At 72.6% G+C, this 45,023-nt stretch carries 33 protein-coding genes and 1 riboswitch; of the genes, 16 read left to right on the forward strand and 17 right to left on the reverse strand.

From position 1 onward, the window contains the following. Positions 1 to 39 precede the first annotated feature (39 nt). Together ACFC02_RS22900 and ACFC02_RS22905 are read right to left on the reverse strand one after the other, a co-directional pair. Entirely contained in the window at positions 40 to 759 is a 720-nt protein-coding gene (locus ACFC02_RS22900) for an alpha/beta fold hydrolase (RefSeq protein ID WP_376360262.1), read from the reverse strand. Between the two features lie 40 nt (positions 760 to 799). Beyond that, on the reverse strand, positions 800 to 1,780 hold the full coding sequence (locus ACFC02_RS22905) for an alpha/beta hydrolase (protein ID WP_376360265.1): 981 nt from the start codon (positions 1,778 to 1,780) through the stop codon (positions 800 to 802). Positions 1,781 to 2,130: 350 nt separating this feature from the next. Here ACFC02_RS22905 and tsaD point away from each other — a divergent pair, with 350 nt between their 5' ends. From tsaD to ACFC02_RS22935, 6 genes are all read left to right on the forward strand, one after another. Beyond that, positions 2,131 to 3,192 (forward strand): tRNA (adenosine(37)-N6)-threonylcarbamoyltransferase complex transferase subunit TsaD, encoded by a 1,062-nt coding sequence (tsaD, locus tag ACFC02_RS22910; protein ID WP_376360268.1) that lies wholly within the window; start codon positions 2,131 to 2,133, stop codon positions 3,190 to 3,192. A gap of 521 nt (positions 3,193 to 3,713) precedes the next feature. Continuing rightward, a riboswitch (cobalamin riboswitch) is annotated at positions 3,714 to 3,829 on the reverse strand. Between the two features lie 173 nt (positions 3,830 to 4,002). Then, on the forward strand, positions 4,003 to 5,343 hold the full coding sequence (locus tag ACFC02_RS22915; protein ID WP_360962064.1) for an NDP-sugar synthase: 1,341 nt from the start codon (positions 4,003 to 4,005) through the stop codon (positions 5,341 to 5,343). A 35-nt stretch (positions 5,344 to 5,378) separates the two neighbouring features. After that, positions 5,379 to 6,095 (forward strand): SDR family oxidoreductase, encoded by a 717-nt coding sequence (locus tag ACFC02_RS22920; protein WP_376360272.1) that lies wholly within the window; start codon positions 5,379 to 5,381, stop codon positions 6,093 to 6,095. 59 nt (positions 6,096 to 6,154) lie between these two features. After that, positions 6,155 to 8,296: a glycogen debranching protein GlgX gene (glgX, locus tag ACFC02_RS22925; protein WP_376360275.1), complete on the forward strand. Its 2,142-nt coding sequence runs from the start codon at positions 6,155 to 6,157 to the stop codon at positions 8,294 to 8,296. Continuing rightward, positions 8,293 to 10,455, forward strand: coding sequence for an AGE family epimerase/isomerase (locus tag ACFC02_RS22930; RefSeq protein ID WP_376360277.1), 2,163 nt, complete (start codon positions 8,293 to 8,295; stop codon positions 10,453 to 10,455). Before glgX ends, ACFC02_RS22930 begins: the two co-directional genes overlap by 4 nt. 43 nt (positions 10,456 to 10,498) lie before the next feature. Continuing rightward, positions 10,499 to 11,701, forward strand: a complete 1,203-nt coding sequence (locus ACFC02_RS22935; RefSeq protein WP_376360280.1) for an IS701 family transposase — start codon at positions 10,499 to 10,501, stop codon at positions 11,699 to 11,701. A 79-nt stretch (positions 11,702 to 11,780) separates the two neighbouring features. Here ACFC02_RS22935 and ACFC02_RS22940 read toward each other — a convergent pair whose 3' ends face one another. Next, positions 11,781 to 13,487 carry an ABC transporter family substrate-binding protein gene (locus tag ACFC02_RS22940; RefSeq protein WP_376360282.1) on the reverse strand — a complete coding sequence of 569 codons (1,707 nt, stop codon included), beginning with the start codon at positions 13,485 to 13,487 and terminating at the stop codon, positions 11,781 to 11,783. A gap of 170 nt (positions 13,488 to 13,657) precedes the next feature. On the opposite strand from ACFC02_RS22940, the gene ACFC02_RS22945 reads away from it, so the two are divergent. The 3 genes from ACFC02_RS22945 to ACFC02_RS22955 are packed head-to-tail and all read left to right on the forward strand — an operon-like array spanning position 13,658 to position 17,597. Continuing rightward, positions 13,658 to 14,638, forward strand: a complete 981-nt coding sequence (locus ACFC02_RS22945) for an ABC transporter permease (protein ID WP_376360285.1) — start codon at positions 13,658 to 13,660, stop codon at positions 14,636 to 14,638. After that, entirely contained in the window at positions 14,635 to 15,474 is an 840-nt protein-coding gene (locus ACFC02_RS22950) for an ABC transporter permease (protein ID WP_376360288.1), read from the forward strand. The genes ACFC02_RS22945 and ACFC02_RS22950 overlap by 4 nt, the downstream gene beginning before the upstream one ends. Continuing rightward, positions 15,471 to 17,597 carry a dipeptide ABC transporter ATP-binding protein gene (locus tag ACFC02_RS22955; RefSeq protein ID WP_376360291.1) on the forward strand — a complete coding sequence of 709 codons (2,127 nt, stop codon included), beginning with the start codon at positions 15,471 to 15,473 and terminating at the stop codon, positions 17,595 to 17,597. The genes ACFC02_RS22950 and ACFC02_RS22955 overlap by 4 nt, the downstream gene beginning before the upstream one ends. A gap of 13 nt (positions 17,598 to 17,610) precedes the next feature. Here the strand turns inward: ACFC02_RS22955 and glgA are convergent, their stop codons facing one another. After that, entirely contained in the window at positions 17,611 to 18,795 is a 1,185-nt protein-coding gene (glgA, locus tag ACFC02_RS22960) for a glycogen synthase (protein ID WP_376360348.1), read from the reverse strand. 387 nt (positions 18,796 to 19,182) lie between these two features. Here glgA and ACFC02_RS22965 point away from each other — a divergent pair, with 387 nt between their 5' ends. After that, on the forward strand, positions 19,183 to 20,532 hold the full coding sequence (locus tag ACFC02_RS22965) for a helix-turn-helix domain-containing protein (protein ID WP_376360294.1): 1,350 nt from the start codon (positions 19,183 to 19,185) through the stop codon (positions 20,530 to 20,532). On the opposite strand, the gene manB is transcribed toward ACFC02_RS22965, so the two are convergent. The 7 genes from manB to ACFC02_RS23000 all read right to left on the reverse strand — a co-directional run bounded on the left by manB (position 20,516) and on the right by ACFC02_RS23000 (position 30,864). After that, positions 20,516 to 21,880: a phosphomannomutase/phosphoglucomutase gene (manB, locus tag ACFC02_RS22970; RefSeq protein WP_376360297.1), complete on the reverse strand. Its 1,365-nt coding sequence runs from the start codon at positions 21,878 to 21,880 to the stop codon at positions 20,516 to 20,518. The genes ACFC02_RS22965 and manB overlap by 17 nt on opposite strands. Next, positions 21,870 to 24,101 (reverse strand): 1,4-alpha-glucan branching protein GlgB, encoded by a 2,232-nt coding sequence (gene glgB, locus ACFC02_RS22975; RefSeq protein ID WP_376360300.1) that lies wholly within the window; start codon positions 24,099 to 24,101, stop codon positions 21,870 to 21,872. The genes manB and glgB overlap by 11 nt, the downstream gene beginning before the upstream one ends. A gap of 136 nt (positions 24,102 to 24,237) precedes the next feature. Beyond that, positions 24,238 to 25,650, reverse strand: coding sequence for a hypothetical protein (locus ACFC02_RS22980; RefSeq protein ID WP_376360303.1), 1,413 nt, complete (start codon positions 25,648 to 25,650; stop codon positions 24,238 to 24,240). Next, complete coding sequence (locus ACFC02_RS22985; RefSeq protein ID WP_376360306.1) at positions 25,647 to 27,665, reverse strand: alpha-1,4-glucan--maltose-1-phosphate maltosyltransferase; 2,019 nt, start codon at positions 27,663 to 27,665, stop codon at positions 25,647 to 25,649. The genes ACFC02_RS22980 and ACFC02_RS22985 overlap by 4 nt, the downstream gene beginning before the upstream one ends. Next, positions 27,662 to 28,294, reverse strand: coding sequence for a DJ-1/PfpI family protein (locus tag ACFC02_RS22990; RefSeq protein WP_360962106.1), 633 nt, complete (start codon positions 28,292 to 28,294; stop codon positions 27,662 to 27,664). The genes ACFC02_RS22985 and ACFC02_RS22990 overlap by 4 nt, the downstream gene beginning before the upstream one ends. Before the next feature lie 3 nt (positions 28,295 to 28,297). Next, positions 28,298 to 29,977 carry a thiamine pyrophosphate-binding protein gene (locus ACFC02_RS22995; RefSeq protein WP_376360310.1) on the reverse strand — a complete coding sequence of 560 codons (1,680 nt, stop codon included), beginning with the start codon at positions 29,975 to 29,977 and terminating at the stop codon, positions 28,298 to 28,300. A gap of 47 nt (positions 29,978 to 30,024) precedes the next feature. Next, positions 30,025 to 30,864, reverse strand: a complete 840-nt coding sequence (locus ACFC02_RS23000) for a type 1 glutamine amidotransferase domain-containing protein (RefSeq protein WP_376360314.1) — start codon at positions 30,862 to 30,864, stop codon at positions 30,025 to 30,027. Positions 30,865 to 31,149: 285 nt separating this feature from the next. Between ACFC02_RS23000 and ACFC02_RS23005 the strand changes: the two genes are divergently transcribed. From ACFC02_RS23005 to ACFC02_RS23030, 6 genes are all read left to right on the forward strand, one after another. Beyond that, positions 31,150 to 31,572, forward strand: coding sequence for a nuclear transport factor 2 family protein (locus ACFC02_RS23005; RefSeq protein ID WP_376360317.1), 423 nt, complete (start codon positions 31,150 to 31,152; stop codon positions 31,570 to 31,572). A 7-nt stretch (positions 31,573 to 31,579) separates the two neighbouring features. Next, a complete protein-coding gene (locus ACFC02_RS23010; RefSeq protein ID WP_376360320.1) occupies positions 31,580 to 33,181 on the forward strand; it encodes a GMC family oxidoreductase in 1,602 nt (533 codons plus the stop codon). Then, positions 33,168 to 34,004: an ester cyclase gene (locus tag ACFC02_RS23015; protein WP_376360323.1), complete on the forward strand. Its 837-nt coding sequence runs from the start codon at positions 33,168 to 33,170 to the stop codon at positions 34,002 to 34,004. Before ACFC02_RS23010 ends, ACFC02_RS23015 begins: the two co-directional genes overlap by 14 nt. 41 nt (positions 34,005 to 34,045) lie before the next feature. Then, positions 34,046 to 34,420, forward strand: coding sequence for a nuclear transport factor 2 family protein (locus tag ACFC02_RS23020; protein ID WP_376360350.1), 375 nt, complete (start codon positions 34,046 to 34,048; stop codon positions 34,418 to 34,420). A 5-nt stretch (positions 34,421 to 34,425) separates the two neighbouring features. Further along, the gene (locus tag ACFC02_RS23025; RefSeq protein ID WP_376360326.1) at positions 34,426 to 34,869 is read left to right on the forward strand and encodes a VOC family protein; all 444 of its coding nucleotides are present in this window, start codon (positions 34,426 to 34,428) and stop codon (positions 34,867 to 34,869) included. A 108-nt stretch (positions 34,870 to 34,977) separates the two neighbouring features. After that, positions 34,978 to 35,808 carry an SDR family NAD(P)-dependent oxidoreductase gene (locus ACFC02_RS23030; protein ID WP_376360329.1) on the forward strand — a complete coding sequence of 277 codons (831 nt, stop codon included), beginning with the start codon at positions 34,978 to 34,980 and terminating at the stop codon, positions 35,806 to 35,808. A gap of 57 nt (positions 35,809 to 35,865) precedes the next feature. Here ACFC02_RS23030 and ACFC02_RS23035 read toward each other — a convergent pair whose 3' ends face one another. The 6 genes from ACFC02_RS23035 to ACFC02_RS23060 all read right to left on the reverse strand — a co-directional run bounded on the left by ACFC02_RS23035 (position 35,866) and on the right by ACFC02_RS23060 (position 44,905). Next, positions 35,866 to 37,500: an FAD-binding oxidoreductase gene (locus tag ACFC02_RS23035; RefSeq protein WP_376360332.1), complete on the reverse strand. Its 1,635-nt coding sequence runs from the start codon at positions 37,498 to 37,500 to the stop codon at positions 35,866 to 35,868. A 238-nt stretch (positions 37,501 to 37,738) separates the two neighbouring features. Beyond that, positions 37,739 to 39,148, reverse strand: coding sequence for an MFS transporter (locus ACFC02_RS23040; RefSeq protein ID WP_376360334.1), 1,410 nt, complete (start codon positions 39,146 to 39,148; stop codon positions 37,739 to 37,741). A gap of 7 nt (positions 39,149 to 39,155) precedes the next feature. After that, complete coding sequence (locus tag ACFC02_RS23045; RefSeq protein WP_376360337.1) at positions 39,156 to 40,619, reverse strand: aldehyde dehydrogenase family protein; 1,464 nt, start codon at positions 40,617 to 40,619, stop codon at positions 39,156 to 39,158. A gap of 189 nt (positions 40,620 to 40,808) precedes the next feature. Next, complete coding sequence (locus tag ACFC02_RS23050) at positions 40,809 to 41,954, reverse strand: low temperature requirement protein A (protein WP_376360339.1); 1,146 nt, start codon at positions 41,952 to 41,954, stop codon at positions 40,809 to 40,811. Positions 41,955 to 42,433: 479 nt separating this feature from the next. Next, positions 42,434 to 43,156 (reverse strand): VOC family protein, encoded by a 723-nt coding sequence (locus ACFC02_RS23055; protein ID WP_376360342.1) that lies wholly within the window; start codon positions 43,154 to 43,156, stop codon positions 42,434 to 42,436. An 816-nt stretch (positions 43,157 to 43,972) separates the two neighbouring features. Next, on the reverse strand, positions 43,973 to 44,905 hold the full coding sequence (locus tag ACFC02_RS23060; protein WP_376360345.1) for a pirin family protein: 933 nt from the start codon (positions 44,903 to 44,905) through the stop codon (positions 43,973 to 43,975). Between the last annotated feature and the right edge of the window lie 118 nt (positions 44,906 to 45,023).

Below are 45,023 nucleotides of genomic sequence, written 5' to 3' on the forward strand. Positions count from 1 at the left end.
AGGGAAGTCGTCCGCGCGGCCGTTCGGCACCGGCGTGGGTCAGCTCGTCGCGCCGACCGCCTCGCGGATCACGTCGGCGACCTCAGCGGGCCGGGACACGGCGACCGCGTGAGAGGCGCCCTCCAGCTCGACGATCGTCGCCCCGGCGCGCTCGGCGCCGAAGCGCTCCACCTCCGGGTTGATCGCCTGGTCGCCGCTGGCCACCACGGCCCAGGACGGCTTGGTCCGCCAGGCGGCGGCGGAAGCCGTCTCCTCGAAGGCCGCCGCGGCGAGCGGGCGCTGCGCCGCCGCCAGGGCCTTCGTGGTCTCGGCCGGCACATCGGCGGCGAAGACGGCCGGGAAGGCGTCCTCGGTGATGGTGACCTCGACGGCGACGTCGCCGCCGGGCACCGGATACGTCCACTCCTGGAGGTTGCTCACCAGCGGGGAGGCCGGGAAACGCCCCTGCAGCTCGCCGAGGCTCTCCCCCTCCTCCAGGACGTAGGCGGCGACGTAGACGAGGCCGACGACGTTCTCGGCGGTGCCGGCCACCGTGATGAGGGCGCCGCCGTAGGAGTGTCCGACCAGCACGACGGGGCCGTCGATCTGGGAGGCGACCGAGGCGACGTAGGCGGCGTCGGACGCGAGACCGCGCAGCGGGTTGGGCGGGGCGATCACCGGGATGCCGTGGCGCTGGAGGTGGTCGATGACGCCGGTCCAGCTGCCGGCGTCGGCGAACGCGCCGTGCACCAGAAGGACGGTGGGTGTGGTTGTGGTCATGTTGGGGTTCCGGTTCCGTTCAGTGCGTGCGCAGGGTGGATCAGGCCGCGTGCAGAGCGGCGTGCAGGGTGCGGACGGCCATCGTGATGGCGGCCTCGGCCGCGTGCGTCTCGCGCAGCGCGTTGAGCATCACGAAGTCGTGGATGATGCCCTGGAAGCGCACGGCCGTGACGGGGACGCCGGCCTCGCGCAGCTTGTTGGCGTAGGCCTCGCCCTCGTCGCGCAGTACGTCGGCCTCGCCGGTGATGACCAGGGCCGGGGGCAGGCCGGTCAGCTGCTCGGTGGTGGCGCGCAGCGGCGAGGCGGTGATCTGGGCGCGCTCGCCCTCGTCGGTCGTGTACTGGTCCCAGAACCACTGCATGCCGTCGCGGCGCAGGAAGTAGCCGGTGGCGAACTGGTGGTACGACGGCGTGTCGAAGCTCGCGTCGGTCACCGGGTAGAACAGGACCTGCTGGAGCAGCGGGAGGCCGCCGCGCTGCTTGGCCATCAGAGTGAGCGCGGCCGTCATGTTGCCGCCCACCGAGTCCCCGGCCACCGCCAGGCGGGTGCCGTCGAGGCCCTTGGAGGCGCCCTCGTCGACGACCCAGCGGGCGACGGTGTAGTTCTGCTCGATGGCGACCGGGTATCGGGCCTCGGGCGACAGGTCGTACTCGGGGAAGACCACCGCCGCACCGGCGCCCACGGCGAGTTCGCGCACCAGGCGGTCGTGGGTGTGGGCGTTGCCGAACACCCAGCCGGCGCCGTGGATGTAGAGGATCACCGGCAGGGTGCCGCCGGCGCCGGCGGGCCTGACGATGCGGGCGCGGACGCTGCCGGTGGGGCCGCCCTGGACGGTGATCCACTCCTCGTCGACCGCAGGCTTGGCGATCTCGCCGGACTGCACGTCGTCGACCGCCTTGCGGCCCTCCGCGGGCGGCAGGTCGAAGAGGTAGGGCGGGTTGGCGGTCGCCTCGGCGAACGCGGCGGCCGCGGGTTCCAGCACGGGCTGCACGGGCTCAACGGGCTGGGGGGCATCGGACATGTGCTTCTCCTGGCTTGCTTGTGTTTCCGGTACGCCGGTGAGCCACGTTAAGAACACGCGGAAAGGACCGGTTGCCCAAGCGCGCACGGCCACTGTCCCGACAGCGCACCGCTGCCGGAAGGGCCCGCACGTCGGCTTCTCCGTGACCGGCGCGCCCGCCCTCCGCAACCGGCACACGCGCCGTCCGCAACCGGCACGCCCGCCCTCCGCAACCGGCGCGGCCCGCTCCCCGCGACCGGCGCGCACCCCCGTGACCAGCCGGATTCACATCCAGCCGAATTTATTGCACAGTGGTTGCAATAGCATGGCTACGGCAGTAAGGCTGACAAGGGATGCGGGGAAGGACGAGCATGGGCTCACCGATCGTGCTGGGCATCGAGTCGTCCTGCGACGAGACCGGCGCGGGACTCGTCCGCGACGGGCGGCTGCTGGGTCACGCGGTGGCGTCGAGCATGGACGAGCACGCCCGTTACGGCGGCGTGGTGCCGGAGATCGCCGCCCGCGCCCACCTCCACGCACTGCGGCCGGTGGTCCGGCGGGCACTGGAGGAGGCGGGGCTGCGGCTCGCGGACGTGGGCACTGTCGCCGTCACCACCGGCCCCGGCCTGTCCGGCGCCCTCCAGGTGGGCCTCGCGGGAGCGAAGTCCCTGGCCTACGCGCTGGACGTACCGCTGTACGGCGTGCACCACCTCGCCGGTCATGTCGCCGCCGACACGCTGGAACACGGCCCGCTGCCCGACCCGTGCGTGGTGCTGATCGTCTCCGGCGGGCACACCTCGCTCCTCCTCGTCCGCGACCTGGCCCGCGCCCCGATCACGCACCTCGGTGACACCCTGGACGACGCCGCGGGAGAGTGCTTCGACAAGGTGGCGCGGGTCTTCGGGCTGCCGTATCCCGGCGGTCCGGCCATCGACCGGGCAGCGCGCGTGGGGGATCCGCGCGCTGTCCCCCTCCCCCGCCCGCTGCCCGGCTCGTACGACTTCTCCTTCTCGGGGCTGAAGACGGCCGCCGCCCGCTGGGCCGAGGGGCACGCCGGAGGCGAGCTGCCCGTGCACGACGGGGCCGCCTCGCTCCAGGAGGCGGTCGCCGACGTACTGACCCGCAAGGCGGTGGCGGCCTGCGCCGAGCACGGTGTCGGCACACTGGTCGTGGTCGGCGGGGTGGCCGCGAACTCGCGGGTGCGGTCGCTGGCGGAGGAACGCTGCCGGGCCGCCGGTGTCACCCTGCGGGTGCCGCCGCCGAAGCTGTGCACCGACAACGGCGCCATGATCGCCGCCGTCGGCGACCTCCTCGTACGGGCCGGAGCCCGACCGGCGCCGCTGGACGTGTCGGTCGACCCGTCCGCGCCCCTGGCGTACGCCGCCCTGCACCCCACACCGTCGGCGGCCGCCGGCTCGGTGTGCCGGCGCTGACCTCGGGGTTCTCCGTCGGTGCGGGCATGCAGCCGCCTGGAGGCCGCAGTCGGCGCCGAGGGCTTCGGCTACGGGGCCCGGGCAGGCGACCTCGTGGCCCGCATCGCCGATCAGCTCCAGACTCCGCGTGCCGAACTGCCGCCGCCTCACCGCGCGCCCGTGACGTGCTCGTCGCCGTGACCGGCGCGCCGGCGTGCGCGGCCGCGGACGTGCTGCTCAGCGCGGACCTGCGCGAGCGGGCGTGGGCGCGGCACAGGGACGGGGAAGGCTGACGCGGCGCAGCGCCCGGAAGGCTCGCGGGGAAGGCTGACGCGGCGCAGGCCCCGAAAGGCTCGCGGGACCCCGGGAATCCCGGTGTTGCCGCAGCAGCAGTCCCGGCGCACGACGACGCGGCACGGCGCCGTACCGCCTCCTGTCCCGGCCGGGTCCGATGTGTCCGCCGTCGGCTGTCCCGGCACGTGGCGTCACGCCCCCTCCGGGGAGATCCACCCCCGTGTCCCGTGAGGGAGCGACCGCGTGCGTCTCCTGGCTCCCGGATCGCCGCTCCTCCCGCCTTCCCACCCCGTGCGGGTGCGGTGGCACGCCGGAGCTCGCTCACCGGTCACAGTGGCGGGAGCGCGCCGGATTCGCGTCGGCTCCCCCGGACCGCCGTCGCCCTGTGTCGCCGGTCATCATCGCACCCCCGCCCCGGCCCCGCCTGACTGCGTGTCATCCCTGCCAACCAGCGTAAATGACACGTCACTTGACTTGATATGACACACGTTGTTGAATCATTGCATCGACAAGTCGGCTCGGAAGGCGGAACAGGCGATGGGGGACGACAGCACAGTCGGCATCATCCTGGCCGGCGGGCGGGGTGAACGGGCGAAGCCCATCACCCTGCAGTCCGCCGACTACATCCGCAGCAAGGCGCTCATCCCGTTCGCCGGCAGACCGCTCATCGAGTGGATCGTCGAGGCCTGCCGCGACCAGGGCATACGCCGTTTCTACGTAGTGGCGCAGGGCGTGGAGAACCGCAGCCAGATCAAGCTGGTGCTGGGCCACGGCGAGCGGTACGGAGTCGAGATCGACTACTCGCGGGCCCGCTTCGACCCGTACAACGTGGGTTCTGGCGCGGCCACCCTGCACAACCTGGAGCAGTGGAACCTGACGGGGACCGCGCTCGTCCTCCCCGTCGACTCGCTGTTCGAGTTCTCGCTGGAGAAGCTGCTCGCCGCCCAGCGGGACACCGACGCGGTGGTCACCGTGGCCGCCGTGCCCCGCACCCCCGAGGAGATCGCAGGCAAGTACGGCGTCATGCGCACCACCGCGCAGCGCCTGGTCTGCGGATTCCTGGAGAAGCCCCGACTGCCCGTCATCGAGCGGGAGTTCCCCGAGATCACCCAGCCGCAGGGGCCGCGCACGCTGGCCACCAACGCCGGGATGTACCTCATCGACTGCGCCCGCCTCAGACTGGCCGCGCGTACCCCCGAACTCATCCGCCTCGCCCAGCAGCGCCTCGACTGGGGCAACGACCTGCTCCCCCGCCTCGTCGGCCTCGGTCACCCGGTGGCCGTCGAACCCATCGCGCGCCTGGGCGACCTCGGCAACATCCACGACTACCTGGGCACGCTCAGCGACGCGCTCAGCGGCCTGTACCCGCAGATGGACCGCGCCCTGGGCGCCCCGCTCAGCACCGACCCGCGGTACTGGGTCCACGAGTCCAGCCTGCGCTCCAAGGACCACATCACCGGCACCACACTCGCCCAGAAGATCGCCGAGGGCAGCGTCGTCATCGGACCGGGGGTGCGCATCGGCCGGCACGTCGAGATCGGCGCGGGTGTGCGGCTGCGCGCCACCGACGTCGGGGACGGCGTCGACCTGCACGAGGGCGTCCACGTCGAGGGCAGTGTGCTCGGCGACTCCGCCGTCATCGGCGCCTACGCGCACATCAGCGACTCCTACGTGGGCCCGATGGTGCAGGTGCACTCCGACGCCCGCGCCCCGGTGCGGCTCGAAGCGCTGTCCGCCGTGGGCGACGGCGCCCGGCTGTGGTCGGGGACCCGGCTCTCGGGCGTCAGCGTCTACCCGCGACTGCGCGTGCCGGCCGTCTCCGGAGTGCCCAGCGGCACCCAGCTCACCAGCTCGGACGACATCCTGCAGTGGGTGTGATCCGCACCCGCCGCACCTCTTCGAGAGAGGCTCACGTGAACACTGCCATCGCCGTGATCGGCGGCACCGGCCGGGTCGGCCGGATCGTCACCCGCAAGCTTCTCGACCGTGGTGAGACCGTCCGTGTCATCGGCCGCAGTCAGCAGCGCGCCCGCCGCCACCTGCCGCCGCGTGCACAGTTCTTCCTCGGTGACGTCCGCGATCCCGAGTCCCTGCTCACCCCGCTGAACGGCTGCTCCGCCGTCGTCTACACCGTGGAGCCCGGCACCGACACCGCGGGGCCCGACAGCCCGCGGAGCACACTGCACGCCGGTGTGCTCCACACGCTGGACGCGCTCTCGCTCCAGGACGGTTTCGGGCGTGCCCAGTTCGTGCTCGTCAGTCAGCGGCACGTGACCCGGCCCGAACACCCGATGAACGCCTACGGACGCATGCTCGACTGGCGGCTGGCCGGGGAGAACGCGGTCCGCGCCTCCGGGCTGGACTACACGATCGTCCGCCCCGGCTGGCTGACCGACCGGACCGAACTCGCCGACGACGGCCGCGTCCACCTGGAACAGGGCGACCGCAGGGACGGCTACGTGGCCCTCCAGGACGTGGCAGAGGCCTGTGTGCAGGCCCTGTACTGCCCGTCCGCGAAGGGACTCACCTTCGAGATGCGCAACGGCGCGGGCAGCCCTCCCGGTGATTGGGAGGAGCTGTTCGCCGGACTCGACGCGGACGAGTCCGCCGCCCTGCGCGCCCTCGCCTGAGCCCGCGCCCTTCCCGTCGACCCCCGTCGCTCCCCCGGCCATCCCCGTCCACTCGGCACGTGCACGCCCCCTTTGACGCGAAACCGGAGACCACCATGACCGAGGCGCCGCAGATCTCGGCGGGACGCCCCCAGCCTCTGGGTTCCACCGTCGTCGACGGCGGAGTCAACTTCTCCGTCTTCTCGGAGCACGCCACCCGTGTCGACCTGCTGCTCTTCGACAAGTGCGACGACCCGCAGCCTTCGCGGACCATCCACCTCCACCCCGACAAGCACCGCAGTTTCCACTTCTGGCACTGCCATGTCGCCGGCATCGGCGCCGGACAGGTCTACGCCTACCGGATGGACGGGCCGCGCGACCCCAAGCGGTCGGGCACCCGCTTCGACCACCGCAAGGTGCTGCTCGACCCGTACGCCCGCGCCAACATCAACTCGCGCTGGAACCGCACGCTCGCGATCGGCCTGCAGGACAACGTCGAGACGTGCATGCGCAGCCTCGTCGTGGACCTGGACGACTACGACTGGGAGGGCGACCAGCCGCTGCGCACGCCGATGGAGGACACGGTCATCTACGAGATGCACGTGCGGGGCCTGACCGCGTCGCCCACGTCGCGGGCGGCGAGCCCGGGGACGTTCTCCGCGGTCGTCGAGAAGATCCCGCACCTCAAGCGGCTCGGCGTCACCGCCGTCGAGCTGCTGCCCGTCTTCGACTTCGACGAGACGCACGTCCTGCGCAACGGCCCGGACGGCACCCCGCTGCACAACTACTGGGGCTACGACCCGTACGGCTTCTTCGCGCCGCACACCGGCTACTGCACCTCGCCCCACCTGAACACGCACATAGCGGAGTTCAGGGACATGGTGAAGGAGCTTCACCGGGCCGGCATCGAGGTGATCCTCGACGTCGTCTTCAACCACACCAGCGAGGGCAACGAGTTCGGCCCGACCATCAGCTTCCGCGGCCAGGCCAACGAGGCGTACTACCACCTGTGGCCGCAGGACCGCAGCCACTACATGGACTTCACCGGCTGCGGCAACGCGGTCAACGCCAACCACCCCTTCGTCGCGAAGTTCATCATCGAGTCCCTGGAGTACTGGGTCACCGAGCACCACGTCGACGGCTTCCGCTTCGACCTGGCCTCCGAGCTGTCGCGCGGCGACCAGGGCTACGAGATGCCCGTGCCGCCGGTCCTGTGGGCGATCGAGCTGTCCAAGGTGCTCGCCGAGACCAAGATCATCGCGGAGCCGTGGGACGGCGGCGGCCTCTACCAGGTCGGCCGCTTCCCCGGGAAGCGCTGGGCCCAGTGGAACGGCCCGTTCCGCGACGACGTACGGCGCTTCGTGCGCGGTGACGCCGGCGTGGTCGGCGACCTCGCCAAACGGCTGGGCGGCTCCGAGGACCTGTTCGGGCCGCAGAAGGAACTGCCCACCAACAGCATCAACTTCGTCACCTGCCACGACGGCTTCACCCTCAACGACCTGGTGAGCTACGACCACAAACACAACTACGCCAACGGGGAGGCCGACACCGACGGGTCGAGCGAGAACTACAGCTGGAACTGCGGCGCCGAGGGCCCCTGCGACGACCCGGAGGTGGAGCGCCTGCGCGTACGGCAGATCAAGAACCTGCTGTCCGTCCTGATGCTGAGCAGGGGCGTGCCGATGCTGCTTGCGGGCGACGAGTTCCGCAACAGCCAGAGCGGCAACAACAACGCGTACTGCCAGGACAACCCGACGTCCTGGCTGGACTGGGACCAGGCCGAGAAGGAGGAGGAGACCTTCGAGTTCGTCCGGCGCCTGATCGCACTGCGCCGGCGCTACCGCACCTTCCGCGCACCCCATTTCTACACCGGGCACCTCAACTCACGGCAGCTGCCGGACATCACCTGGCACGGCACGCGTCTGGAGCAGCCCGGCTGGGAGGACACCAACGCCCGCGTCCTGGCCTGCACGCTCGGCGGGTTCGACGGCGATCCCGACCTGCATCTGATCCTCAACATGTACCACTTGGGCCTCGACTTCGAGCTGCCGCACATCCGCGGCCACCGCTGGCACCGCGTCCTGGACACCGCCCAGGCGGGCCCGCGAGACCTCCTTCCGGCCGGCCACGAGGAGCCGCACGACGACCACACCTTCCACGCCCACGGCCGCAGCGTCGTGCTGCTCGCGGCCCTGTCTGACGCGAAGGACAACCCCCGATGAGTGGATCCGCAGCACGTCGCCGCACGTTCTCCGACACGCTCGCCGGTTACGTCACCTACTTCAGCCCCACCGGACGCCGCTTCGGTCTGCGCACCTCCGACGACCGTGAGTTCACGGTCCACCTGCCCCGGAACGTCTCCTCCCGTATCGTCCGCAACCTCGGCGACGCCTACCGCGACACCACCGACGCCACCTTGGACATGCTCGCCGAGGGCCGCTACCTCTTCGCGTACGGCATCTGCTACGAGTGGGAGGACGGCGAGCGGTTCGAGGCGAAGGAGATCACCTTCCCCGAGGAGCACCGCGGCGCCTACGTCTTCGAGCACCCGGCCTGGTGGGTCCAGCAGGCCGCCGCCGTCGCCGACTTCTACCTGCGCGGGCACTTCCCCGACGGCAAGTACGACTGGCGCAACTTCCGCACCAACCTCACCCTGCACGGCACCCACCTGCCGGACTTCGACGGCGCGGACGTGCGCCAGGAGACCGACACCATCTCGCGGCTCGTGTACGGCCTGTCCACCGCCTACCTGCTGACCGGCGAGGACCGCTTCCTGGACGCGGCCGAGTCGGGCACGGAGTACCTGCGCGAGCACATGCGCGTCGCCGACGACCAGGACGGGTTCGCCTACTGGTACCACGGCATCGACGTCACCGCGACCGGCCAGCGCAAGGTGTACGCCTCGGAGTTCGGCGACGACGTCGACGCGATCCCGATGTACGAGCAGATCTACGCGCTCGCCGGCCCCACCCAGACGTACCGGATCACCGGTGATCCCCGGATCCTGGAGGACATCGACCGCACGGTCGCCCTGTTCGAGCAGTTCTTCAGGGACCGCGAGCACGGCGGGTTCTTCTCCCACATCGACCCGATCACCCTCGACCCGCACGCCGACTCGCTCGGCCCCAACCGGTCGCGCAAGAACTGGAACTCTATCGGCGACCACGCGCCGGCGTACCTGATCAACGCGTACCTGGCCACCGGGCGCGAGGACTTCGCGGCGCTCCTGGAGGAGACCGCGGACACCATCGTCGAGCACTTCCCCGACGAGCCGGACAGCCCGTTCGTGCAGGAGCGCTTCCACGCCGACTGGTCGCCCGACCGCACCTGGGGCTGGCAGCAGGACCGGGCCGTCGTCGGCCACAACCTGAAGATCGCCTGGAACCTGACCCGCATCAAGTCCCTCGTCGACAAGGGCAGTTACGGGACGCTCGCCGAGCGCATCGGTGAGATCATGCCCGCCGTCGGCAGCGACCAGCTGCGCGGCGGCTGGTACGACGTGGTGGAGCGCAGGGCCGACCCGGACAGCGGCATGCACCGCATGGTGTGGCACGACCGCAAGGCCTGGTGGCAGCAGGAGCAGGCGATCCTCGCCTATCTGATCCTCGCGGGCACCACGAACGACCCGGAGCACCTGCGCCTCGCCCGGGAGGCGGCCTCCTTCCACAACGCCTTCTTCCTCGACTACGACGACGGCGGCGTGTACTTCAACGTGCAGGCCAACGGCATCCCGTACCTGCTGGGCACCGAACGGCTCAAGGGCAGCCACTCCATGGCGGGCTACCACTCCCTGGAGCTGTGCTACCTGGCCGCCGCCTACACCGGCCTGCTCATCAGCAACGACACCCTCGCCCTGCACTTCCGGCCGCGCCCGAACGACCTGCCCGACCGTGTCCTGCGCGTCGCGCCCGATCTGCTGCCCGCCGGTTCGGTGGAGCTGACCGGGGTGTGGGTGGACGGCGCCCTGTACCACAACTTCGACGCCAAGGAGCTGACGGTCCGGCTGCCCGAGGGCGGCGAACCGGTGCGGGTGCGCGTGGAGCTGGAGGCCGCGCAGATGCGGCTGCGGATGCGCACCGAGTTCGACGGCGACACCGCGCACGTGCGCTGCGCCGGCGTCATCGACACCTCGGAGCTGGAGAAGTTCCGGCGGATCCTGGCCGAGGTGATGGCTGCCGAGCCGCTGCGCGTGGAGTTCCACCTGTGCGAGGTCACCGCGATGAGCCGGCCCGCCATCAACGAACTCCTCTTCCAGCGCACCAAGGCCGGGCTCGACGTGGACTTCGTCATCGTCGGCTGCGCCCTGCCCGACGTCGCGGACGCCCTGCTCGCCACCGACGCCTTCCTCCTGGAGGGCGGGGACGCGTGCGCCCATGACTGAATCCCTCTTCCCGCCGAACGTTCCGCACCGCCTTGGGAGCACTGTGTCCTCTCCGACTCCCCTCTTCCCGCCCCTGCCCCTCTCCTTCCAGGCATACTGCGGCGACCTGTTCCGCACGCTGGCACGCTCCGACCAGCGGCGCTGGGGCGAGGTCTATCTGCGCGGCCTGCTGTCCGTACCGGGCCGCAAGACGCCGACCCGGATCTCCGAGCACGTCCTCGGACGGCCCGCGGTGCAGCAGCTCCAGCAGTTCGTGCACCAGAGCCCGTGGGAGTGCGGGCCGGTCCGGCGGCAGACTGCGCTGCGTTTCGCCGAGGCCTTCGCCGTCGAGGCCTGGTCGGTGGACGAGGCCGTCTTCGTCAAGAACGGCGACCGGTCGGTGGGCGTGGCCCGTCAGTACGCCCCGTCCCAGGAGCGCACCGTCAACTGCCAGCTCGCCTGCGCGGTCTCCCTGGTGGGCGCCGGCGGCGGCCTGCCGGTGAACTGGAGGCTGCTGCTCCCGCCCCACTGGGACCGTGACGAGCAGCTGCGGCAGGCCGCGCACCTGCCCGCGGACGAGCAGTCGCGGCCCCGCTGGCGCTACGTCCTGGAGGCCGTCGACGAGATGACGGAGGAGTGGCTGCTCGACCCGCGTCCCGTGCTCGCGGACTGGCGCAACGAGTCCGAGACCGATCCGCTGCTGTGCGGTCTGGAGGCGCGGGGTCTCGGCTACCTCGTCCAGGTCTCCCCGCGCACCGCCGTCACCATGCCCCGGCCGCACTCGGCGCTGCCGGCGGTGCGCGGCACGGTCGCCGACCTCGCCGCGCACGTGGCCCGGCGCACCGAGCGCACGCCGGTCAGCTGGCACGACCGGGTGACCGAGCGCAGGCACCGGTCGCAGTTCCTGTCGACGCCCGCGCTGCTGTGCGCGCAGCCGACGGCAGGCCGGGCCGCGCCCGCGCACCGGCCCACCCCGCGGCACCTGGTCACGGACTGGCCCTTCGGGCGGCCCGAGCCGCGCGCGTACTGGCTGACGAACCTGCCGGCCCGGCGGCTCGCCGAGGCGTTACCACTGGCCCACCTGCGGTCGCTGGCCGGTGCGGGTCTGCGCCGGCTGCACGAGGACTTCGGGCTCGGTGACTTCGAGGGCCGCTCGTTCCGCGGCTGGCACCACCACGTCACCCTCGCCTCCGCCGCGCTCGGCTACGCGGCGCTGCGGGCGGCGGCGCCCCGGCCGGAACGGGTGCTCAGCGGCTCCGCCGTCTGACCCGTCAATGCGGTGCCTGTCCGGTGGCGCTCCCTCCGCCACCGGACAGGCACGCTCGTGCGCCGCGCCGGCGGCGCCGTCACCGCGTGCGCTCCGCCTCCTGCGACTTGGCGCCCGTCAGGGTCCGCGTCCTGGCCCTGCTCTTCGTCCAGCCGACCTTCGTCCAGTCGATGTCGCCGAGCCCGGGTATCCCGTAGTTGGCGAGCCCTTCGCGGACCGCCATGACCTGGGGGCGCTGGTACAGCTCGATGTCGTGCCCCAGGCGCCAGATCTCGGCGTCCGCCCGGTTGTAGAGGGCGGTGGCGCGTCGGGTGTCGAGGGTGCCCGCGGCCTGGCGCAGCAGCTTGTCGACGGTGGCGTCACCGACCCTGCCGTAGTTGAGGAACGACTGCCTGCCGCTCGGCCGTTGGTAGATCGACAGGACGTCGCTCGGGTAGGTGAGGTCGGTGAAGCGGAAGATGGCCAGGTCGAAGTCGCCGTGGTTGAGGTACTTCGCGGTGTAGTCGTTCGTGGGCACCTTCACGATGTCGACCTCGATGCCGGCCCGGCCGAGCATGGACTGCACGAGCTGCGACAGGTCGAGGCCGAGGCGGTTGGTCGCCGTGCTGACGACGAACCGGAGCCGCAGTTTCCGGCCGTCCTTGGTGCGCGTTCCCCCGTCCCCCTGCCGCTTCCAGCCCGCCTTGTCGAGGAGGCGGCAGGCCTCGGTGAGGTCGTACGTGCCCCAGGGGGCGGAGTGGTCGGCGTAGCCGGGCTGGTTGGTCATGAAGATGTGGTTGCCGAGCAGCGGCACGCCGACGGGCAGCCCCTTGGCGGCGACGTCCGCCAGCGCCTCCCGGTCGACGGCGCGCTGGACGGCGTGCCGCACGTCGATGTCCGCCAGCGGTCCCCCGGCGCCGTTGAGCGCGACGTGCACCTCGTCCCAGGCGGAGCCGGTCCGTATCTCGCTGTCCTCGGCGTCCTTCAGCTGCGCGTAGTCCTCGGTGTTGCCCGCGTTGACGGCGTCGATCTCGCCGTTGCGGTAGGCCTGCAGCGCGGCGGGGGGCAGCAGGGTGCGCAGCACGATCCTGTCGAGGCGGGGCCGGGCTCCCCACCAGCGGGGGTCGCGGACGACGGTGGCGGTCTCGGTGGTGGCGTCGAGCGAGCCGACCTCGAACGGCCCTGCGGTGACGGGGACTTGGTTGATCCAGCCCGTGTTGAACTGGGCGGGGGTGGAGATCGCGGAGGCCGGGTACAGCGGCGTGAACAGCCGCTGCCAGTCGGTGTACGGGGTGCGGAAGACGACCTTCACCTCGTGGGCGCCGGTCCCCTCGCCCACCGAGGCGATCTGGTCGTAGCCCGTGGGGTCGGCGACGTGGTAGCGGTCGTCGCCCCGCCCGATGGCCCGCCACTGGGCGGCGAAGTCCGCCGCGCCGAGGGGCCGTCCGTCGGACCAGCGGGCCTTGGGGTTGAGCCGGTAGACCACGGTCTGCGGTGCGGTGCCGGTGACCTTCGCCGACAGGAGGTAGTCGGTGTCGGGGTGCGGGACGCCGCGGGCGTCGCGCCAAAAGAGACGGGGTTCCACCAGTTGCGCGAGCTGGTCGACGCCGTCGGTGGCGCCGTCGACCTGGTGGAAGTTGAGCTGGGTGGGCCAGGCCGAGATGCCGAGGGTGAGCGTCCCGCCGTCGCGGAGGCGGCCGGCGGAGGCGGCGCCGATGCCCTGGGACCCGTACTGGGCCGCCGCGGTGGACCGTTGCGCGTCCGGTGGGGCGCCGGAACCGCTGCATCCGACGAGCACCGTCGTCATCAGCAATCCGATGGCGGCTCCGACACGACGTAATCGGCTCACAGGTCCTCCTGGTCAATGCAAAAGATCACCAAAAGATGCGAACTGACCTACGAATTCGGTCGGTTGAACTTACCATTGACTGGATCGCGCTCATGCGGTCCGCCTGTTGCTTGACACCGAGGAGGGCCATGGCCGGCCGTGCGCTCGCGCGCCTCGCGCGCAGCGGCGCCCTCCTTCTCGTCTCGGTCCTCGTCTCCTACGTGATCGCCTCCGTCGCGCTCAGTCCGCGCGCCCACTTCGAGGAGCGCACCCCCCGCCCGCCCGCCGCGGCGGTCGACCACGAACTGGCCGCGCTCGGCCTGGACGACCGCTCTCCGGTCCTCGCCCGCTTCGGCCACTGGTCCTGGCGTGCGCTCCACGGCGACCTCGGGCGCACGATCGACGGGGAGCCGGTGAACGCGGAGTTCGCCCGGCGTGCCGGTGTCTCGGTACGGCTGCTGCTGGTGGGAACGGTGGTGGGGACGGGGCTCGGGGTGCTCGCGGGCGTGTGGGCGGCGCTCGGCGCGGGCCGCCTGCCTGACCATGTGACGACGGTCCTCTCCTTCCTGGTCCTGTCCGTCCCCACGTTCGTGCTGGCGCTGCTGCTCAAGGACGGCGCGCTCTCCTTCAACCACAGCGTCGGCCACACGGTGATCCGTTACACCGGCGAGTCGACGCCGGGGCGCCGGGGCGCCTGGCCGTCCCTGCTGGCCGACCGGGCCTCCCATCTGGTGCTGCCGGCCGCCACGGTGGCGCTGGGGGCGATCGCCTCCTACAGTCGCTACCAGCGCGCCGCGACCCTCGACGTGCTCGCGGCCGACCATCTGCGCACCGCGCAGGCCAAGGGCCTCACGCCCGGCCGTGCGCTGCTCCGGCACGGGCTGCGCGTGTCGCTCGTCCCGATGGCGACGTTCTTCTCCTTCGGCTTCCTGGCCCTGTTCACCGGTTCGGTCTTCGCCGAGCAGATCTTCGGCTGGCCCGGTGTGGGCTGCTGGTTCCTGGACGCGGCGCGGGAGGGCGACGTCAACTCCGTCGTCGCGGTCTGCCTGTTCGCGGCCGTGGCGGTGCTGCTCGCGGGGCTGCTCGCCGACGCGCTGCTGATGGTGCTGGATCCCCGGGTGCGTCGGTGAGACAGGTCCTGCCGCGTGCGCCGGGCGCGCTCCTGGGCCTCGTACTGATCGTCCTGCTGTGCCTGTACGCGGGCGTCGGCCCGTATGTGTCCCCGTGGTCGCCCACCGACGTGGACTACGGCTCGCTCAGCGCGCCGCCGGGACCGGAGCACTGGTTCGGCACCAACCGGATCGGCCAGGACGTGTTCGCGCAGACCGCGCGCGGACTGCAGAAGTCGCTGCTGATCGGCCTGTTCGTGGCGCTGGCGGGCACGGCGTTCGCCGCCCTGGTCGGGACCTGTGCGGGCTACTTCGGCGGCTGGACCGACCGGGCCCTGACGTTCCTGGTGGACGTGTTCCTCGTGGTCCCGGGGTTCCTCGTGCTCGTCGTGGTGGCGCCCGCGCTGCGCGGGGCGGGCTGGGTGGCGTACGCGGGCGCGCTCGCCGCGCTCGGCTGGATGCTCACGGCACGGGCGGTCCGCGCGACGGCGCTCTCCCTGCGCGAGCGCCCGTACGTGACGGCGGCCCGGCACATGGGCGTGCCGCCCCTGCGCATCGTCCGCCGCCACATCCTCCCCCACATGATCTCCTTCCTGATCACCCACGCGACGCTCGCCACGGCCGGCGCGGTGATCAGTGAGGCGGGCCTGTCGTACTTCGGCTTCGGTGTGCAGCCGCCCGACGTGTCCCTGGGCACGCTGATCGCGGACAGCACGGAGGCGGCGCTGACCTATCCGTGGATGTTCTTCTTCCCCACCGGCATGCTGCTCTGCTTCGTCCTCGCGGTGAACCTGGTCGGCGAGGCGCTGCGCCGCGCGCTCGACTTCTCGGCCGCCCGGACGGAGGTCCCCGCATGAGCACGGTCCTCGAACTTCGGGATCTGCGCGTGGAGTTCGGCGACGGCGTCACCCCTGTGCGCGGGGTCGACCTCTCCTTGCGCCGCGGCGAGGTGCTCGGTCTCGTCGGGGAGTCGGGCGCGGGCAAGACCCTCACCGCGCTCGCGGCACTCGGTCTGCTGCCGCGCGGAGCGCGGGCGCGCGGCTCGGTACGGCTGCTCGGCACCGAGCTGGTCGGCCTCGGCGTACGCGACCTCGCGCGGTTGCGCGGCAGCCGCATCGCCATGGTCTTCCAGGACCCGCTGGCCGCGTTCACGCCGGTGCACCGGATCGGTGACCAGATCGGCGAGGTGCTGCGCATCCACGAACGGCCGCGCCCCGCACGGCGGTCGGCGCGGCAGCGTGCGGTGGAACTCCTCACCGAGCTGCGCGTCCCCGATCCGGAGCGGGTCGCCCGCGCCTACCCGCACGAACTCTCCGGTGGTCTGCGCCAGCGCGCCATGATCGCGATGGCGGTCGCGGGGCGGCCCGATGTCATCGTCGCCGACGAACCCACCAGCTCCCTCGACGTCAGCGTGCAGGCGGAGATCCTCGCCGCCCTGGAGGAGGCGCGGGCGGCGACCGGCGCGGCGCTGCTGCTCGTCAGCCACGACCTCGGCGTGGTCGCGGGCGCGGCGGACCGGGTGGCGGTGATGTACGCCGGCCGGGTCGTGGAGACGGCCCCGGCGGACCTCCTGTTCGCGGGCCCCCGGATGCCGTACACGATGGGCCTGCTCGCCGCGGCGCCCCGGCTGGACGCGGCCCACGCGCTGACCCAGATCCCGGGGGCGCCACCGGCCCCGGGGGAACGGCACGAGGGCTGCGCGTTCGCCCCGCGCTGCCCGGTGGCGGGGCCCGAGTGCGAGCGCACCGTCCCCGTGCTGAGGGCGCACCCCGTTGCGGCGCGAGAGGGTACGCGGGCCTCCACCGGGCGCCCGCAGCCGCCCGCACGCAGCGGGCCGCCGACCGCCCCGGGGCCCCCGGCGGCCGACGGTCACCAGGTGGCCTGCCTGCGCCCCGGGGCCACGGCCGCCCGCACGGCGGTGGACCTGTATCCCACCTCACCGCGGCCCGAGCCCCGCTCGCGCCCCCACTCCCCTGTCCCGGCCCTGCGTGTCACGGCCCTCCAGGCGGCCTACGGCGCCCACCGCGCCGTCCTGCACGCCGACCTCCGGGTCCGGCGCGGTGAGACCGTGGCACTGGTCGGCGAGTCCGGCGCGGGCAAGTCGACGACGCTGTCCCGGATCATCGCGCTCACCGCGCCGGCCGGCGGCCGCATCGAGGTCCTGGGACAGGACACGGCCCTCCTCACGCGGTCCGCGGAGCGCAGTCTGCGCGGACGCGTCCAGCTCGTGCTCCAGGACCCCTCGGCGAGCCTGGACCCCCGGATGACGGTCGCGCGGATCGTGGCGGAGCCGATGGAGGCCCGGCGCACACCGCCGGAGCAGATCACCGCCCGCGTCCGTGAACTGCTGGCCCAGGTGGAGCTGGACCCGCGGGCGGCCGGACGGCGCCCGCACCAGCTCTCCGGCGGCCAGCGCCAGCGCGTCGCCCTGGCGCGCGCCCTCGCGGTCCGGCCCGAACTGCTCCTGCTCGACGAGCCGGTCTCGGCGCTCGACGTGTCCGTACAGGCCGGGATCATCGCGCTGCTGCGCCGCCTGATGTCGGTTCCGGGGAGCCCGGCCTGCCTGCTGGTCTCGCACGACCTGGCGGTCGTCCGGCAGCTCGCGGACCGGGTCGTGGTGATGCACGGCGGACGCACCGTGGAGTCCGGCACCGTCGACGCGGTGCTCGGCCGGCCCCGGCACCCGTACACGCGCGCGCTGCTGTCCGCCGTACCGGTCCCCCGTCCGGGCGCGCGGCGGCCCCGGCCCGTCCCGCCGCCGGTCGCCCCGGAGGACGTCGACACGTCCGCGGGCTGCGCCTTCCGCGGGCGCTGCCCGGTCTACCGCCGCCTTGCGGCGGAGCACCGCCTGCTGTGCGAACGCGACCTTCCCGCGCCCGCCGCGCCGGACGGCGCTGCCTGCCACTTCCCCCACGCGGACGAGGGGGCGCCCCGTCGTGGCCGTCCGGCCTCGAAGGGGCGCCCCCCTGCCGCGCAGTGACCTTCCCGGGCGCTCAGCGTGCCGCCACGGCCTCCGCGTAGACCTCCAGGGTCCGCTCGGCGGCCCGGTCCCACGAGAAGTGCGTCACGGCCCGCTCCCGACCGGCGGCGCCGAGCCGCCGCGCACGTGCCGGGTCACCGATCAGCTCGCTGACGGCCCGGCCGAGCTGCTCGGCGTACTTGCCGGGGTCGGCCGGCTCGCCCGAGGCGTCGGGCCGTGGCTCGAACCCGACCAGCGTGCCGGTCTCCCCGTCGGCGACGACCTCGGGGATGCCCCCGACGGCGGCGGCCACGACGGCCGTGCCGCACGCCATCGCCTCCAGGTTCACGATGCCCATCGGCTCGTACACCGAAGGGCACACGAACACGGTGGCGTGGGTGAGCAGCTGACGTACGGACGTGGTGTCCAGCATCCCGTCGATGCGGAACACGCCGTCGCGCACGGTGCGCAACTCCTCGACGAAGGCGGCTGTCTCGGCGGCGATCCCCGGGGTGTCCGGCTGCCCGCAGCACAGCACGAGCTGCGCCTCGGGCGGCAGGCCGAACGCCGCCCGCAGCAGGTGCGTCAGCCCCTTCTGGCGGGTGACGCGGCCGACGAACAGTACGTAGGGCCGGTCCGGGTCGACGCCGTGGCGGCGCAGGGCGTCGGTCCGGGGATCGGGCCGGTACGCGTCGGCGTCGATGCCGTTGTGGATCACCTGCACCTTTTCCGGCGCGACCTGCGGGTAGACGCGCAGGACGTCCTCGCGCATCGCCGCGGAGACGGCGACGACCCGGTCCGCCGCACAGACGGCCGCGCGTTCCATCCAGCTCGACAGCGCGTAACCCCCTCCCAGTTGCTCGGCCTTCCACGGCCGCAGCGGCTCAAGGCTGTGCATCGTCATGACGTGGGCCGCCCCGTGCAGGGTGCGGGCGAGGTGGCCGGCCATGTTGGCGTACCAGGTGTGGCTGTGCACGACGTCCGCGCCCGCGCAGTCGCGTGCCATGGCCAGGTCCGCGCCGAGGAACCCCAGCGCCGCGTCGGCCGCGGCGAGTTCGGCGTCGGCGCGGTAGGCCGTGACGTCGTCCTCCTGCCTGGGGCCGCCCAGGCAGCGCACTCGTACGTCCGTGAGCCGCCGCAGGCTGCGCGACAGCTCGGCCACGTGGACTCCCGCGCCGCCGTAGACCTCCGGCGGGTACTCGCGGGTGAGCAGGTCCACTCGGGGAGGTGTCCCGCGGTCAGCAGCAGGCTCCACCGATCGCCTCCTCCTTGCTGACCGGTACGGGCCGGCCGGGTCCGGACGATTCGACACGCCAGCCGAGGACCACGCCTCCCCCGACACACAGCACCAGGAGGAGTACCAGCAGGCTGTTCCTCATCTTCGAGCCCCCCAATCGTCACGCTCTCATGCGAGTTGACAGGATGAGTCAATCCTCAGTCACTTTTAGAGTCAAGTAATAGTCCGGCAAAGCCCGCTGGCCGATACGGGTATCTACCGACTCGCGCCAAATAAGCGAGACTTGGCACAGACCCCTAGGCTTCGCAGAGTCACGCTGGTAACTTTGAGTTGTCACACAACTAGTCATGAACTCCGGAAGGAGTCCCCATGGATCACGCCAAGGTGGAAGAGGCAGAGGGCCTTGGGGGCCGCATAAGGACCCTTCGGATACGGCGGGGACTGAAGCAGCAGGACCTCTCCTCGGCGGAGGCCTCCACGAGCTACATCTCCCTGATCGAGTCGGGCAAGCGCGTCCCGTCCTCGCCGGTGCTGGCCACCATCGCGGAGAAGCTCGGCACCTCCCCCGACTACCTGATGACCGGCATCGACGACCGCCGCGCCGAGGAGAACCGGCTGAAGCTGGCCTTCGCCGAGATGGCGCTGCGCAACGGGGACAACGGCGAGGCACTGCAGTCCTTCGGCGAACTCCTCTCCAGCCGTTCGGCACTGGACGCGGCGATGGTCCGGCGCGCACTCATCGGGCAGGCCACCGCGCTGGAGAAGACCGGCCGCCTCGAAGCGGCCATCTCCGTCCTCGACGGCCTGCACCGCGATGCGACCCTCGCCGTCGGCTCCGACGAATGGTGCCGCATCGCGGTCGCCCTGTGCCGCTGCTACCGCGACGCCGGCGACGTCGCGCTCAGCATCGACATCGGCGAACGCGCGGTGGCGCAGCTCGACGGGCTCGGCCTGGAGACGACGATGGACCACATCCAGCTGGGGGTCACCCTCATGGGTTCGTACCACATGCGCGGCGACCTGACCCGCGCCCAGCTCCTCGGGGAGCGCCTGCTGCCCGCGGCCGAGACCCAGGGCTCGCACGGGGCCCGCGGCGCCGTCTACTGGAACGCGGGCCTCGTCGCCGGCTCCCAGGGGCGGTTGAGCGAGGCGATCGCCCTGACCGAACGGGCGCTCGCGATGATGGCCGAGGGCGACAACGCGCGCCATTCGGCCATGCTCAGGATGAACTACGGCTCGATGCTGCTGCAACTGGACCCGCCCCGCCCCGAGCGCGCCCTGGAACTGCTGGAGTCCGCCCAGGGGACGCTGGCCGAGGTCGGCAGCGCCAGCGAGCTGTCCCGGTGCGAGCTGAACCTGGCCAACGCGGAGAAGCACCTCGGCCGCTGGGACGCCGCCGCCGCCCACGCGGAGCGGGCGCTGGGACTGCTCGGCTCCGACTCCCGGGTGCTGTCGGCGCTGGCACGGACCTACCTCGCCGAGATCTGCCTGCTGCGCAACGCCGCGGAGGAGGCCGTGCAGCACCTCCACTCGGCCGCACGGCAACTGCGCCAGCTGCCGCCCTCACCGGACTCCGCGCACACCTGGCGCCGCATCGGCGACCTCTGGCGCCGCCACGGCAGCCCCGACGAGGCGCTCAACGCCTACGACGTGGCGCTCAGCGCCGCCGGCCTGGCCCGCACCCGCGCCCCGGAGGCCGCCCTCAACGACCGGCGCTGACCACCACCTCCACCACCCGGTCCCGCAGCCGCCCCATCGCCGCGACCGTCCCCGCCTCCACGTTCACGCGGACGACGGGGCCGGTCCCGGAGGCGCGTACGTTGAACCAGGCCCCGTCGGCCAGTTCGCCGGTGACCCCGTCGAGGTGGTCGAGGGCCGTGCCCTCGGCGGCGAAGTGGCGCACCACGCGCTGGAGGGCGGCCAGCGGGTCCGGCACGCGGACGTCGATCGTGCCGGAGGAGGCGTACCGGTCGTGCCGGGCGGCCAGCTCCGACAGCTCACGGCCGCAGTCGCCGAGTTCGGCCAGCAGGTGCAGCGCGGCCAGCATGCCCGTGTCGGCGTACCAGAAGTCGCGGAAGTAGTAGTGGCCGCCGTGCGCGCCGCCGAACGCCGCGTCCTGCTCGGCCATCAGTGCCTTGATGGCCGCCGGGCCGGTCCGGGACCGCACCGGGATGCCGCCCGCCTCCTTGATCGCGTCGATGGCCGAGGTGGCTGTGAGCAGGTCGTGGACCACGGCGGCGCCGGGCCTGCGGGCCAGCTCGCGCCCGGCGACCAGCGCGATCACCGTGGCGGGCGGGACGACGGCGCCGCGCTCGTCGACGGCGAGCACGCGGCCGCCGTCGCCGTCGAAGGCCAGGCCGACGTCGGCAGCGGACTCCCGTACCGCCTCCCGCAGCCCGCTCACGTCGGCCAGATCCGGCGCCCCGCGGGGGAACGTCCCCGTCAGCTCCCAGCGCACAGCCACCAGTTCGATCGACGGGTGGGCCAGGACGAGCGGGGCCGTCAGGCCCGCCATGCCGTTGCCCGCGTCCACGACGACCTTCAGGGGGCGGATGCCCGAGAGATCCACCAGCGTGCGCAGGTGCGCGGCGTAGTCGTGCAGGACGCGGGTGGGCAGGACCGAGCCGGGACGGTCGGCCAGCGGCGGGCGGGGGGCGCGCAGCCGGCGGCGGAGCAGTTCCATGCCGGTGCCCTCGGCGACGTCGACGGCGCCCGCGCGGCACAGCCGGATCCCGTTGTACGCGGCCGGCGCCCGGCCCGCCGTGATCATGGCGCCGGGGACGTCCAGGCACCCCGAGACGTAGGACAGGTAGTCGGTGGAGCCCAGGCCCGCGTCGAGGACGTCGGCGCCCTGGTCGAGGACGCCCTGGGCGAAGGCGTCGGCGAGACAGGGCGAGGACTGGCGCACGTCGTGGGCGACCGCGATCGCGCCCGCGCCGGTCAGCTCGGTGAACGCGGCACCGGCGCGGTAGGCGAGGCCGGGGTCCACCTCGGCCCGGAACAGGCCCCTGATGTCGTGCGGGGTCACGATCCGGTCGTACAGGTCGTCCTCGGGTTCAGTGGTCATCGAGGTCGTCCTCCTCCAGGTCGGGAGCCGGGTCCCCGGCCGGCTCCAGCCACACCACCGCGAGCGGGGGCAGGGTGAGGGCGGCGCTGTGGGCGCGCCCGTGCCAGGGGACCGGCTCGGACCGGACCGCCTTCTCGTTGCGTACGTCACCGCCGCCGTATTCCGCCGCGTCGGTGTTCAGCACCTCGCGCCAGGCGGCGGCGTCCGGCAGGCCCACGCGGTAGCCGCTACGGACGACGGGCGAGAAGTTGGCGACCACGACGAGGGGGCGTCCGGCCGCGTCGTACCGCACGAAGGACAGGACGTTCGCCTCGGCGTGCGAGGTGTCGATCCAGGAGAAGCCGGCCGGGTCCGCGTCCAGCTCCCACAGGGCCGCGGTAGCGCGGTAGCGGGTGTTGAGGTCGCGGACCAGGGCGCGGATGCCGCGGTGGCCGGCGTTGCCCGGCCACGCCTCGTCGAGCACCCACCACTGCGGCCCCGCGTCGTGGTCGAACTCCTCCGCCTGGCCTAACTCCTGTCCCATGAACAGCAGTTGCTTGCCCGGGTGGGACCACATGAAGGCGAACAGCGCCCGCAGGGTCGCGCGTCGCTGCCACCAGTCACCCGGCATCTTCGCCACCAGCGCGCCCTTGCCGTGCACGACCTCGTCGTGGGAGAGGGGCAGCAGGTAGCGCTCGTCGTAGGCGTAGACCATGGCGAAGGTCATCTCGTCCTGGTGCCAGGCGCGGTGGACCGGGTCGCGGGCGAGGTGGCCCAGCGTGTCGTGCATCCAGCCCAGGTTCCACTTGAGGTCGAAGCCGAGGCCGCCGAAGCCGTCGTCGCCGACCTCGTAGGTGGGCCGCGTCACGCCGGGCCAGGCCGTGGACTCCTCGGCGATGGTCAGGGCGCCGGGCGCGGCGCGGCGGACGGTGTCGGTCAGCTCCTGGAGGAAGGCGACCGCGTCGAGGTTCTCGTGGCCGCCGTGCTCGTTGGGGCTCCACTCGCCGTCCCGGCGGGAGTAGTCGAGGTAGAGCAGGGAGGCGACGGCGTCCACGCGCAGCGCGTCCGCGTGGAACTCCGTGCACCAGTAGACGGCGCAGGCGACGAGGAAGTTGCGGACCTCGCGGCGCCCGTGGTCGAACTCCAGGGTGCCCCAGTCGGGGTGGTGCGCGCGGCGCGGGTCGGACGGCTCGTAGAGCGGCTCTCCGTCGAAACGGGCCAGCGCGAAGCCGTCCTCGGGGAAGTGCGCGGGAACCCAGTCCAGGATGACGCCGATGCCCGCCACGTGCAGCGAGTCGATCAGGTGCTTCAGGTCGTCGGGGTCTCCCAGGCGGGAGGTGGGCGCGTAGAAGCCGGTGACCTGGTAGCCCCAGGAGCCGCCGAAGGGGTGCTCCATGACGGGCATGAACTCCACGTGGGTGAAACCGAGTTCGCTCACGTACGCCGGCAGTACGGCGGCGAGGTCGCGGTAGGTGAGTCCGGGCCGCCAGGACGGCAGGTGCACCTCGTACACCGACAGGGGGCGGCTGTGGCAGTCGGCGCCGCCGCGGCTCGCCATCCAGGCGGCGTCCTCCCACGCGTAGGCCGAGGTGTGCACGACGGAGGCGGTGGCGGGCGGGACCTCGGTGGCGCGGGCCAGCGGGTCGGCCTTGTGCAGCAGGCGGCCGTCGCGGGTGTGGATCTCGTACTTGTAGCGGGTGCCCGCTCCGGCGCCCGGCACGAACAGCTCCCACACACCGCTGGAACCGAGCGAGCGCATCGGGTGGGCGGTGCCCCAGCCGTTGAAGTCGCCGATGACGCGCACGCCCTGGGCGTTCGGTGCCCAGACGGCGAAGGAGGTTCCCATCACGCCGTCGAGGGGGCGGACGTGGGAGCCGAGGACCCGCCACAGGAGTTCGTGGCGGCCCTCGGAGACGAGGTGCAGGTCGATGTCGCCGAGCGTGGGCGGGAAGCGGTACCCGTCGTGGTGGAGCCGCTCGACGCCGTCGTCGTAGGTGACCAGGAAGTGGTGGTCCGTGCCCGCGCCGGGGAGTGTGCCGGTGAACAACCCGTCCCGCTCGTGCGTCAGCGTGGCCCGCTCGCCCGTGGGGCGCACCGCGACGACGCTGCGGGCCAGGGGCTTCAGGGCGCGTACCACGGTGTGCCCGTCGCCGGTGGGGTGGGCGCCGAGGAAGCTGTGGGGGTCGTGGTGGGCGCCGACGAGGATGCGGTCCAGGTCGACATCCGGGTGGGGGGTGGTCACGGGCAACGTCGCGGTCCTCTCGGGCTCGGTCCCGCCCCTCACCGTGGGGGGCGGTCCGCCGTGGGCGAATGCGGTGGGTCGGTGGTCGCCGGCCCGGCTGCCCGCGTCCTGGTGGGCGCGGGGTCCGGGCCGGCCTTCAGGTGCGGGCCAGCCGGTGCACCGCCTCCAGCGGGATCGGCAGCCAGTCCGGGCGGTGGCGGGACTCGTAGACGGCCTCGTAGACCGCCTTGTCCGCCTCGAAGGCCCGCAGGGGAAGGGGATGGCAGTGCGGGTCCGTGCCGCCGGCGTCCGCGTAGCCGGCGAGGAACGCGCGCCGGTTGCGGACCGCCCACGCGTGCGCGCGGCGGGCGCGGCGCAGGCGGGCGCCAGGGGTGTCGTCCAGGTCGCGGGCGCGCAGGGAGCGCAGACCCGCACGGGCGGCATAGTCGAAGGAGCGGAGCATGCCCGCCACGTCCTTGAGCACGGGTTGCGCCCCGGCGCGTTCCGCGGCCGGCCGGGCCGGTTCGCCCTCGAAGTCGATCAGCTGCCAGCCGGCCGGTGTGGGCAGCGCCTGCCCCAGGTGCAGGTCGCCGTGGACCCGCTGGGCGAGCACCGCGCCGCCGCGCGCGCCCGCCCGTGCGTAGGCGTCGTAGAGCCGGGCGATCCCGGCGCGGTGCCGGGCCAGCGCCGGTACCTCCCGCACCGCGCCGTCCAGGCGTTCGGTCATCCCGGCCGCCTGCCGTGCGATGTCGTCCGGGGTGAGGCGCACGCGCGGGAACACGTCGGCCAGCGTCGTGTGCACCTCGGCGACGGCCGCGCCCAGTGCACGGGCGTGTGCGGTGAAGCCGCCGGTCGCCGGGACGGTGGAGCAGGTGCCGTCCACGCAGTCGGCGACCTGCCGCACGGCGATCTGCCAGCCGTCGCCGTCGGCCGGCAGCAGGTCCTCCATGAGGCCGAGGACCAGGCCGGTGCCGCCGGTGAGCAGGGTGCCGTGCAGCCGGGGGGTGCGCGGGCAGCGCGCCTGGGTGAGCGCGTGCAGCGTCTCGACCTCCAGGTGCGGGCCGGGCTCGGGCCGCCGGTAGATCTTCAGCAGCAGCCGGTCGCCGTAGACGACGGCGCTGTTGCTCTGTTCGGCGGTCAGCGGCCGGGGCACGAGGCCCACCGGCAGCGGCATCCGGGTGGTGCGCTGCATGCGCAGCCCGCCGTCCGTGCCGCGGGCCAGGTGGCGCAGGAGTACGCCCATGAGGGCGGCGTCCTGCGTGGCCTCGTACAGGGTCCAGCCGCGCCAGTCCCCTTCGGTCACCTGTCCGATGGCAGCGCCCGCGAGCCGCGGGGGCAGTTCGGGGCGCAGGCCGAGCAGGCACTGGTACAGCTGCCCGTCTCCGGTACGCAGCACCGTGTGCAGCAGGGCGGGCGCCTGTTCCCGTACGACGTCGGCCACGACCGGGGTGAGCCCGTCGGCGGGGCCGGCCCCGGCCGCGTACCAGCGGCGGGTCCGCAGCCAGGGGTCGAGCAGCGGCAGCAGCGGGGCGACGGGCTGCCGCTGCCCGACGAGGGGGGCGAGGGTCATGCCGGCTCCCCGGCGAGGACCAGGAGGTGGGCCGGGGAGCGGCCCGGTTCCAGGTGGAAGTACGTCTCGCGGCCCCAGGCGTGGATCTCGCCGGTGAGTTCGTCACGCAGCTTCAGGGATCCGTCGTCGGGCAGGCCGAGCGCGGCCAGGTCGAAGGTGACGGTGCCCTCGGCCGGCAGGTACGGGTCGAGGTTGACGACGGCGAGGACGGTGTCGAGCGACCCGTCGGGCAGCCTCACCTGCTTGGAGTAGGCGATGACCTGCGGGTGCGGCACGCTGTGGAAGCGGAGGTTGCGCAGTTCCTGGAGAGCCGGGTGGGCGCGGCGCAGCTCGTTGAGGCGGGTGATCAGGGGGGCGATGGAGCGGCCCTCGGCGTCGGCGGCGGCCCAGTCGCGCGGGCGCAGCTCGTACTTCTCGGAGTTCTTGTAGTCCTCGGTGCCCGGCTGGAGGACCTCGTTCTCGCACAGTTCGTACCCGGCGTACACGCCCCAGGTCGGGGCGAGTGTCGCGGCCAGCACGGCGCGCGTCTCGAAGGCGGGGCGGTCGCCGCCCTGGAGGTAGGCGTGCAGGATGTCCGGCGTGTTGACGAAGAGGTTGGGACGCAGGAAGTCGGCGCTGTCGTGCGCGAGTTCATGCGCGTACTCGGTCAGCTCCTCCTTCTCGTTCTTCCAGGTGAAGTACGTGTACGACTGCTGGAAGCCGGCCTGCGCGAGGGCGTGGACCATGGCGCGCCGGGTGAAGGCCTCGGCGAGGAAGACCACGTCGGGGTCGCGGCCGTTGATCTCCGCGATCACCCGCTTCCAGAAGCCGACGGGTTTGGTGTGCGGGTTGTCGACGCGGAAGATCCGTACGCCCTGGTCCATCCAGAAGCGCAGCAGCCGCACGCTCTCGGCGACGAGCCCTTCGAAGTCCCGGTCGAAGGCGAGGGGGTGGATGTCCTCGTACTTCTTGGGCGGGTTCTCGGCGGGGGCGACCGAGCCGTCGAGCCGCTGGGTGAACCACTCGGGGTGCTCGGTGAGCCACGGGTGGTCGGGCGAGCACTGGAGGGCGAAGTCGAGTGCGACCTCCAGGCCCAGCTCGCCGGCCCTGGCGACGAACCGGCGGAAGTCGTCGAGGGTGCCCAGGTCCGGGTGGACGGCGTCGTGGCCGCCCTCGGCCGAGCCGATGGCCCACGGCGATCCCACGTCGTGCTCGCCGGCGACGAGGGCGTTGTCCCGGCCCTTGCGGTGGGTGCGCCCGATGGGGTGGATCGGCGGCAGGTACACCACGTCGAAGCCCATCGCGGCGATCGCGGGCAGCCGCAGCGCCGCCGTCGCGAACGTCCCGCTGACCGGCGGGCCGCCGTCGGTCAGCCGGGCGCCCTCCGAGCGCGGGAACATCTCGTACCAGGCGCCGACGAGGGCCCTGCGCCGCTCCACGAGCAGCGGCAACGGCCAGGTGGGGGTGACCAGTTCGCGCAGCGGGTGCCGCCGCAGCGCGGCGGCCGCCTCGGGGGCGGCGCTCGCGGCGAGCCGCCGGGAGACGGGGCTCGTGCCGTCGCCCAGGGCGCGGGCCACCGCCCTGACCGCCTCGCGGCGGCCGGCGTCCGGGATCCCGTGGGCGGCCCGCTCGTACAGCAGCGCGCCCTCGGCGAGCATCAGCTCGACGTCGACGCCGGCCGGGATCTTCACCTCGGCGTCGCGGCGCCAGGTGGCGACGGGGTCGGCCCACGCCTCGACGCCGTAGGTCCATCTGCCGGGCTCCGGGACCACGACGGTGGCCTCCCACCGGTCGGCGTCCGGGTCGACGAGGGTCATCGGGATCCAGCCCGCAGTCAGGCCCCGCGCGTCCCGCAGCACGACGTTGGCGCCGATCTCGCCCGAGCCCTCGCGGAACACGGTGGCGCTGACGGTGAGGGTCTCCCCCGCGACGGCCTTCACGGGCACGGCCCCGCCGCGCACCTGGGGACGGACGTCGCGCACGGGAATGCGGTCGCTGACGGGAACGCGGGCGCCGGGGTCCATGACGGCGGTCATCGCGCACCTCCCAGAGCCGTGGCCCGGCCCGCGCCCCGCGCCCGCGCGGCCCGGTCCCCCTCGCGGGCGGCGATCAGGTCGATGATCGTCCGGGCGAAGAGGTGGCAGTGCGCCCCGGTGCGCCCGGTGACCAGGTCGTCGTCGACGACCACGTCCTCGTCGACGTACAGGCCGCCCATGTTCCGCAGGTCGCCGAGCAGGTTGTTGTGGACGACGGCGCGGCGCCCGCGCACCAGGTGCGGCACCGGGGCGGTCAGCCACATGCCGTGGCAGATGATGCCCTTGACGATGGCCGGGTCCTGGAAGGCCCGTCTCAGGAACCGTGCGGCGGGCGGGAGTTCGTCCGGGTCCTCGGTGTAGCGCAGGCGGTCGGAGACCATCCCGGAGGGGACGATCACCGCCGAGAACTCCTTGAGCGCGAACTCGTCGACGTCCTCGAAGGACTCGCGCACGACGAACGGCATCCGGTGCTCGTGCCCCTGGAAGGTGATCTCGTCCTGGCCCCACATCCGGGACAGGAAGTGCACCTCGGCGCCTTCCTCGGGGAAGCGGTGCTGGTAGTAGAGGATCTCGGGTTCGTAGAAGTCGCTCTCCAGCAGGATCGCGATCTTGTGTCCGTTCAGTCGCACGGCTCACTCCTGCCTTCCGCGTCCGGTGACCAGGTCGACCAGGAACGGGCCGGGGGTGCCGAGCGCCTGCTCGACGGCCGCGGCGGCCTGGTCGGGTTTCTCGACCCGGACGCCCGGGACGCCCAGGGAGCGGGCGAGGCCCACGAAGTCGATGGCCGGCGTGGACAGGTCGAACATCTCCGGCTGCCCGTGCGCGGCGATGTCCACGCTCTTCCAGTACTCCTCGATGTTGAGTTCGAGGAGCCGGTAGCTGCTGTTGTTGCAGATGACGAACTTGGCCCCGATGCCGTAGCGGGCCGCCGTCCACAGGGCCTGGATCGTGTACAGGGAACCGCCGTCGCCGGTGAAACCGACCACCGTCCGCTCCGGGTGGGCGAGCTGCGCGGCGATGGCGCCGGGGATGCCCACCCCGAGGGAGCCGCCCCTGGTCTGGTGCCAGTGGCCGGGGCGGGTCGGCGGCAGGTGGCGGGTGAGGTCGGGGGACGCGGTGAGCGCCTCGTCGAAGACGACGGCGTCCTCGGGGAGCCTGCGTGCCAGCTCCTGGAGGAAGGCCTGCGTCGGCAGGGCGTCCGGGTCGAGCGCGGTGTCGTCCTGGCGGCGGGCGGCGGCCCGTTCGCGCGAGCGCGCCGCCGACCGCTGGGCGAACCACTCGTCCGCCCGCGCCCGGTCCCGCGGGCTCATCCGCCGCTCCAGCGCGTGGGCGAGCCCGTCGAGGGCGTGCCGCGGGTCGGCGGCGATGCCCAGGTCGACGGGGAAGTTCTTGGCGATGGCGTCGGTGTCCAGGTCGATGTGGACGACGGGGGCGCCGTCGGCGAAGACGCCGTCGAGGGCCGGGAAGACCTCGGGGAGCGCGTACGTGCCCACGAGGAGGACGGCGTCGGCCGCCGCGGTGACCTTCCGGCTGCTCTCGCCGAACATGTGGCCCAACTGCCCCGCGTAGGAAGGGTGTTCGACGGACAGGTTCACCTCGGCCCAGTCCGCTCCCCACACCTCGGCGCCCCATGTCCGCGCGAGCCGCCCCAGTTCCTCCTGGGCGCCCGCGAAGTGCACCCCGTCGCCCGCGATCACGATCGGCCGCTCGGCTCCAGCGAGGAGAGCGGCCGCCCGGTCGAGCACCTCGGGAGCGGCGGTGGCCGTGACGTCGACGTAGGAGGTGGGCACGGCCGGCTCGGCGGTGTCCCGGTCCATGACGTCGGCGGGCAGGACGACGAGCACCGGGCCGTACGGCGGGGTCGCCGCCACCTTGAAGGCGCGGCGCAGCACCCGCAGCGCCGAGCCGGGGTCGACCACGCGCGTCGCCCACTTGGTGACGGGCTCGGCCATCGCGACCAGGTCGACCGCCATCTGGGCGTCCATGGCGTCGTAGCGCAGCCCCGCCTCGCCGGCGATGGCCACCAGCGGGGCGTGCCCGCGCCCTGCCTGGTAGAGCATGCCGACCGCGTTGCCGACTCCGACACCGGTGTGCAGCTGCATCACGGCCGGGGTGCGCGTGGCCCGCGCGTAGCCGTCGGCGAGGCCGACGACACTGGATTCCTGGAGCGCGAGGACGTACTCGATGTCCGGGAAGTTGCGCAATTCGTCGAGGAAGCCCTGCTCGACCGTGCCGGGGTTGCCGAACATGTACCGCACCCCGTCGGCTCGCAGCTGTTCGAGGATCGCGACCCGCGCGGGCCTGCTGACCATGACGTGCACCTTTCTGCGAAGGTTTACATGGCTGCCGTGCGGGTGGGTCAGTCGTCGGCCCTGAAGCCCCACTGGCGCAGGCCGTCCTCCAGGACCTCGACGAGCTTCTGGCCCGTCAGGTAGGAGTCGGGGGTCGAGCGGCCGGTGATGAAGGGGTAGTCGACGATGACCGACGTCTCCTTGCCGAAGTTGCCGTGGAAGGCGCCGCCGGGAGCGGTCGCGTCGCGCAGGATGTACTCCAGCGGGTACGGCGGCGGGCCGATCACGAAGTCGGTGCCCATGAAGCCGGTGCCGTCCTTGTAGTCGTACTCGATGCAGTGCCCGGTGACGTGCTTGCCCCGGATGATCGAGACGCGGTCCTCCTGGTCGCGGGCGAAGGCCAGCGGCGCGACGCCGTAGCACTCGGCGGCGATCGGCCGGTCCAGGGCGTGGAACGCGAGGATCAGGTCGTGCACCCGCCAGTTGTTGGCGAGGTCGACGATGGGCCCGGAGCCGCCGACGATGAGCAGGGCGTCGTATCGGTCGGCGATCTGGTCGCGGATCTGCTCCAGGCGGGTGTTGTACGCCTCCCAGTCACGCAGGAAGTACGGCTTGGAGCGGTAGGGGCGGTCGGGCAGCCAGGACGACAGGTCGAGCGGGCCGTCCAGCCGCGGCGAGCTGTCGACGGCCCGGACCTTGGCGGCCATCTCGGGCGTGGTGACGGAGCGGCCGAGCGGCGGGTCCACGTAGTCGGGGTCCATGCTCGGCGGCAGGGCGACCGGGCGCTTGCCGGTGGGCGTGGCGAACGCGACCTGGTAGCCGGCCTTGTCGAAGGTCTCCAGCGGGCCGATCAACTCCTCGCCCCAGTAACCGTATTCGGACAGGACGACGAGGATGCGCTTGCTCATGGGGTGTCCTCTCGTGCGACGCGGGTCGGATGGGACCGGTCGAACTCATGTCTACGTTTCGCGGGCCGGGCCCGGCGGCTCCGGCCGTCCCGATCGCGCCACATCCCCAAGTGGGCGCGCGTACTACGCCATTTCGCCCCGCGACGTCGGCAAGCCCGCGGTCCGACCTCACGCAATGCCCCGGCCGATCCCCCGGGGCCGGACCCGGGCCCTCGCCGCCGTGGCCCAATCGACCGGGACACATCCGGAAGACACCGGACACTCCTTCAGCGAGAGGGACTTGGCATGACGACCGCACAGAGCCCGCGGACGGAGCCCGGCCAGGACGTCGCCGCGTTCGTCCAGCACTGGTACGACATCCTGAGCAGCCACGAGCCCGTCGAGGACCTGCTGGCGTACGTGATCGACGACGGCCTGGAGATGGCGTTCCCCGAGCGCACCCTGCGCGGCCACGCCGACTTCCGCGACTGGTACGCGGCGGTGGGCGCGAGCTTCGGCCCGCAGAGCCACATCGTGGAGAAGCTGCGCACGCACGAGCACGACGGTCTCGTCGACGTCGAGGTGACCGTCGTGTGGACCGCGAAGAACCTCTCCGACGGCAGCGTGTCGGCCCTGCGCATCGACCAGGACTGGCAGCTGGTGCGCGACGGTGCGGACGGGGCGTTGCGCATCCGCACCTACCACGTCGGCGCCCTGAACCCGGCCTGAGCCGGCGATGCGAGAGGTTCCCATGTCGTACGACTACGTCGTCGTCGGCGCCGGCAGCGCGGGCTGCGCCGTGGCGAGCCGGCTCAGCGAGGACCCGGACGTCAGCGTGCTGCTCCTGGAGGCCGGCGGCTGGGACGAGCGGCCGGAGATCCACCGCACCGACGCCGCCTCCCTCCTCGCCCTGCTGACCAGCGAGTGGAGCCCCACGATCGACTGGGGGTACGCGACCGAGCCGGAGGCCGGCCTCGGCGGTCGCCGCGTCCCGGTGGCCCGCGGCAAGGTGGCGGGCGGCTGCAGTTCCGTGAACGCCCTGATGTGGGTGCGCGGCAGCCGCCACGACTACGACGGCTGGGCGGCGGCGGGCAACCCCGGCTGGTCGTACGCGGACGTGCTGCCCGCCTTCCGCCGCGCCGAGGACTACGACCGCGGCGGCGACGCGCTGCGCGGCAAGGGCGGCGCCGTGCGGGTGCGCGACCACACCGATCCGACGCCGGTCGCGAAGGCGTTCGTCGCGGCCGCCCGCCACCTCGGCTTCGACGCGCCCGGCGACGACTACAACGGCGAACGGCAGGACGGCTACGGCTTCCTGTACCAGACGACCCGTACCGACGACGGCGCCCGTGCCTCGACGGCGACCGCCTATCTGCGTCCCGCGCTCGACCGTCCGAACCTGACCGTGGCCACCGGCGCGCACGCCACCCGGCTGCTGCTCGACGGCACCCGCGTCACCGGCGTCGCCTACGTCCAGGACGGGCAGCACCGGCAGGCGTGGGCGGACGGGGAGGTCGTGGTCAGCGCGGGCGCCTTCGAGACGCCGAAGCTGCTGATGCTCTCCGGGATCGGCCCGGCCCCACACCTGCGCGCGCACGGCATCACCGTCGTGCAGCACCTGCCCGGCGTCGGCGGCAACCTGCAGGACCACCTGTTCGTGCCGGTGTGCTACCGGTCCCGCGAGGAGCACCCCGAGGGGGCACTGCTGTCCGAGGCGGGCCTGTTCACGCACACCCAGGGCGGCGGGGAGGGCCGGTCGCCCGATCTGCAGTTCACGTTCGGGCCGGTCAAGTTCCTCGCCCCCGACGCGCCCGCCGAGCAGCACGCGGGGCCCGGCTTCACGTTCGCGCCGATCGCGCTGCTGCCCGAGAGCCGCGGCCGCGTCCGGCTGCGCTCCACCGACCCGGCGGCCCCCGCCGTCGTGCAGGCCGGCTACCTGACGGCAGGAGCCGACGTGGACGTCCTGGTCCACGGGGTGCTGCTGGCCCGGGAGCTGGCGCACACCGCGGCCTTCGACCGGCTGCGCGGCGAGGAACTGGGGCCCGGCGCGGGCGTGCGCGACCCCGGTGAGCTGCGGGCCTACGTCGCCGCGCGCGCGACCACCCTGTGGCACCCGGCCGGCACCTGCCGCATGGGCACGGGAGGGGACGCGGTCACCGACCACGAGCTGCGCGTGCACGGCGTCGCCGGGCTCCGCGTCGCCGACGCCTCCGTGATGCCGACGATCGTCGCGGGCAACACCAACGCGCCCAGCGTGATGATCGGCGAGCGCGCTGCCGAGCTGATCAAGGACTCCCACCACCGACGGACCGAGGAGACCCACCATGCCCACCTCTGAGAACACCACCGAGAACTCCGCGAGCGTCGCGCTGTACCGGCGCTTCCTCGACGCCTTCAACGCGGCGGACTATGACGCCGTGGCCCAGGTCGTCGGCGAGGACTTCACCGACCACCACCCCGGCTTCGAGATCAAGGGCCTGGACGACTACCTGGCCGCGCTGCGCGCCGCCCACGCGACGTACGGCCTCAAGGGGGAGCTCCAGGAGGCGCTGCCCGTCGGCGGCCCGGAGGGCGACGACAAGGTCGTCACGCGGGTGAAGCTGACCGGGACGCACGGCGGCACGGTCTTCGGCTTCCCGGCGACCGGCCGTGCGGTGGAGTGGACCACCACGGAGATCTGGCGGGTCGAGGACGGCCGGTTCGTGGAGCGCTGGGCTCAGGACGACCTGCTCGGCCTGCGCGAGCAGGTCTCCACGGACGCGGCGAACCTGGCGACCGTGCAGGCGGTCAGCGACGCCGTGAACGAGCGCCGCTACGACGACCTCGACGCGCTGTTCGGCCCGACGTTCCGGGACAACAACCCGGCCTGGGACGTGTCGAGCCTGGACGAGCTGAAGGTCGTCATCAAGGCCGCGCACGACGCCCTCGACTTCACCGTGCGCCTCGACGCCCTGTACCCGGCCTCCCCGGACAAGGTGATCATGCACATCACCTTCCACGGCAAGCACATCGCCCCGTTCTTCGGCCAGGAGCCCGACGGACGCGAGGTCTCCTGGACCAGCCTGGAGGTGTACCGCCTGGAGGACGCCAAGGTCGTCGAGCGCTGGGTGCAGGCCGACACCGCGGGCCTGATGCGCCAGCTGGACGTGGAGCTTCCGTGACACCCGCAACCCAGCCGATCCCGTACGCCGAGGAGGCCGCGATGAACACCCGAGAGATCGTCGACACCTACTACCGGCTCGCCAACCTGGGCGACTGGGACCCCTGGTGCGACCTGTTCGCCGTCGACCAGACGATGGACGAGCAGCTCGCCGGACACGTCGAGGGACGCGAGACCCTGCGGGACATGATGAAGGGGTTCCCGCAGATGTACGCGTCCTTCTCCAACGTCCCCGTGCACGTCGTCGTCGACGGCGAGCAGGCCGCCGTCGTCTCGCACATCTCCGCCCGCACCCCGCGGGGCGAGACCGTCGAGGCCGACGTGTGCAACTACTTCAGGATCGCCGGCGGCGAGATCGTCTACATGACGAACGTGCACGACACGGTGCCCTTCGCCGCCGTCACCGGTGGGGCGTGAGGCCCGTGTCCGCACCCGCGAACGCCCGCTGGTCGCACGTCGGCCTCAACTGCCGTGACCAGAGGGCCACGGAGGAGTTCTACCGGCGCTGGTTCGGCTTCGAGCGGGCCCGCGTCGTGGAGGCCGACGGGAGCCGGGTCGTCTTCCTCAAGGCCGGCCCCGTCTACATCGAACTCTTCCCCACCGAGTCCGAGCCCGCCTTCCCCACCGCGAAGGACGGCCCGGACAACCCCGGCGCCGCCCGCCACCTGGCCTTCCAGGTCGACGACGTGGACGCGTTCATGGAGGCGGCCGGCGGGGAGCTGGAGGTGCTGCTCGGGCCGCTGGCCTTCGACGCGTTCATCCCCGGCTGGAAGACGGTCTGGGTGGCCGATCCCGACGGGGTCGTCATCGAGGTGAGCCAGGGCTACACCGACCAGACCTCCGCAGAACTGCGGTCCTACGCGTGAGCACGTGATCCGCGTACGCCCGCACCGGGCACGGCCGGTCGACCTCGACCGGCCGTGCCTTCCACCATGTTCCGACACGCACGAGGAAACACCGGGAAAATGGAGACCATGAGCCCTGTCAGCGAACAGACGATCCTCATCACCGGCGCGACCGACGGACTCGGCCGCGCCCTCGCCCTCGAACTCGCCGATCAGGGCGCCACGCTGATCCTGCACGGCCGCAGCGCCCGCAAGGGGCAGGAGCTGCTGGCGGAGCTGCGGGAGCGGACCGGCGCCGACCGGTTCCACTACGAGCTGGCCGACTTCTCCTCCCTGGAGGAGATCCGCAAGCTCGCCGACCGCGTCCTGGCCGGGTACGACCGGCTCGACGTGCTCGTCAACAACGCCGGGATCGGCGTCGAGCTGGCCCGCCAGGAGAGCCAGGACGGTCACGAACTCACCTTCCAGGTCGACTACCTGGCCGGCTACATGCTCAGCTGCACCCTGGCCCCGCTGCTGGTGCGCTCGGCCCCGGCCCGGATCGTCAACGTCACCTCGGCCGGGCAGGCCCCGCTCGACTTCGACGACGTCATGCTGGAGCACGGCTGGGACGGCGGACAGGCCTACTGCCAGGCGAAGCTGGCCCAGATCAGCCTCACCAAGGACCTGGCCGAGCAGCTGGCCGGCACGGGGGTCACGGTCAACGCCCTGCACCCGGCCTCGTACATGCCGACGAAGATCGTGGTGAACCTCTTCACCCCGCAGAGCACCCTGGAGGAGGGCATGCGCAACACCGCCCGCCTCGTCACCGACCCGGCGCTCGCGCAGGTGAGCGGCGAGTACTTCAACCGGGCCGCCCCGGCGCGGGCCGGCGCCCAGGCGTACGACCCGGCGGCGCGGGCGCGGCTGCGGGAGCTGAGCGAGTCGCTGACCGGCGTCGTCCTGCCGCCGCTCGGCTGACACACGGGACAGCGCGCGACCCCCGCCCCTCGGCCGAGGGGCGGGGGTCGCGGTGTCTCACCGGCAGGCCGTGACGGACAGCGCGTGGTGGAAGACGTTGCGCGGGTCCCACTGCTTCTTCACCGCTTGCAGGCGCGGGTAGTTGCCCTTCCAGTACAGCGTCTGCCAGGGCACCCCCGAGGTGTTCCACCGCGGGTCGGTCAGGTCGGGGTCGGGGTAGTTGATGTACGACCCGTCGGCGTCGCCGTCCGGCAGCGGCACGCCCCCGGTGGCGGCGTAGAAGTCCCGGTACAGGGCGCGCAGCCAGGCGACGTGCCGGTCGTCCTCGGCCGGGTCGGTCCAGTACGTCAGGAAGTTGGCCTTCAGCATGGAGTCGCGCTGGGCCAGGGCGGTGGCGTCGGGGGCGACCGTGGTGACCTGGGCCCCGTAGGAGAAGAGGATCGCGCCGCCGTGTCCCGTGTACGTCCGGTCGCTGAGGTTGCGGTACAGGACCGCGAGCTGCGCGTCGGACCAGCCCTTGCGCAGGTAGGCGCCCTTGAACTTGCCGCGGTTGTACAGCCCGGTGTCGTAGTGGTCCTTGAGGGACTCCTTGAGCCACGGCGTGCTGTGCGCGGTGGTGGTGTGCGGGGCGCCTACTCCTTCGGCGATCGCCGCGATGTAGCTGTCCAGCAGCTGCCGGGAGTTCGGCAGGGAACCGTCGAGCTGCGCGGTGAGGGAGACGGCGCCCTGGACGTAGTTGTAGAGCAGGAGTGCGCTGTTGAGGGTGTCGTAGTCGGAGCCCGGTGTGTTGTGGGCGGCGTGCCAGGCGTTGTGGTTGCGGACGATGCGGGTGAAGTCCGCCTCGGTCAGGTCCGTCCACTTCCAGCTGGTGGAGGTCTTGAGCAGGCTGTGCGGCGGCTTGGGCAGCAGGCCCGCCGGGTCGGTGCCGGTGGCGTCCGGGGAGCGGAACCAGAAGGTGGTCACGATCCCGAACTGGCCGCCGCCACCGCCGGTGTGGGCCCACCACAGCTCACGGTGCGGGTCGTCGGCCTCGCGGGTGGCGACCACGGAGCGGGCGGTGCCGGTGGAGTCGACGTACACCACCTCCACGGCGTAGAGGTGGTCGACGACCGCGCCGTACTTGCGGTTGAGCGGGCCGTAGCCGCCGCCGGTGACATGGCCTCCGACGCCCACGGTGGGGCAGTCGCCGGCCGGTATGGTCACGCCCCACTCCAGGTAGAGGGTGCGGTAGACCTGGCCGAGGGTGGCGCCGCCCTGGACGGAGAAGGCCCGCCGGGACGCGTCGTAGCCGATGGCGTTCATCTCGGACAGGTCGATGAGGACGCGTACGCCCGGGTCGTCGACGAGGCCGTCGAGGCAGTGCCCGCCGCTGCGCACCGCGATCCGGGCCCCGGCCGTGACCGCCTCCTGCACGGCGGCGACGACCTGGCCGGTGGAGTGCACGAGCCGTATCGTGTCCGGCTCGGCGGTGAACCGGGCGTTGTAGCCGCGCTGGGTGAGGTCCAGGTAGCGCGGGTCCGACGCGGTCACGGTCACCGTGTCGACGAGGGCGCGGCCGGCCTCGTCACCGGCGGCCCGGGGCGCCGCCTCCGCGGCCTGCGCGGCCTGCTGCGTGCCCGGGGTGCCGAGGGCGACGGCACCGCCCACGCCGCCGGCGGTGCCGAGGAATCCACGGCGGGTCAGTCGAGCCATTTCCGCTCCTTCGGGGAAGCTCTCGGGTGAGCTGTGTGTGGTGTGTTGCGTGAAGTGGTGAACCGCGTGAGGTCGAACGCGTCACGTGGAGCGGGTCGGACTCAGCGCGTGAGGTGGATCGCGTCAGGTGGATCGCGTCAGGTGATCAGCGTGCGGCGCCTCGCGGCCGGCCGGCCGGGCCAAAAAGGGCTGCCGCCCCTGGAGCGGACTCCGGGAACGGCAGCGGGGGGTGCGGACGTCAGCCGGTGGCGCGCGCCGGGTTCTCCGCAGCGACGGCCGTCCGGGTGCCGCCCGCCACGGGGGCCGGCGACGACGTCTGCCGCGCCACGAGCAGCCCGGCGGCCACGGCCGCCACCAGGCCGATCAGCGGCACCACAGCGAGCACCCCGATCGCGGTGGACAGGCTCATCGCACCGACCATGCCGCCGACCGCGGCAGAGCCGAGCGAACCGCCGGTGATGAACACGAGCTGGAACACACCCGCGGCCACCCCGTGCACGGAGCTGTCGACCAGGTGCGGCACCGCGGCCATCAGGGCGACCTGACCGGCGCTGAACCCCGACACACAGGCGGCCACCGCGATGACCAGGGCGACGGGCTGGCGCCCCGCGAGCGCGGCGAGCAGCAGCCCGGCGGCGCTGAGCACGGTGAGGGCGGTGACCAGGCGCAGCGGACCCACCTTGTGGGCGAGTCCACCGGCCGTGCGGGACAGGACCGCGCTGACCACACCGGTCGGCAGCAGGATCAGACCGATCTGGGTGACGCTCGGGTCGTGGTCCATGAGGATCAGCCGGGGCGCCGCGAACTGGATGATGAGGTAGCCCGCGAAGAGCGTGAAGCCGGCCGCCGCGGCGAGCACGAAGCGGGCGTTGCTGACGACCAGGCGCGGCAGGAACCCGTCGGGCACCCGGCGCACGTGCCACACGGTGGCCGCGGCCAGCGCGATCGCGAGCACCGCGAGCACCAGGACGAGGGTCTCCTTCAGGTGGGTGGTGCGGGCCTGAAGGAGGACCGCCAGGGCCGCGGCGAGAGCGAGGCAGAGCACGGCGCCGCGCGCGTCCAGGCGTTCGGGGCGGGGCTGGGTGGCGGGTGCGATGCGCAGCACCCGGATCGCGGCGATCGCCGAGAGACCGGGCAGCGCGAGCGCCGCCTGCCAGCCGATCAGGTCGGTCAGGGCGCCCCCGAGCAGTGCGCCGCCGCCGGAGACGATCCCGACGACCGCGCCCATGGTGCCGATGGTGCGCCCGCGTTCGCCGGGCTCGGTGAAGAGGCGGTTGGCGACGCCGAAGGAGAGCACGGCGGCGACGCCACCGCCGATGCCCTGGAGCATCCGGCCCGCGATGACGGCCGGGAACCAGGGGACGGCGACGACGAGGACGGTGCCGGCGAGCAGCAGCACCATGCCGGTGACGATGGGCATGCGCAGACCGCGGATGTCGGCGAGACGGCCGGCGAGGGCGGAGGCGACGGAGAGGGTCAGCGTGTAGCCCGCCAGCACCCAGGCCGTCGCCCCTGAGGCCACCGAGAGGCTGTCGCCGAGCGCGGGCAGCGCGATGGGCGTCGCGGACATTCCGAGCGCGCTGGGCGCCAGGAACGCGCCCAGCACGAGCCCGGCGGAGAGGGCGCCGGGGCGGGTTTGGTCGGACATTTCTACCTCAATCGACATTGACGTACACGGTCTTGTACTGCAGGTACTCCTCGATGCCCTCGGGGCCCAGCTCGCGGCCGTAGCCGGAGGACTTGTAGCCGCCGAAGGACGTAGAGTTCTCGAACGCCGCCCAGGTGTTGACCCAGACGATCCCCGCCTGCAGCCGGGCGGCCACGGTGTGCGCGCGGCGCACGTCGCGGGTGTGCAGACCCGCGGCGAGTCCGTACGGCGTGCCGTTGGCGATCTCGACGGCCTCCTCGTCGGTGTCGAACGGCAGCACCGTCACGACCGGGCCGAAGATCTCCTCCTGCGCGATGCGCATCTGCGGGTGCGCGCCGGTGAAGAGCGTGGGCTGGTGGAAGTAGCCGGGCCCCTCGTGTCCGCGTTCGCCGCCGAAGGCGACGGTGGCGCCCTCCTGGCGGCCGATGCCGACGTACTCGACGACCTTGTCGAGTTGCTGCCGGTGCGCCAGCGGACCGAGCACCGTGTTCTCGTCCAGCGGGTCGCCGACCGGTATCGCGCCCAGTACGCCGGTCAGCGCGTCCACCACCTGGTCGTGCACCGAACGGTGCACCAGCAGCCGGGACCCGCTCATGCAGAACTGGCCGGTGTTGAAGAACCCGGCCTGGAAGGCGGCCTGCACGGCCGCTTCGATGTCCGCGTCGGCGAAGACGATGTTGGCGCCCTTGCCGCCGAGTTCGACGGTGACCTTCTTCAGCGTGCCGGCCGCGGCGGCGATCAGGCGCTTGCCGGTGGCCGTGGAGCCGGTGAAGGAGATCTTGTCGACGCCGGGGTGCTCGACGAGCGCCGCGCCGACACTGGCGCCGCCGCCGGTGACCACGTTGTGCACGCCTTCGGGCAGTCCGGCCTCGGCCATGACGCGGGCGAGCGCCAGGGCGGTCAGCGGCGTCTGCTCGGCGGGCTTGTGGACGATGGTGTTGCCCGCGGCGAGCGCCGGGGCGATCTTGTTGACCGCGAGGTTCAGCGGGAAGTTGAACGGCGTGATGGCGCCGACCACGCCGAGGGGCTCGCGCCGCGTGTACTGCAGGGAGCGGGCGCCCGCCGGGCGGGCGGCGCCCTCCAGTTGCTCGACCATGCCGGCGTAGTAGCGGAAGATCTCGGCGGCGGCCCGGACGTCGAAGCCCCGCGTGAACGTGATCGGCTTGCCGACGTCCAGGGTCTCCAGCCGGGCCAGCTCCTCCCCCGCGGCCTCGATGCCGTCGGCCACGCGCAGCATCAGCCGGCCCCGTTCCTTGGCGGGCATCCCGGCCCAGGGGCCCACGTCGAAGGCGCGCCGTGCCGCCTGCACGGCTCGGTCGAGATCACTTGTCCCGGCCCAGGCCACCTCGCATATGGGTTCCTCGGTGGCCGGGTTGATGTCCTGGACCGTTTCTCCGGAGTCAGCCGGCTGGAACTTGCCGTCGATGAACAGGGAACCGTCGCCGACGGCCTGGGGCAGGGGGATCGTCATCGGACCACTCCTTCGCGAACGGATGCTCGGTCTGTCGCACGCCGCGCGCCGCGGCTGGGCACCCGAGAAAGTTAGGCGCGGGTGGAAGGCGGGGGCCGGGTGGCGGGGCGGGGTCGGCACACTGCGTCAAGTCGCGCTGCGGACCTGGCCACTTGACGGTGATGCGGGTGCCGCGTTCCCCCCTCGGGCTCAGCGTCTGACGAAGATCAGGGGGACGTGCCGGCCGCCGGTCAGCAGCCAGTGCTCCAGGCCGTTGACGGCGATGAGCACGAACGCCACGGCGCCGAGCGTGACCAGTCCCGGCACCAGGGGCGCGGCGAGCGCGAGACCCAGCAGCGCGAGCCCGCCGGCGAAGCGGGTCACGGAGGCGGCACCGAACATCCGGCGGCGCGTGTAGCAGAACGTCAGCGTGAACAGGGCGGCGCCGACGGGCAGCAGTCCCGCGGCCATCCGGTACGGCGTCACGGTGGGCGCCGCGACGATCCGCTCGGCGCCCACCGCGACCAGCAACAGCCCTGACACCAGAGCGAGATGGCCGTAGCTGAGCACGTCGCGCACGACGACGGCGGGCGTCGGATGGGAGCGCAGGGCGTGGGCGACGGCGGACGCGGCGAGGTGGAAGTACAGCCACCACAGGCCGCAGCCGGTGAGGAACGCGAGGGCGACGGCCGCCAGCTCCGTCGGCCCGAGGTGGCGCCCGCCCACCCAGGCGCCGACGGAGACGACGTTCTCGCCGAGGGCGATGATGATGAACAGACCGAACCGCTCCGGCAGGTGGTTGACGCCGAACGCCAGCTGCCGCAGGTGGCCGCTCAGGACGAGCGGCGCGAGGATCTCGGCGACCACGGCGACCGCCCACCCCGCGGTGCGCATCTGGTCCGGCAGGGCGGTCACCCCGAACAGGGCCAGCGCGAAGGCGAGGCCCGCCCGGTAGGGGTGGATGGTGTAGACGGCGCACTCCCGCCGTATCGCCTCGCCTATGAGCAGCCGCAGGGCGAGATAACTGCCCGCGTACAGCAGCGCCTCCGACCTGGTCTCCAACGCGTGCTGCGCGGACATGCACATCCCGTAGGTGGCGAGCCCCGCCAGCAGCAGGAACACACGCTGCATGTTGGTCTCGTGCACGGCGTTCATCGCCATCACGACATCCACCCACGCCCACCACAGCGGCACCAGGACGAGCAGGCAACTGCCCAGCTGCGTCCAGCCCGGGTGCAGCGCGAGCACGTGGGCGACCTGGCTGACTCCGAAGGCGAGCACCAGGTCGTAGAAAAGTTCCGTCCATGTGGCCCGGTCGCGTACGTCCACGCGCGTCCGGGCAGTGACTTCGGCCACCGCTGCACCAGCTTCCTCTCGGGGTACGGACCTGCGACAGGAATCGCGGATTGCAGCACTGACTGTGTACAGCGGACACGCGCACGGCGGAGCGGCGGGCGGCGCGCACCGGGCATGTCGGGAAGTCGGCGGACGGTCTGTCCCAACTCGCCGCGCGCGCCCCAGGACGCGGGTGAAGGCCTCTCCACGCGGCTGTGCTCCCGCCTTCGGCAGCCCGGCCGGCAACGGCGTGCGCGTGGCGGCTGCTGCGCGACGGCGAGGTGATGGACGGTTCCGTCACCGGCCTCGGCATTCAGTGCCGGGGAACACCAGGGCGGCACCCTCGTGCCGGGAACCGAGCCGGTTCCCCTGCCGATCCCGGCCGGCGCCGCAGCCGGGAACGGCCGTAAGCGATCCGGCTCCCAGCGGCGCCGGCTGGCTCGCTGCCGGCGTTTCCCGCACTCCGCCCCGTCCCGCTGCCGGGGCCGCTGCCGCTGCCGCTACCGGGGTATCCGTACGGAGAACTCGTTGCCGTCGGGGTCCAGCATCAGCGCCCGGCCGGCGTCGCCCTCGCCGGTGCCGGTGCGCGTCGCGCCGAGCGAGACCAGGCGGTCCGCCTCCGCCTGCCAGTCGGCGTCGGCGGGGAGCGCCAGCTCGAAGGACAGCCTGTTCGGCCCGGTCTTCGGGGCCACCGGCGGACCACCCCACGTGATCTTCGTACCGCCGTGGGGCGATTGGATCGCGGTCTCCTGGTCCTGGTCCCAGACCAGCGGCCACCGCAGCGCCTCGCTCCAGAAGTAGCCGACCTCCTGCGTACCGTCGCAGGCCAGCGCTCCGATGAAGCCGGTGCCGGCGAGGAAGGCGTTGCCCGCCTCGATGACACAGAACTCGTTGCCGTCCGGGTCGGCGAGCACCACATGCCCCTCTTCGGGGAGTTGGCCGACGTCGATGTGTTCTCCGCCGAGCTCCAGCGCCCTGGCCACCGTGCGCCGCTGATCCTGCGGGGATGCGCTCGTCAGGTCGAAGTGCGCCCGGTTCTGGCCGGTCTTCGGCTCCTGGCCCGGCAGGAAGCGGATGCGGAACCCGGTATGCGCAGGGGGCAGGAGCACGAGGTCGTCGTCCGGGCCGTCGGCCGGCTCCCAGCCCAGGAGTCCGGACCAGAAGCGCGCAAGGTCCGCGGGCCGGGTCGTGCGGAAGCAGACGGCGAACAGTTGGCTGGTCATACCCCGTGCATCTCCGATCCGCCGACGGCGGAACGGCGCCACGCCCTCCCGCGAGCGCAGCCTAGGCGGGCCGCCGCGGCACGCGCATCCGAGTTTCCGCCGCCGCCCGCCCGCTTGCCCTGGCCGAGTGGGTCACGATGCTCAGGGCCACCGGCGAGGGTGAGCACCGCTGCAAGCCCCCACCGCGCCAGGGCGCCCTGCCGCGAGACCCTGCGCAGCCGGCAGCGTGCATCAACCTGCGCGTCCTCGACCCGGAGCACGAGCACCGGCGGCGCGGGTGCGGGGTCCGGCGCCATCCCCAACCGGCTGCGCCCTGCTGTAGGTGGCGGGCGGCCACGCCCCCTTTGACGCGCCGCGAGGGGCCCTCGTGGCGGCGGCCCTGGCCTCGGGATCCACCAACAAGAGGCCCCCAGCACCGTCCGCGCCTGCGCAGCCGATCTCACGACGAAGCCGCACATTGCCGTCTGGTCACCTCCCGCGAGCACCTTGCCGTCCGGGCTGAACGCCCCGGCGCAGAGAGGCGAGCCACCGAGGTCACGGAGAACGCCCTTGCGCTCGCTGGGATCTGGGAAGTCTTCTCCCCCGGTGGAGCCGCCCTGTGGGCGAAGTACGGCTGCGCGTACATCCCTGAGGTGGCACGTCTCGTTCCGGGAGAGGACTGTTCGACACCTCAGACGAGCACACCGTGGAATGGTGCAGCCCCGCGCTTCGCCCGTGCCGAACGCTCGGCCGCCCTCCCGCACGCGGCGGGCCGCGGGAGACGGGGCGCACCGGCGAGTCGCCGACCCGTCGCGGCCCATCATCCGTTTGTGCGGGTCAGCGCACCCGTCCACGTGGCTTCAGCGGCACCGTCGGCACCTCGGGAGCCGGCAGCGGAGCACCGTCGTACCCCTTGACCTCCCCGAACCGCGTCCCTTCCATCCAGTCCAGGCGGGCCTGCACGATCTCCTCCTGCGACCGTCCGATCCAGTTCCAGAACATGATCAGTTCCTCCTCGAACGGCTCGCCGCCCAAGAGCATGACGGAGGCGTCCGAGTCGGCGCGCAGGGGGAGTTCGGGGCGGCCGCAGCCGAGGTAGAGCATCGAGCCGGGCAGGACGGGCACGCCGTCCACGTGGACCTCGCCGGACATGGACAGTACGGCGTACTCGAAGTCCGGTTCCAGGGGGAGGCGTACGTCCGTGCCCCGGGTGAGGGACACGTCGGCGCCGACGATCGGGGTGTACGCCGTGCCGGGCGAGGTCGCGCCGTCGAGGGTGCCGAGGATCAGGGTGGCCTCCAGGCCGGGGGCCGTGACGGTCGGCAGGCCGGCGTGGTGTTCGAAGCGGGGGTCCGTGTGGCGGTGGGCCTGCGGAAGGGCGACCCACAGCTGGGCGCCGTGCAGGAGGCGGGCGTGCGACCGGGGGCTCTCCTCGGAGTGGCTGATGGCCCGGCCCGAGGTCATGAGGCCCAGTTCGCGGGGGCGGATCAGCTGACGGCTGCCGGTCGAGTCTCGGTGCAGTACCTCGCCCTGGCGCAGCCAGCTCACCGTCTGCAGGCCCATGTGCGGGTGCGGTGGCACCTGCATGCCGGGTTCGTCGGCGATGTCGTCGGGGCCGTAGTGGTCGACGAAGCACCAGGCGCCGACCATGCGGCGGCCCAGGTTGGGCAGCAGGCGGCGGACCTCGGTGGACTCGCCGAGTGCGACCCGGCGGGGGCTGAGGAGTTCCCGTACGGGCTCCGCCACCACGAATCCCCGGCCGCCGCACACCGCGGGGACCGCCTGGCGATCTAGTGTCCCGAGTCTTAGGAAAGCCGTAGAAGTATGCTGGGCTCATGGCGCGCATGGGTCGGCCGACGGTCGAAGTGGTTCTGACGGATGACGAGCG

It is taken from the genome of Streptomyces sp. NPDC056160, assembly GCF_042268205.1.
Classification (GTDB): domain Bacteria; phylum Actinomycetota; class Actinomycetes; order Streptomycetales; family Streptomycetaceae; genus Streptomyces.

Coding starts and splice junctions, on each gene's coding strand:
- ACFC02_RS23035 (WP_376360332.1), bottom strand. CDS start 37,500: ATGGCTCGACTGACCCGCCGTGGATTCCTCGGCACCGCCGGCGGCGTG.
- ACFC02_RS22905 (WP_376360265.1), bottom strand. CDS start 1,780: ATGTCCGATGCCCCCCAGCCCGTTGAGCCCGTGCAGCCCGTGCTGGAA.
- ACFC02_RS23010 (WP_376360320.1), top strand. CDS start 31,580: ATGCGAGAGGTTCCCATGTCGTACGACTACGTCGTCGTCGGCGCCGGC.
- ACFC02_RS22900 (WP_376360262.1), bottom strand. CDS start 759: ATGACCACAACCACACCCACCGTCCTTCTGGTGCACGGCGCGTTCGCC.
- ACFC02_RS22980 (WP_376360303.1), bottom strand. CDS start 25,650: ATGACCCTCGCCCCCCTCGTCGGGCAGCGGCAGCCCGTCGCCCCGCTG.
- ACFC02_RS23000 (WP_376360314.1), bottom strand. CDS start 30,864: ATGAGCAAGCGCATCCTCGTCGTCCTGTCCGAATACGGTTACTGGGGC.
- tsaD (WP_376360268.1), top strand. CDS start 2,131: ATGGGCTCACCGATCGTGCTGGGCATCGAGTCGTCCTGCGACGAGACC.
- ACFC02_RS22915 (WP_360962064.1), top strand. CDS start 4,003: ATGGGGGACGACAGCACAGTCGGCATCATCCTGGCCGGCGGGCGGGGT.
- ACFC02_RS23030 (WP_376360329.1), top strand. CDS start 34,978: ATGAGCCCTGTCAGCGAACAGACGATCCTCATCACCGGCGCGACCGAC.
- manB (WP_376360297.1), bottom strand. CDS start 21,880: ATGACCACTGAACCCGAGGACGACCTGTACGACCGGATCGTGACCCCG.
- ACFC02_RS22930 (WP_376360277.1), top strand. CDS start 8,293: ATGAGTGGATCCGCAGCACGTCGCCGCACGTTCTCCGACACGCTCGCC.
- ACFC02_RS22995 (WP_376360310.1), bottom strand. CDS start 29,977: ATGGTCAGCAGGCCCGCGCGGGTCGCGATCCTCGAACAGCTGCGAGCC.
- ACFC02_RS23005 (WP_376360317.1), top strand. CDS start 31,150: ATGACGACCGCACAGAGCCCGCGGACGGAGCCCGGCCAGGACGTCGCC.
- ACFC02_RS23040 (WP_376360334.1), bottom strand. CDS start 39,148: ATGTCCGACCAAACCCGCCCCGGCGCCCTCTCCGCCGGGCTCGTGCTG.
- ACFC02_RS22965 (WP_376360294.1), top strand. CDS start 19,183: ATGGATCACGCCAAGGTGGAAGAGGCAGAGGGCCTTGGGGGCCGCATA.
- ACFC02_RS23020 (WP_376360350.1), top strand. CDS start 34,046: ATGAACACCCGAGAGATCGTCGACACCTACTACCGGCTCGCCAACCTG.
- ACFC02_RS22985 (WP_376360306.1), bottom strand. CDS start 27,665: ATGACCGCCGTCATGGACCCCGGCGCCCGCGTTCCCGTCAGCGACCGC.
- ACFC02_RS22945 (WP_376360285.1), top strand. CDS start 13,658: ATGGCCGGCCGTGCGCTCGCGCGCCTCGCGCGCAGCGGCGCCCTCCTT.
- ACFC02_RS23045 (WP_376360337.1), bottom strand. CDS start 40,619: ATGACGATCCCCCTGCCCCAGGCCGTCGGCGACGGTTCCCTGTTCATC.
- ACFC02_RS23055 (WP_376360342.1), bottom strand. CDS start 43,156: ATGACCAGCCAACTGTTCGCCGTCTGCTTCCGCACGACCCGGCCCGCG.
- ACFC02_RS22955 (WP_376360291.1), top strand. CDS start 15,471: ATGAGCACGGTCCTCGAACTTCGGGATCTGCGCGTGGAGTTCGGCGAC.
- ACFC02_RS22940 (WP_376360282.1), bottom strand. CDS start 13,487: ATGACGACGGTGCTCGTCGGATGCAGCGGTTCCGGCGCCCCACCGGAC.
- ACFC02_RS23015 (WP_376360323.1), top strand. CDS start 33,168: ATGCCCACCTCTGAGAACACCACCGAGAACTCCGCGAGCGTCGCGCTG.